This window comes from uncultured Tateyamaria sp. (genome assembly GCF_947503045.1).
GTDB lineage: Bacteria > Pseudomonadota > Alphaproteobacteria > Rhodobacterales > Rhodobacteraceae > Tateyamaria.
The window spans coordinates 751,610-808,355 of record NZ_CANNCF010000002.1 but is presented as its reverse complement, the minus strand read 5'-3'; the positions used below and the strand labels follow the sequence as shown (position 1 = coordinate 808,355).

At 60.7% G+C, this 56,746-nt stretch carries 55 protein-coding genes (2 of these 55 cut by a window edge); 16 read left to right on the top strand and 39 right to left on the bottom strand.

Annotated features, from left to right (window positions below; genetic code table 11):
• The 3 genes in view from nusA to infB are tightly spaced (at most 22 nt apart) and all read left to right on the top strand, a layout consistent with a single transcriptional unit that may run on beyond the window.
• Positions 1–525: the 3' portion of a transcription termination factor NusA gene (nusA, locus tag Q1A89_RS12355; protein WP_299728279.1), read on the top strand. Its footprint begins 1,092 nt before the window's first position; the window shows 525 of its 1,617 coding nt (coding positions 1,093–1,617); its start codon lies off the left edge, out of view; it ends in the stop codon at positions 523–525.
• A 22-nt stretch (positions 526–547) separates the two neighbouring features.
• Positions 548–1,168, top strand: coding sequence for an RNA-binding protein (locus Q1A89_RS12350; RefSeq protein WP_299728275.1), 621 nt, complete (start codon positions 548–550; stop codon positions 1,166–1,168).
• A 7-nt stretch (positions 1,169–1,175) separates the two neighbouring features.
• Positions 1,176–3,656: a translation initiation factor IF-2 gene (gene infB / locus Q1A89_RS12345; protein ID WP_299728272.1), complete on the top strand. Its 2,481-nt coding sequence runs from the start codon at positions 1,176–1,178 to the stop codon at positions 3,654–3,656.
• A 76-nt stretch (positions 3,657–3,732) separates the two neighbouring features.
• Here infB and Q1A89_RS12340 read toward each other — a convergent pair whose 3' ends face one another.
• From Q1A89_RS12340 to Q1A89_RS12325, 4 genes are all read right to left on the bottom strand, one after another.
• Positions 3,733–3,867, bottom strand: a complete 135-nt coding sequence (locus Q1A89_RS12340) for a hypothetical protein (RefSeq protein WP_299728269.1) — start codon at positions 3,865–3,867, stop codon at positions 3,733–3,735.
• 118 nt (positions 3,868–3,985) lie between these two features.
• Complete coding sequence (mutT, locus tag Q1A89_RS12335; RefSeq protein WP_299728266.1) at positions 3,986–4,384, bottom strand: 8-oxo-dGTP diphosphatase MutT; 399 nt, start codon at positions 4,382–4,384, stop codon at positions 3,986–3,988.
• Positions 4,381–5,607: a bifunctional glutamate N-acetyltransferase/amino-acid acetyltransferase ArgJ gene (gene argJ, locus Q1A89_RS12330; protein WP_299728263.1), complete on the bottom strand. Its 1,227-nt coding sequence runs from the start codon at positions 5,605–5,607 to the stop codon at positions 4,381–4,383. The genes mutT and argJ overlap by 4 nt, the downstream gene beginning before the upstream one ends.
• A gap of 2 nt (positions 5,608–5,609) precedes the next feature.
• Positions 5,610–6,449: a peptidylprolyl isomerase gene (locus tag Q1A89_RS12325; protein ID WP_299728260.1), complete on the bottom strand. Its 840-nt coding sequence runs from the start codon at positions 6,447–6,449 to the stop codon at positions 5,610–5,612.
• Positions 6,450–6,624: 175 nt separating this feature from the next.
• On the opposite strand from Q1A89_RS12325, the gene secA reads away from it, so the two are divergent.
• The 3 genes from secA to Q1A89_RS12310 all read left to right on the top strand — a co-directional run bounded on the left by secA (position 6,625) and on the right by Q1A89_RS12310 (position 12,062).
• Entirely contained in the window at positions 6,625–9,324 is a 2,700-nt protein-coding gene (gene secA / locus Q1A89_RS12320) for a preprotein translocase subunit SecA (protein WP_299728257.1), read from the top strand.
• A gap of 154 nt (positions 9,325–9,478) precedes the next feature.
• A complete protein-coding gene (locus Q1A89_RS12315; RefSeq protein ID WP_299728254.1) occupies positions 9,479–10,486 on the top strand; it encodes a hypothetical protein in 1,008 nt (335 codons plus the stop codon).
• 22 nt (positions 10,487–10,508) lie between these two features.
• Entirely contained in the window at positions 10,509–12,062 is a 1,554-nt protein-coding gene (locus tag Q1A89_RS12310) for a substrate-binding domain-containing protein (RefSeq protein WP_299728251.1), read from the top strand.
• A gap of 4 nt (positions 12,063–12,066) precedes the next feature.
• Here the strand turns inward: Q1A89_RS12310 and radC are convergent, their stop codons facing one another.
• From radC to dnaK, 4 genes are all read right to left on the bottom strand, one after another.
• Entirely contained in the window at positions 12,067–12,816 is a 750-nt protein-coding gene (radC, locus tag Q1A89_RS12305) for a DNA repair protein RadC (RefSeq protein ID WP_299728248.1), read from the bottom strand.
• Between the two features lie 103 nt (positions 12,817–12,919).
• Positions 12,920–13,432, bottom strand: a complete 513-nt coding sequence (locus Q1A89_RS12300) for a GNAT family N-acetyltransferase (RefSeq protein WP_299728245.1) — start codon at positions 13,430–13,432, stop codon at positions 12,920–12,922.
• A 133-nt stretch (positions 13,433–13,565) separates the two neighbouring features.
• Positions 13,566–14,720, bottom strand: coding sequence for a molecular chaperone DnaJ (gene dnaJ / locus Q1A89_RS12295; RefSeq protein ID WP_299728242.1), 1,155 nt, complete (start codon positions 14,718–14,720; stop codon positions 13,566–13,568).
• A gap of 78 nt (positions 14,721–14,798) precedes the next feature.
• On the bottom strand, positions 14,799–16,709 hold the full coding sequence (gene dnaK / locus Q1A89_RS12290; protein ID WP_299728239.1) for a molecular chaperone DnaK: 1,911 nt from the start codon (positions 16,707–16,709) through the stop codon (positions 14,799–14,801).
• A gap of 192 nt (positions 16,710–16,901) precedes the next feature.
• Here dnaK and Q1A89_RS12285 point away from each other — a divergent pair, with 192 nt between their 5' ends.
• Positions 16,902–17,501, top strand: coding sequence for an alpha-ketoglutarate-dependent dioxygenase AlkB (locus tag Q1A89_RS12285; RefSeq protein WP_299728236.1), 600 nt, complete (start codon positions 16,902–16,904; stop codon positions 17,499–17,501).
• Positions 17,502–17,550: 49 nt separating this feature from the next.
• Here Q1A89_RS12285 and Q1A89_RS12280 read toward each other — a convergent pair whose 3' ends face one another.
• Both Q1A89_RS12280 and Q1A89_RS12275 read right to left on the bottom strand, forming a co-directional pair.
• Positions 17,551–17,943: a hypothetical protein gene (locus Q1A89_RS12280; protein WP_299728234.1), complete on the bottom strand. Its 393-nt coding sequence runs from the start codon at positions 17,941–17,943 to the stop codon at positions 17,551–17,553.
• A 230-nt stretch (positions 17,944–18,173) separates the two neighbouring features.
• Positions 18,174–18,998: an ABC transporter permease gene (locus tag Q1A89_RS12275; RefSeq protein ID WP_299728231.1), complete on the bottom strand. Its 825-nt coding sequence runs from the start codon at positions 18,996–18,998 to the stop codon at positions 18,174–18,176.
• A 118-nt stretch (positions 18,999–19,116) separates the two neighbouring features.
• On the opposite strand from Q1A89_RS12275, the gene cysQ reads away from it, so the two are divergent.
• The 8 genes from cysQ (at position 19,117) to Q1A89_RS12235 (ending at position 28,420) form a co-directional block, all read left to right on the top strand.
• The gene (gene cysQ / locus Q1A89_RS12270) at positions 19,117–19,914 is read left to right on the top strand and encodes a 3'(2'),5'-bisphosphate nucleotidase CysQ (protein ID WP_299728228.1); all 798 of its coding nucleotides are present in this window, start codon (positions 19,117–19,119) and stop codon (positions 19,912–19,914) included.
• Positions 19,914–20,714: a manno-octulosonate cytidylyltransferase gene (locus Q1A89_RS12265; RefSeq protein WP_299728225.1), complete on the top strand. Its 801-nt coding sequence runs from the start codon at positions 19,914–19,916 to the stop codon at positions 20,712–20,714. The genes cysQ and Q1A89_RS12265 overlap by 1 nt, the downstream gene beginning before the upstream one ends.
• Entirely contained in the window at positions 20,711–21,943 is a 1,233-nt protein-coding gene (locus Q1A89_RS12260; protein ID WP_299728222.1) for a glycosyltransferase, read from the top strand. Before Q1A89_RS12265 ends, Q1A89_RS12260 begins: the two co-directional genes overlap by 4 nt.
• 124 nt (positions 21,944–22,067) lie before the next feature.
• Positions 22,068–22,961 (top strand): UTP--glucose-1-phosphate uridylyltransferase GalU, encoded by an 894-nt coding sequence (gene galU, locus Q1A89_RS12255; protein ID WP_299728219.1) that lies wholly within the window; start codon positions 22,068–22,070, stop codon positions 22,959–22,961.
• Positions 22,962–23,094: 133 nt separating this feature from the next.
• Complete coding sequence (locus Q1A89_RS12250; protein WP_299728216.1) at positions 23,095–24,234, top strand: glycosyltransferase family 1 protein; 1,140 nt, start codon at positions 23,095–23,097, stop codon at positions 24,232–24,234.
• A 47-nt stretch (positions 24,235–24,281) separates the two neighbouring features.
• Positions 24,282–25,292, top strand: coding sequence for a glycosyltransferase family 2 protein (locus Q1A89_RS12245; RefSeq protein ID WP_299728213.1), 1,011 nt, complete (start codon positions 24,282–24,284; stop codon positions 25,290–25,292).
• Complete coding sequence (locus Q1A89_RS12240; RefSeq protein WP_299728210.1) at positions 25,289–26,986, top strand: beta-1,6-N-acetylglucosaminyltransferase; 1,698 nt, start codon at positions 25,289–25,291, stop codon at positions 26,984–26,986. The genes Q1A89_RS12245 and Q1A89_RS12240 overlap by 4 nt, the downstream gene beginning before the upstream one ends.
• A 6-nt stretch (positions 26,987–26,992) precedes the next feature.
• Positions 26,993–28,420 carry a sulfotransferase family 2 domain-containing protein gene (locus Q1A89_RS12235; protein ID WP_299728207.1) on the top strand — a complete coding sequence of 476 codons (1,428 nt, stop codon included), beginning with the start codon at positions 26,993–26,995 and terminating at the stop codon, positions 28,418–28,420.
• Between the two features lie 51 nt (positions 28,421–28,471).
• Here Q1A89_RS12235 and Q1A89_RS12230 read toward each other — a convergent pair whose 3' ends face one another.
• The 23 genes from Q1A89_RS12230 to Q1A89_RS12120 all read right to left on the bottom strand — a co-directional run bounded on the left by Q1A89_RS12230 (position 28,472) and on the right by Q1A89_RS12120 (position 49,349).
• Positions 28,472–28,936, bottom strand: coding sequence for a PTS sugar transporter subunit IIA (locus Q1A89_RS12230; protein WP_299728204.1), 465 nt, complete (start codon positions 28,934–28,936; stop codon positions 28,472–28,474).
• Between the two features lie 39 nt (positions 28,937–28,975).
• Positions 28,976–29,539, bottom strand: a complete 564-nt coding sequence (raiA, locus tag Q1A89_RS12225; RefSeq protein ID WP_299728201.1) for a ribosome-associated translation inhibitor RaiA — start codon at positions 29,537–29,539, stop codon at positions 28,976–28,978.
• A 232-nt stretch (positions 29,540–29,771) separates the two neighbouring features.
• Positions 29,772–30,530, bottom strand: a complete 759-nt coding sequence (lptB, locus tag Q1A89_RS12220) for an LPS export ABC transporter ATP-binding protein (RefSeq protein ID WP_299728198.1) — start codon at positions 30,528–30,530, stop codon at positions 29,772–29,774.
• Positions 30,530–31,018, bottom strand: a complete 489-nt coding sequence (gene lptA / locus Q1A89_RS12215; RefSeq protein WP_299728195.1) for a lipopolysaccharide transport periplasmic protein LptA — start codon at positions 31,016–31,018, stop codon at positions 30,530–30,532. Before lptA ends, lptB begins: the two co-directional genes overlap by 1 nt.
• Positions 31,015–31,623, bottom strand: a complete 609-nt coding sequence (locus Q1A89_RS12210) for a hypothetical protein (protein WP_299728192.1) — start codon at positions 31,621–31,623, stop codon at positions 31,015–31,017. Before Q1A89_RS12210 ends, lptA begins: the two co-directional genes overlap by 4 nt.
• A gap of 9 nt (positions 31,624–31,632) precedes the next feature.
• Positions 31,633–32,616 carry a KpsF/GutQ family sugar-phosphate isomerase gene (locus Q1A89_RS12205; RefSeq protein WP_299728189.1) on the bottom strand — a complete coding sequence of 328 codons (984 nt, stop codon included), beginning with the start codon at positions 32,614–32,616 and terminating at the stop codon, positions 31,633–31,635.
• Entirely contained in the window at positions 32,613–33,227 is a 615-nt protein-coding gene (locus Q1A89_RS12200; RefSeq protein ID WP_299728186.1) for a ribonuclease H-like domain-containing protein, read from the bottom strand. The genes Q1A89_RS12205 and Q1A89_RS12200 overlap by 4 nt, the downstream gene beginning before the upstream one ends.
• A 42-nt stretch (positions 33,228–33,269) precedes the next feature.
• Entirely contained in the window at positions 33,270–34,010 is a 741-nt protein-coding gene (locus Q1A89_RS12195) for a PaaX family transcriptional regulator C-terminal domain-containing protein (protein ID WP_299728183.1), read from the bottom strand.
• Positions 34,011–34,023: 13 nt separating this feature from the next.
• Positions 34,024–36,036 (bottom strand): phenylacetic acid degradation bifunctional protein PaaZ, encoded by a 2,013-nt coding sequence (paaZ, locus tag Q1A89_RS12190; protein ID WP_299728180.1) that lies wholly within the window; start codon positions 36,034–36,036, stop codon positions 34,024–34,026.
• A gap of 9 nt (positions 36,037–36,045) precedes the next feature.
• Entirely contained in the window at positions 36,046–37,110 is a 1,065-nt protein-coding gene (locus Q1A89_RS12185; RefSeq protein WP_299728178.1) for a 2Fe-2S iron-sulfur cluster-binding protein, read from the bottom strand.
• Positions 37,107–37,574, bottom strand: coding sequence for a 1,2-phenylacetyl-CoA epoxidase subunit PaaD (gene paaD, locus Q1A89_RS12180; RefSeq protein ID WP_299728176.1), 468 nt, complete (start codon positions 37,572–37,574; stop codon positions 37,107–37,109). The genes Q1A89_RS12185 and paaD overlap by 4 nt, the downstream gene beginning before the upstream one ends.
• Entirely contained in the window at positions 37,568–38,290 is a 723-nt protein-coding gene (paaC, locus tag Q1A89_RS12175; RefSeq protein ID WP_299728173.1) for a 1,2-phenylacetyl-CoA epoxidase subunit PaaC, read from the bottom strand. Before paaC ends, paaD begins: the two co-directional genes overlap by 7 nt.
• Complete coding sequence (gene paaB / locus Q1A89_RS12170) at positions 38,287–38,571, bottom strand: 1,2-phenylacetyl-CoA epoxidase subunit PaaB (protein WP_299728170.1); 285 nt, start codon at positions 38,569–38,571, stop codon at positions 38,287–38,289. The genes paaC and paaB overlap by 4 nt, the downstream gene beginning before the upstream one ends.
• Positions 38,572–38,576: 5 nt before the next feature.
• On the bottom strand, positions 38,577–39,041 hold the full coding sequence (locus tag Q1A89_RS12165) for a DUF3291 domain-containing protein (RefSeq protein ID WP_299728167.1): 465 nt from the start codon (positions 39,039–39,041) through the stop codon (positions 38,577–38,579).
• Positions 39,038–40,015 (bottom strand): 1,2-phenylacetyl-CoA epoxidase subunit PaaA, encoded by a 978-nt coding sequence (gene paaA / locus Q1A89_RS12160; protein ID WP_299728164.1) that lies wholly within the window; start codon positions 40,013–40,015, stop codon positions 39,038–39,040. Before paaA ends, Q1A89_RS12165 begins: the two co-directional genes overlap by 4 nt.
• Positions 40,016–40,018: 3 nt before the next feature.
• Entirely contained in the window at positions 40,019–41,221 is a 1,203-nt protein-coding gene (gene pcaF, locus Q1A89_RS12155; RefSeq protein ID WP_299728162.1) for a 3-oxoadipyl-CoA thiolase, read from the bottom strand.
• A 97-nt stretch (positions 41,222–41,318) separates the two neighbouring features.
• On the bottom strand, positions 41,319–42,332 hold the full coding sequence (locus tag Q1A89_RS12150) for an SDR family NAD(P)-dependent oxidoreductase (protein WP_299728159.1): 1,014 nt from the start codon (positions 42,330–42,332) through the stop codon (positions 41,319–41,321).
• On the bottom strand, positions 42,332–43,663 hold the full coding sequence (locus Q1A89_RS12145; RefSeq protein WP_299728156.1) for a UDP-glucose/GDP-mannose dehydrogenase family protein: 1,332 nt from the start codon (positions 43,661–43,663) through the stop codon (positions 42,332–42,334). The genes Q1A89_RS12150 and Q1A89_RS12145 overlap by 1 nt, the downstream gene beginning before the upstream one ends.
• Positions 43,664–43,771: 108 nt before the next feature.
• On the bottom strand, positions 43,772–44,734 hold the full coding sequence (locus Q1A89_RS12140) for a glycosyltransferase (protein WP_299728153.1): 963 nt from the start codon (positions 44,732–44,734) through the stop codon (positions 43,772–43,774).
• A complete protein-coding gene (locus Q1A89_RS12135; RefSeq protein ID WP_299728150.1) occupies positions 44,712–45,932 on the bottom strand; it encodes a glycosyltransferase family 4 protein in 1,221 nt (406 codons plus the stop codon). The genes Q1A89_RS12140 and Q1A89_RS12135 overlap by 23 nt, the downstream gene beginning before the upstream one ends.
• Positions 45,929–47,299 (bottom strand): glycosyltransferase, encoded by a 1,371-nt coding sequence (locus Q1A89_RS12130; protein ID WP_299728147.1) that lies wholly within the window; start codon positions 47,297–47,299, stop codon positions 45,929–45,931. Before Q1A89_RS12130 ends, Q1A89_RS12135 begins: the two co-directional genes overlap by 4 nt.
• A complete protein-coding gene (locus tag Q1A89_RS12125) occupies positions 47,296–47,982 on the bottom strand; it encodes an ABC transporter ATP-binding protein (RefSeq protein ID WP_299728144.1) in 687 nt (228 codons plus the stop codon). The genes Q1A89_RS12130 and Q1A89_RS12125 overlap by 4 nt, the downstream gene beginning before the upstream one ends.
• 11 nt (positions 47,983–47,993) lie before the next feature.
• Positions 47,994–49,349 (bottom strand): capsule biosynthesis protein, encoded by a 1,356-nt coding sequence (locus Q1A89_RS12120; protein ID WP_299728141.1) that lies wholly within the window; start codon positions 49,347–49,349, stop codon positions 47,994–47,996.
• Positions 49,350–49,489: 140 nt separating this feature from the next.
• On the opposite strand from Q1A89_RS12120, the gene Q1A89_RS12115 reads away from it, so the two are divergent.
• On the top strand, positions 49,490–50,293 hold the full coding sequence (locus Q1A89_RS12115; RefSeq protein WP_299728138.1) for an ABC transporter permease: 804 nt from the start codon (positions 49,490–49,492) through the stop codon (positions 50,291–50,293).
• Between the two features lie 69 nt (positions 50,294–50,362).
• Here the strand turns inward: Q1A89_RS12115 and Q1A89_RS12110 are convergent, their stop codons facing one another.
• From Q1A89_RS12110 to rfbC, 6 genes are all read right to left on the bottom strand, one after another.
• Positions 50,363–51,229, bottom strand: coding sequence for a sulfotransferase (locus tag Q1A89_RS12110; RefSeq protein WP_299728135.1), 867 nt, complete (start codon positions 51,227–51,229; stop codon positions 50,363–50,365).
• Between the two features lie 65 nt (positions 51,230–51,294).
• Entirely contained in the window at positions 51,295–53,610 is a 2,316-nt protein-coding gene (locus Q1A89_RS12105; RefSeq protein ID WP_299728132.1) for a M10 family metallopeptidase, read from the bottom strand.
• Between the two features lie 276 nt (positions 53,611–53,886).
• Positions 53,887–54,759 carry a glucose-1-phosphate thymidylyltransferase RfbA gene (rfbA, locus tag Q1A89_RS12100; RefSeq protein ID WP_299728129.1) on the bottom strand — a complete coding sequence of 291 codons (873 nt, stop codon included), beginning with the start codon at positions 54,757–54,759 and terminating at the stop codon, positions 53,887–53,889.
• Positions 54,756–55,607: a dTDP-4-dehydrorhamnose reductase gene (gene rfbD, locus Q1A89_RS12095; protein ID WP_299728126.1), complete on the bottom strand. Its 852-nt coding sequence runs from the start codon at positions 55,605–55,607 to the stop codon at positions 54,756–54,758. Before rfbD ends, rfbA begins: the two co-directional genes overlap by 4 nt.
• Complete coding sequence (gene rfbB / locus Q1A89_RS12090; RefSeq protein ID WP_299728123.1) at positions 55,604–56,647, bottom strand: dTDP-glucose 4,6-dehydratase; 1,044 nt, start codon at positions 56,645–56,647, stop codon at positions 55,604–55,606. The genes rfbD and rfbB overlap by 4 nt, the downstream gene beginning before the upstream one ends.
• On the bottom strand, positions 56,644–56,746 hold the 3' portion of the coding sequence (rfbC, locus tag Q1A89_RS12085) for a dTDP-4-dehydrorhamnose 3,5-epimerase (RefSeq protein ID WP_299728120.1). It continues 458 nt past the right edge of the window; only the last 103 of its 561 coding nucleotides appear in the window; its start codon lies off the right edge, out of view; its stop codon occupies positions 56,644–56,646. The genes rfbB and rfbC overlap by 4 nt, the downstream gene beginning before the upstream one ends.

Genomic DNA, 56,746 nt, shown 5'->3' with positions numbered 1-56,746 from the left:
CTGTTCATGGACAATCTGGATCTCGACGAATTCTTTGCCCAACTGCTGGTCTCCGAAGGGTTCACAAACCTCGAAGAGGTGGCTTACGTCGAGGTCGACGAGCTGTTGGTTATCGATGGTGTGGACGAAGACACCGCCGCCGAATTGCAGGCCCGCGCCCGCGATGTGCTCGAAGCGGCGGCAAAAGCCGCCCTTGAAAACGCCCGTGCGCTGGGTGCCGAAGACAGCCTTATTGATTTTGAGGGCCTGACACCCCAGATGATTGAGGCGCTGGCCAAGGACGACGTGAAAACGCTCGAAGATTTTGCAACCTGCGCTGACTGGGAACTGGCCGGTGGCTGGACGACGGTCGATGGCGAACGTCACAAGGATGAAGGTGTTCTTGAACCTTTTGAGGTGTCTCTGGAAGAGGCCCAGCATCTGGTGATGACGGCCCGCATCCTGCTGGGTTGGGTTGATCCCGCCGATCTGGAAGCGGACGCCGAAGAAGAAGACGGCGAACTTGCCGAGGAGTCCGAGGCCTGATCTCAGGCCTCGGGGCAACTTCATGGGACGCGGTGGCGCCTCAAAAGATCGCTCGGACGGAGCGGAACGCAAGTGCATTGCCACAGGCGAGGTGCAGCCCAAGCATGGGCTGATCCGTTTTGTCGTGGGTCCGGAGACGCAAATCGTCCCGGACATTGCGGGAAAACTGCCCGGGCGTGGTATATATGTCGCGGCGGATCGTGCGGCGCTGGACAAGGCAGTGAGCAAAAAGCTGTTTGCCCGCAGCGCCAAGATGCCCGTGCAGGTGCCGGACACGCTGGTGGACGAGGTCGAGCGGCAACTGGTGCGCCGCGTGGTTGACCTGATCGCACTGTCCCGCAAATCGGGGCGGGCGGTCGCGGGATATGAAAAGGTGAAGGCCTGGCTTCAGAACGAGGAAGCGCAGGTGCTGATACAGGCGGTGGATGGGTCTGGACGTGGCAAGTCCAAGCTGAGCACGCCGCATTTTGGAACGTATATTGGCTGGTTGACGGCTGACGAATTGGGTTTGGCCTTTGGACGCCAAACTGTGATACATGGCGCGCTCGCCTCTGGTGGACTCACGCAACGTGTTGTAGAGGAAGCCAACCGTTTACGCGGTGTGCGCGAAAATGACGGCGGCAACGGTCGCCGGGAAGGATAGACGAGCTTTGAGCGATACTACTGACGGGAAAAAGACACTGGGTCTGCGCGGCGGCGCGCGTCCGGGCAATGTGAAACAGAGTTTCAGCCACGGACGGACCAAGAATGTCGTCGTCGAGACCAAGCGCAAGCGGGTCGTCGTGCCCAAGCCGGGTGCGGCCAAGCCTGCTGGCGGACCTGCGGCTGCGGGCGGTGACCCCAGCCGTCGCCCCGCAGGCATAACCGACGCCGAGATGGAACGCCGCATGAAGGCCCTGCAGGCGGCCAAGTCGCGTGAGGTCGAGGAGGCCGCGCAGCGCGAAGCCGACGAAAAGGCCCGCGAAGAAGAACGCGAACGCCGCCGGGCCGAGATTGAGGCCAAAGAGCGTGAAGAGAAAGAGCGCGAGGAAAGCCTGAAGGCCAAGGCCGAAGAAGACGCACGCAAGGCCGCCGAAGCTGCCGCTGCCGCACAGGCCGCTTCTGCACCTGCGCCCTCCGAACCAACCGCGGCCCGCACACCCAGCAATCGGCCCGCGCCTGCGCAGACACCGCGCAAGACGGATCGTGACCGCGAAGAAACGAACAAGCGCAACAAAGGCACTGACAACCGTCGCTCGGGCAAGCTGACTCTGAACCAGGCGCTGTCCGGTGGCGAAGGTGGCCGCCAGCGGTCTATGGCCGCGATGAAACGCAAACAGGAACGCGCCCGGCAAAAGGCCATGGGTGGCACGGTCGAGCGTGAAAAGGTCACGCGCACTGTCGCCCTGCCCGAAGCCATCGTGGTGTCCGAACTGGCCAACCGTATGGCCGAGCGTGTCGGTGACGTTGTCAAATCGTTGATGCAAATGGGCCTGATGGTCACGCAGAACGAAACCATTGATGCTGACACCGCCGAACTGATCATCGAGGAATTTGGCCACAACATCCAACGTGTGTCCGATGCCGACGTTGAGGACGTGATCAAGGAAATCGAAGACGACGCAGCCGACCTGCTGCCCCGTCCTCCGGTCATCACGATCATGGGCCACGTCGACCACGGCAAGACATCGCTGCTGGACGCCATTCGCGACGCCAAGGTTGTTGCGGGTGAAGCGGGTGGGATCACGCAGCACATTGGTGCCTATCAGGTGAAAACCGACGGTGGCGCGCTGCTCAGCTTCCTCGACACGCCCGGTCACGCGGCGTTTACGTCGATGCGATCGCGCGGTGCACAGGTCACGGATATCGTTGTGCTTGTGGTGGCCGCCGATGACGCGGTGATGCCCCAGACCATCGAGGCGATTGCCCACGCAAAGGCGGCCAAGGTGCCGATGATCGTGGCGATCAACAAGATCGACAAACCTGCGGCGAACCCGGACAAGGTCCGTACCGATCTGCTGCAGCACGAAGTGATCGTGGAAAAGATGTCTGGCGAGGTGCAGGACGTCGAGGTTTCGGCCATCTCGGGACAGGGTCTGGACGATCTGCTCGAAGCGATTGCGCTGCAATCCGAACTGCTGGAGCTCAAGGCCAACCCGAACCGCGCCGCCCAAGGTGCCGTGATCGAGGCGCAGCTTGATGTGGGCCGTGGCCCTGTCGCGACGGTTCTGATTCAGAACGGCACGCTGCGTCAGGGCGATATCTTTGTTGTGGGCGAGCAGTACGGCAAGGTCCGGGCACTGATCAACGACAAGGGCGAGCGTGTGAAAGAGGCCGGGCCATCGGTGCCGGTCGAGGTGCTTGGCCTCAATGGCACACCCGAAGCGGGCGACGTTCTGAACGTGACCGAGACCGAGGCGCAGGCCCGCGAAATCGCGGAATACCGCGCCAACGCGGCCAAGGACAAGCGCGCGGCGGCCGGTGCGGCGACAACCCTCGAACAGCTGATGGCGAACGCCAAGGCCGACGAGGATGTCAGCGAACTGCCCATTCTGGTCAAGGCTGACGTGCAAGGCTCTGCCGAGGCAATCGTTCAGGCGATGGAGAAAATCGGCAATGACGAGGTGCGCGTGCGCGTGCTCCACTCGGGTGTTGGTGCCATCACCGAAACCGATGTGGGTCTGGCCGAAGCGTCCGGCGCGCCGATCATGGGCTTTAACGTGCGTGCCAACGCATCTGCCCGGAACACGGCGAACCAGAAAGGTGTCGAGATCCGGTACTATTCGGTGATCTACGACCTCGTGGACGACGTCAAAGCGGCGGCCTCCGGCCTGCTCAGCAACGAAATCCGCGAGACCTTTATCGGATATGCCGAGATCAAAGAGGTATTCAAGGTGTCCAACGTCGGCAAGGTCGCGGGTTGTCTGGTTACCGAAGGCGTGGCCCGTCGCAGTGCAGGTGTTCGCCTGCTGCGCGACAACGTGGTCATCCACGAAGGCACGCTGAAAACGCTCAAGCGCTTCAAGGACGAAGTGGCCGAGGTACAGTCGGGTCAGGAATGCGGGATGGCGTTCGAGAACTACGACGATATCCGACCCAAGGATGTCATCGAGATCTTTGAACGCGAAGAAATCTCACGCTCGCTCGACTAAGGCAGTGCCATCAGAACACGAAAAAGGGGACAGTGAGTGCTGTCCCCTTTTTCTTTTTGTCGGTCTGGTATCCGTATCAGGCGGCCTGTGAAACCGGCGTGCCGGAAAAATGCGCTCCGTCCACGCGGACGGTCATGCGCCCATCTGGCAGGGTTCTGACATAGATCCCCTGCACCAAAATCGCAGTGCCCATTGCGATCGTTTTCAACATTGCTCTTCCTCCCCAAGAAAAACGTGTTTTCATTTTGCACAAAAAATATGTGCGAAGTCATCAACAATGTCATAGAAATGACACTTTTTATGCAAATTTAGAACACTTTCCGGGAAATTTACAGCCAATCCCGTAAAATCGGGATTAATGGGACGTCTGCAGCGGGCATCGGATAGGATTTCAGATCGTTTGGCCGAACCCATTTGAGGGTCTGTCCTTCACGCGATTGCGGGGTGCCTTCCCACTTTCGACAGGCAAAAAGAGGCATCAACAGGTGAAACGACTCGTAACTGTGGCTGGCGAATGTGAGCGGCGCGAGGCAGGACTGCCAGGTGTTGATGCCCAACTCTTCTTCGAGTTCGCGGATCAGCGCGGCCTCGGGTGTTTCGCCCTCTTCGATCTTGCCGCCCGGGAATTCCCAAAGGCCCGCCATCGATTTACCTTCGGGACGCTGGGCCAGCAATACCCGCCCATCTTTGTCGATCAGCGCGACGGCTGAAACCAGGACAACCTTCACGACCGGTAATCGGCGTTGATTTCGATATATCCGTGCGTCAGATCGCAGGTCCAGACGGTAGAGGCGCCGTGGCCCATGCCGCAATCCACACGGATGCGGATGTGTTCGGATTTCATATGCTCTGCCGCGTCCGCCTCGGCATAGTCCGGACTGACCCAGCCGTTTTCGGCCACAAGGATGTCGCCAAACCAGATCGACAGCGTATCCCGGTCCGCCGGAGCGCCGGATTTGCCCACGGCCATCACCACGCGGCCCCAGTTCGGGTCCTCGCCTGCGATGGCCGTTTTGACCAGTGGCGAGTTCGCTATGGACAACCCGTGCGTCTTGGCGCTGGCGTCGTCCACGGCCCCGGTCACTTCGATTTCGACAAACTTGGTTGCCCCTTCGCCGTCGCGCACAACTTGATGGGCGAGGTCCAGCATTACGCTGTGCAGCGCCGCCTCGAACGCGGCATTGCCCGTTGCATCCACACCGCTCGTCCCGGTGGCGGCCACCATCAGGCTGTCCGAGGTCGAAGTGTCGCTGTCCACGGTGATGCAGTTGAAGGTCGCATCGCACACCTTGGTCGTGACCGCTTGCAAGGCCGCCTGATCCACCTGCGCGTCGGTAAAGATGTAAACCAGCATCGTCGCCATATCCGGGGCGATCATGCCGCTGCCCTTGGCAAAGCCCGCGATTTTGATGGTCTTGCCATCAATTTCGCAGATGGTCGCCGCTCCCTTGGGGTAGGTGTCCGTCGTCATGATCGCGCGGGCCGCGTCGGCGATGGCTCCCGGTGACAGATTTTCATTCAGATCGGACAGCTTGGCGGTGATCCGATCATGGGGCAGCGGTTCGCCGATGACCCCGGTCGATGCGGTGAAGACACGGGCGGCAGGAATGCCGGTGGCTGCGGCAGTTGCGGCCACGATGGCGTCCGTCGCCTCCTGCCCGTTGCGCCCGGTAAAGGCATTGGAATTGCCCGAATTCACCAGAATGGCTGCACCGTCATCTGACGCGCCACCCAGTTTGGCCTGACAATCCAGAACCGGGGCAGACCGTGTGGCCGACTTGGTAAAGGTGCCTGCAATGGCCGTGCCGGGTGCGCAGAGGGCCAGCATGACGTCGGTGCGCCCCTGGTAGCGGACCCCGGCGGCGATGGCGGAAAACGACACCCCCTCGATCACCGGCAGGTCGGGGAACGCCGCCGGAGCCAGGGGTGATACCTTTGTGATGGCCGCCATGCCTATTCGACCAGTGTGAGGTCTTTGAGCACTGCGGGATCGACACCTTCGGCACCGGACTGGTCAATCTCGGCCCCGCTGGTCAGTTCGGCAATCCGCGCTTCCAGTGCCTCTGCGCGCAGGGTTTCCTCGATTTCGCTGCGAACCTGTTCGAGCGGTGGGCGTTCCTGCACACGGGTTTCATTCAGGATAATCACATGCCAGCCGAACTGGGTCTGGACGGGATCGGAGATTTCTCCAACTTCCAGCGCGATAACCGCCGCCTCAAAGCTGGGGACCATTGCGCCGGTGGTGAACCAGCCCAGCTGGCCGCCATTTGGGCCGGAGGGGCCGGTCGACTTTTCACGTGCAACGGCGGCGAATTCGGCACCGCCTTCGATCTCTTCCTTCACGGCCAGCGCGGCCTCTTCGGTTTCCAGCAGGATGTGAGAGGCGTTGTATTCCTGTGCCGCCTCGGCCCCTTCGAACCGGGCCTCATAGGCGGACTGGACAGCAACCGGGTTCAGGGCCGATGCAAACACCTTTTCCAGCGTCTCGCCCGCGGTCAGGGAACGGGTTTCGTTTTCCAGCGACAATTGTGCACGTTTGGGCAGCTCGCCATCAAAGGATTGGGCCAGCAGGGTCTGCTGCACCAGTTGTTCGAGGATGCCGTTGAACAGCACTGCGTCGGGCAGTTCCTGAAACTGTGGCGGCAGCGTCGCGCGCGCCACGATCATGTGCCCAATCGTGATATCGGTGCCGTTCACGGTCGCTACGACCTTGTCCGCATCCTGCGCTGCTGCTGGCAATGCCATTGCGGCAACGAGGCCCAGAGCGGGCAAAGAGAGTAGGTGTTTCATCATGGAACAGTCCTTGGGCTGGGCACGCGACAGGGGCGTGCATTGACACGGTTTGGCGCGACCCTTACATCGCCCTATGGACGCGGCCCGGGCCGTTTTTGCCTGACCGTTTCTATGGGCTTGGCACGCGCCCGGCAAGCAGTTGCTGTACAACATGAATTGATCGGCTGGAGAACGCATGCTCGGTTTCAAAACCCTCACCAAGAAGGTGTTTGGCACGCCTAATGATCGCAAGGTCAAGGCGACGCGGCCATTGGTCGAGCAGATCAACGCGCTGGAGGCCGAGGCCCAGGCGCGCAGCGACGAGGGTCTCAAGGACAAGACCGAGGAGCTGGCCAAACGTGCGATGGGTGGCGAGGCCCTTGATGATCTGTTGCCCGAAGCGTTCGCCAACTGCCGCGAGGCGGCCCGTCGCACGCTGGGCCTGCGCGCCTATGACACCCAGTTGCTGGGCGCGATTTTCCTGCATCAGGGCAACATCGCCGAGCAGAAGACAGGTGAAGGCAAGACGCTGACCGCGACGTTCGCCTGCTATCTCAATGCGCTGACCGGCAAAGGCGTGCATGTGGTCACGGTCAACGACTACCTCGTTCAGCGGGATGCCGAATGGATGGGCAAGGTGTTTGCCGCTCTTGGTATGACCACTGGCGTTGCGATCTCGGGCATCGGTGAGGACGCCAAACGGGCCGCCTATGCCTGTGATGTGACCTATGCCACCAACAACGAATTGGGCTTTGATTACCTGCGCGACAATATGAAACCGTCCATCGACCAGATGGTCCAGCGCGGGCACAACTATGCCATCGTGGACGAGGTCGACAGCATCCTGATTGACGAGGCCCGCACGCCGCTGATCATCTCCGGTCCGCTGCAGGACCGGTCCGAGATGTACGTGACCATCGACGCGATCATCCCGCTGATCCAGGAAAACCATTTCGAGCTGGATGAAAAGCAACGCAGTGTGACCTTTACAGATGACGGCAACGAATTCCTCGAAGAGCAGCTGCGCGAGCGCGGCCTGATCGAAGAAGGGGCCTCGCTTTACGATCCTGAAAGTACCTCCATCGTGCACCACGTCAACCAGGGCCTGCGCGCGCACAAGCTGTTCCGCAAGGACAAGGACTATATCGTGCGCAACGACGAAGTTGTCCTGATTGACGAATTCACCGGTCGCATGATGACCGGGCGCCGCTTGTCGGATGGTCTGCATCAGGCCATCGAGGCCAAGGAAAACGTGAAGATCCAGCCCGAGAACCAGACACTCGCATCGGTCACGTTCCAGAACTATTTCCGCCTCTATGACAAGTTGGCGGGCATGACCGGCACGGCTGCGACCGAGGCCGAGGAATTCCGCGAAATCTACGGCCTAGGCGTGGTCGAAGTGCCCACCAACCGGCCCATCACTCGCGTCGATGAAGACGATCAGGTGTTCCGCACCGCCGCCGAGAAATACAAGGCAATGATCGAAGAGATCAAGGAAGCCCACCAAAAGGGTCAGCCTGTGCTGGTCGGCACCACCTCTATCGACAAGTCCGAGATGTTTTCCAAGCTGCTCGAAGCTGAAAGCATCCCGCACAATGTCCTGAACGCCCGCCAGCACGAGAAAGAGGCGCAGATCATCGCCGATGCGGGCAAGTTTGGTGCGGTTACGATCGCCACCAACATGGCCGGGCGCGGCACCGACATTCAGCTGGGCGGCAACGTCGAGATGAAGGTGCTGGAGGCGATCACAGCCGACCCCGAGGCCGATCCGGGCGAGTTGCGCGCGCGTATCGAGGCCGAGCATGCGGAAGAGAACAAGAAGGTTCTGGCCGCTGGTGGCCTGTTTGTCCTTGCCTCTGAACGGCACGAAAGCCGCCGCATTGACAATCAGTTGCGGGGCCGGTCCGGGCGTCAGGGGGATGCGGGGCGCACCTCGTTCTACCTGAGCCTCGAAGACGATCTGATGCGCATCTTTGGCTCTGGCCGCCTGGACAAGGTCCTCAAGACGCTCGGCCTCGAAGAAGGCGAGGCGATTGTGCACCCGTGGGTGAACAAGTCGCTGGAACGCGCGCAGGCCAAGGTCGAAGGCCGCAACTTTGACATCCGCAAGCAGCTTTTGAAATTCGACGACGTGATGAACGAGCAGCGCAAGGTGATCTTTACCCAGCGCCGCGATATCATGGAGGCCGAGGACCTGTCGGAGATCACGGCCGACATGCGTGATCAGGTGGTGGACGATCTGATCGACCAGTTCCTGCCGCCCAACACCTATGCTGATCAGTGGGACATGCAGGGCCTGCACGCGGCGGTGATGGAACAACTTGGGCTTGATGCGCCCGTTGTCGCCTGGGGTGACGAGGAAGGCGTGGACGACGAACAAATCCGCGACCGCCTGATCGAAGCGAGCGACAAGCTGATGGCGCAAAAGACCGAGGCCTTTGGTCCCGAGAATATGCGCAGCATTGAAAAGCAGCTGTTGCTGCAGGCGATCGACGGCAAATGGCGCGAACATCTGCTGACACTGGAACACCTGCGTTCGGTCGTGGGGTTCCGCAGCTATGCGCAGCGCGATCCGCTGAACGAATACAAAAACGAAGCGTTCCAGTTGTTTGAGAGCATGCTGGACAGCCTGCGCACGGAAGTGACGCAAAAGCTGGCCATGATCCGCCCGATGACGGACGAGGAACGCGAACAGATGCTCGCGGAAATCGCGGCCCAACAGCAGGCTGCAACCCAAGTGGCCGAGGACAATGCCCCACCTGCCCCGACGGCGGAAGCCATCGAAAGCGGCTTTGACGAAAACGATCAAAGCACGTGGGGCAATCCGGGCCGAAACGAACAGTGCCCCTGTGGCTCCGGCAAGAAGTTCAAACACTGTCACGGGCGGCTCACTTAGGCCCGATCACGCCCGAAATACGGCACCTGATTGATCGGCGGACTCAAGCCGCTGCCCCATTCCTGCCCCAAAGACTCCGCTTGCTGGTCATAACCCGGCCCCTTTGCCGTGCGAATCCGTTTCGTAGGGAAGTCCGTGGAAGGGACGTGGGAAAATGAAACATATGAAAGAAGTCATGACGGGCGCTGGAACTCTGGCGATTGCCGTGGGTATCGGTTTTGTCATGCAAAGCAGCGAGGCAGCGCAGGAACGATATGGGGCGCAGGCCCGACCGACCTTGGCCAAAACAGCGAATGACGCCAAAGTGGTTCTGAACACCGCCACCAGCGCTGATATCCTGCTTCAGGTGCAAGACATCGAATTGACCTCTGCCAGCGAAGTAACGGATGTGAGCGTTCCTGAGACGGACGCGGCCGTGCAACGCGCCTCGGCCACCGTTGACGATCTGCTGCCGGAACCGGAGAAATTTCCGCTGGTACCCGAATGCGAAATCTCTGCCGAGGCAGTTCCTGTTGATGGCGCCATGGTGGCCCTGACGCTCGATGCGCCTTGTGCACCCAATGAACGTTTGACCGTGCATCACAATGGCATGCTGTTCACCCATGCGACGGATGATGCGGGCACTGCCTCGATCACCGTGCCAGCATTGGCCGAGCAAGCGGTGTTTATCATGGCGTTTGCAAACGGCGATGGCGCCGTGGCACAGGCCACCGTGGCCGACATCACCAGCTATGACCGCATCGTTCTGCAATGGCGCGGCGATGCCGGGTTCGAACTGCATGCACGGGAATTCGGTGCCGAATACGGCCAACCGGGTCACCTGTGGTCCGGCAGTGATGCCAACATCGAAGGGTTCGCATCCGGCGCCAATGGGTTGATCACCCGACTGGGCGATACCATGTCGGCGCAGCCGCTGATGGCAGAAGTCTATACATTCCCCAGCGCGTTGTCCGCCCAACCCGGCGAGATCGACATGAGCGTCGAAGCCGAGGTGACCGCAAGCAACTGTGGCCTCGAAATCGAGGCGCAATCGCTGGAGATGAGCCAGGGCGGTACGCTGAAAACACACAATCTGACCCTCGCGGTCCCTGATTGCGATGCACTTGGCAGTTTTCTGGTGTTGAACAATCTTGTCTCAGACCTGAAAGTCGCCAGCAACTAACCGTTGCGACAAAGGGCACTTTATGGCTTGGGCACGTGCGGCGATTTTCGCCGCACTTTCATTTTGGGGGACTGTGCTTGCCGCGCAGGATGTGACGCTGACCTCGCCCGACGGGCAGGTTGAACTCAGTGGCACATTGCTTGGCTTTGATGGCGAGTTTTACCGGATCGAGTCGATCTATGGCGAGTTGACGGTCGATGGATCGGGTGTGCTGTGCGAGGGGCCTGCCTGTCCGAACCTGCAGGACTTTGTGGCCGAAGTGGCGATCTCGGGCTCCTCTACCATGGGCGCTGTGCTGATCCCCGCGCTGATCGAAGGGTTCGCGCTGCGCAACGATTACCTCACGCGCCGCGAACCTCTGGAGCCGTCGGGGTTCACCTATGTGCTGATCGACGCAAGCACCGAAAAGCCGGTGGCGCGGTTCTATATTCAGGCCTCCACCACCGACGAGGGCTTTGCCGATCTTCTGGCCAATGACGCCGACATTGTCATGGCCCTGCGCGAGATCCGTCCGGAGGAACGCCAGCGCGCCCGGGAGATCGGGATGGGTGACATGACCGGGGCCAATCGCAGCCGCGTTCTGGCGCTGGATGCAATGGTGCCGATTGTGGCGCCCTCCAATCCCGTCGATCAGATTTCACCACAGGCATTGGCGCAGGTCTTTGCCGGGCAGATCAACAATTGGGCAGCCCTTGGTGGTGCGGATGCGCCGATTTCGCTGCATCTGCCGGGCGCGCGCACTGGTCTTGGGCAGTCGGTTGAGGACAAGGTGATGGGCCCGATCAAGCTGCCCTTTGCCGACGGGATCGTGCGCCATGACCGTGCGGGAGATGTGGTCGATGCCGTGCTGGCTGACCCCTTCGCCATCGGAATCGCGAGCTATGCAGAGACGGGGGATGGCCGTGCGCTGACCCTGACCGGGACATGCGGGTTTTCGCTATCCGCACAGCGTGGCACGATCAAGACCGAGGATTATCCGCTGACCGCGCCCATGTTTCTTTACATTCCGGCCCGCCGCCTGCCCAAGGTCGCGCGCGAATTGCTGGCCTATATGCGCGGCTCTTCCGCCCAGATCGTGATCCGGCGCGCCGGTTTTGTCGATCAGGCGCCAGAGGAAGTGTCTATAAATGATCAGGGTTACCGGTTTGCTAACGCGGTGACCTCTGCCGGGCCGGAGGTGTCGCTGGAAGAGCTTCAGCGCATGACCCGGACACTCTACGGCATGGCCCGTCTGACCACTTCTTTCCGGTTCGAGGCAGGCTCGGTCCGGCTGGATGCGCAGTCGCGGTCAAATGTGCAGCAATTGGCGCGCGCGCTGGAACAAGGCACCTATGATGCGCGGCAGATGCTGTTGGTTGGGTTCAGTGACGGAGACGGGCCCGCAACAGCCAATCGCAACATCGCCCTGCGTCGGGCGGAGGCTGTGCGGCGCGCTGTCGTGGCCGCGGCCGAGACGGCAAATTTTGAGCGAATTCAATTGAGTGTGGATGCGTTTGGAGAGGCGCTGCCGATGGCTTGTGATGACAGCGCGTGGGGACGTCAAGCGAACCGGCGGGTCGAGGTCTGGGTGCGCTGAGCGCCTAGAGATACCCTTCGGATTTGAAGCTGAGTTCACGGGATTTGCCGACGATCAGGTGATCATGCAGGGTCAGGCCAAGTGCGCCGCAGGCGTTTTCCATCTGGTTGGTCATGTCGATGTCGGACTGGCTGGGCGTAGGATCGCCAGAGGGGTGATTGTGCACGAGGATCAGTGCGGAAGCGTTGAGTTCCAGCGCCCGCTTGGCCACTTCGCGCGGGTAGACGGGCACGTGATCGACAGTGCCTTTGCCCTGTTCTTCATCCGCGATCAGCACGTTCTTGCGGTCCAGAAACAGCACCCGGAACTGTTCGGTTTCGCGGTGGGCCATGGTGGTGTGGCAGTAATCGATCAGCGCGTCCCAACTGGAAATAACGTGCGCGTTCAATATCTTGGCCCGGGCGAGGCGTTGGGCGGCAGCCTCGACAATCTTGAGCTCGACAATCACCGCATCGCCCACACCCTTGATCCCGCGCAACCGTTCGACGGGGGCAGAAACGACACGGTTGAAGTCGCCAAATTCAGCCATCAGCAGATGCGCCAAGGGCTTGACGTCCTGGCGGGGGATGGCGCGGAAGAGGACCAGTTCGAGCAGCTCGTAATCGGGCATCGCACCCGCGCCACCGTCCATGAACCGGGCGCGCAGGCGCTTACGGTGATCGGCCATATAGGAGGGCGTGCGGCCCTTGGGCATCAGGGCAGGCGTGGCCTCATCCAAGTCGAAAGGCAGGGGTTGTTCGGCGAAATGTGTCATGCCGCAACAGTGCCGAACGGTTGGTTAGCACGGGGTTAACGAAAGGCGAAAAGCGGTGTGCACAACCTGTGCACCGGGCGTGCACAGCCTGTGCACCGAATTGTCACACATCCGCGCGGGCGCGGACAAAGGCGGCCTCGGTCACTCCGTCGGTGACCTCGATCCCTATCTCGGTGAATCCGGCGCGGACCATCAGATTTTGCGAGGCCATGTTTCGGATGTCGGCCCAGGCCCTGATCCGGTCGATGGGGGTTTCGTCAAACAACAGACCTACGGCCAGTGCGACGGCGCGGGTGGCATGGCCCTGTCCTTGCGCGGCGCGGGCGAGGGTGATGCCGAGCTCCGCCTCGGTCTGATCCTGGGACAGGTGCAGACCCATGTCGCCGAGCAATGCGTCGGTCTCTGCGTCCGCCACTGCGATCTGGGTCCAATGTCCGGGAGTGAACAGCGGTTCTGACGTGGCCGCATGGGTCAGAAAACCGGCGGCGCGGTCGTCGTCCATCGCCTCCCAACTCTGGAACTGTGCAACGACGGGATCGTTGCGATAGGCCTGAAAGGCGCGCAGATCGTCGGGAGACAAACGGCGAAGGGTGGTGGATTGAGTTGTGAGCCGCATGGGGTGAAGGTGGGCAAATTGCCCACCCTACGCAAGCCGGTTATGTTGCGGTCCGGGAGCGGGCGGGGGTTGCGCCCGTGACATCCTCAAACACGCCACTGGAGTGTTTGCCACGCTTGGCGCAGATCGGATGTCACCCCTTCATCGAATCCCAGAAGGATTTGACGGAGGAAAAGAAGCTGGTGGATTCCGGGTTGTTCTCGGAGCTCAGCTCTTCGAATTCGCGCAGCAGTTCTTTTTGGCGGCTGGTCAGGTTCACCGGGGTCTCCACCGCCAGTTCGATGAACATGTCGCCGGGGCCACCGCCACGCAGGGCGGGCATGCCTTTGGACCGCAAGCGCATTTGCCGGCCCGATTGTGACCCGGCCGGGATTTGCACGCGGCCGCGGCCGCCGTCGATGGTGGGCACTTCGATCGACCCGCCAAGGGCCGCCGCGCTCATCGAGACGGGGACGCGGCAGAACAGGTTGTTGCCGTCGCGTTCGAACAGGTCGTGGGTGGCCACGTCGATGAAGATGTAGAGGTCGCCCGATGGTCCGCCGCGCATCCCGGCCTCGCCCTCGCCTGCCAGGCGTATGCGGGTACCGGTTTCGACGCCTGCGGGGATGTTCACGGACAGCGAGCGGTCTTTTTCGACGCGACCCGCGCCGCTGCAGGATTTGCAGGGGTTCTGGATGATCTGGCCCATGCCGGAACAGGTGGGGCAGGTCCGTTCAACGGTGAAAAAGCCCTGTTGCGCGCGCACTTTGCCCATGCCGGAACAGGTCGGGCAGGTGGAGGGTTCGGAGCCGCCTTCGGCGCCGGAGCCGTCGCATTGTTCGCAGCCGACGGATGTGGGGACGTTGATGGTTTTTTGCAGGCCCGCATAGGCGTCTTCCAAAGTGACGCGAAGGTTGTAGCGCAGATCGGAGCCGCGTGCGGCACGCCTGCCGCCACCGCCGCCGCGCTTGCCACCCATGAAGTCGCCGAACAGGTCATCAAACACGTCCGAGAAGGCCGAGCCAAAGTCGCCCTGCTGGCCGCCAAAGCCGCCGCCGGGTCGCCCGCCGCCGCCCATGCCGCCCTCAAAAGCGGCGTGGCCAAAGCGGTCATAGGCCGCCTTTTTGTCGGGGTCTTTCAGAACATCATAGGCTTCGTTGGCTTCTTTGAACTGCGCCTCGGCGTCGGGTTTGTCCGCATTGCGGTCGGGGTGCAGTTCCTTGGCCTTGGTGCGGTAGCCTTTTTTGATTTCGTCGGCGCTGGCGCCTTTTTTGACGCCAAGTACGTCGTAATAGTCACGTTTTGCCATGGATCATGTCCTTTGCTGGAACGTCTGAGGCCGGCCTTGACGGGCCGGCCTCGTGATTGGTTCCCTCAACCACGCCGATCAGGCGCGCTTGTCGTTGTCCAGGTCTTCGAACTCGGCGTCGACGATGTCATCGTCGGCGTCGCGGGGTTCGTCTGCGCCCGCAGGCTCATCTTCGCCGTCTTCCTGCGCGGCTTTGTAGATCGCCTCGCCCAGTTTCATGGCCGCTTCGGTCACGTTCTGGATGCCGGACTTGATCTTGTCCGCGTTGTCGGTTTCCAGCTCGTCCTTGAGCGCGGCGATGGCCAGTTCGATGGCCTCCACCGTGGTTGGATCGACCTTGTCCGAATGCTCTTCCACCGACTTTTCGGTCGAGTGGATGAGGCTTTCGGCCTGGTTTTTCGCTTCGATCAGCTCGCGACGTTCCTTGTCGGCTTCGGCGTTCTCTTCGGCGTCCTTGACCATCTGTTCGATGTCCGCGTCCGACAGACCGCCCGAGGCCTGGATCGTGATCTGCTGTTCCTTGCCGGTACCCTTATCCTTGGCGCCGACCGACACGATGCCGTTGGCGTCGATGTCAAAGGTCACTTCGATCTGGGGCATACCGCGTGGTGCGGGCGGGATGTTTTCGAGGTTGAAGGCCCCGAGGATCTTGTTGTCCGACGCCATTTCCCGCTCACCCTGGAACACGCGGATGGTCACCGCGTTCTGGTTGTCCTCGGCGGTCGAGAAGATTTGGCTCTTCTTCGTCGGGATCGTGGTGTTGCGGTCGATCAGACGGGTGAAGACGCCACCCAGTGTTTCGATGCCGAGCGACAGCGGTGTCACGTCGAGAAGAACCACATCCTTGACGTCGCCTTGCAGAACACCGGCCTGAATGGCAGCGCCCATGGCAACCACTTCGTCAGGGTTCACACCTTTGTGGGGTTCCTTGCCGAAGAATTTGGTCACTTCCTCGACCACTTTGGGCATGCGGGTCATACCGCCGACCAGAACAACCTCGTCGATGTCCGATGCGGACAGACCAGCGTCTTTCAAAGCGGCCTGGCAGGGTTTCATCGACGCCTTGATCAGGTCGCCCACGAGGCTTTCCAGCTTTGCGCGGGTCAGCTTCATCACCATGTGCAGCGGCTGGCCGTTGCTGCCCATCGAGATGAAGGGCTGGTTGATTTCTGTCTGGCTGGAGCTGGACAGTTCGATCTTGGCCTTTTCCGCTGCCTCTTTCAGACGCTGCAGGGCCATCTTGTCAGCTGTCAGGTCGACCGCATGCTCTTTTTTGAACTCCTCGGCGAGGTAATTCACGATGCGCATGTCAAAGTCTTCACCACCAAGGAACGTGTCGCCGTTGGTCGATTTCACTTCGAACAGGCCGTCGTCGATTTCGAGGATGGTCACGTCGAACGTCCCGCCGCCAAGGTCATAGACCGCGATGGTTTGCGAGTTTTCCTTGTCGAGGCCATAGGCCAGTGCGGCGGCTGTCGGTTCGTTGATGATCCGCAGCACTTCGAGACCGGCGATCTTGCCTGCGTCTTTGGTCGCCTGACGCTGGGCGTCGTTGAAGTAGGCGGGGACAGTGATGACCGCTTGCGTTACGTCTTCGCCAAGATAGCTCTCGGCGGTTTCTTTCATTTTGCCGAGGATGAAGGCGGAGATTTGGCTAGGCGAGTATTTTTCGCCGCGGGCTTCGACCCATGCGTCGCCGTTGCCGCCATCAATCACGTTGAAGGGCAGGTTTTTCTTGTCCTTGGCCAGATCCGCGTCGTCATTGCGGCGGCCGATCAGGCGCTTGACGCCAAAGATCGTGTTGTCGGGGTTGGTGACCGCCTGCCGTTTGGCGGGCTGCCCGACGAGGCGTTCGCTTTCGGTAAAGGCGACGATGGACGGGGTCGTCCGCGCGCCCTCCGCGTTTTCGATCACGCGGGGCTGGCTGCCATCCATGATGGCGATGCAGCTGTTTGTGGTTCCCAGGTCAATACCAATGACTTTGGCCATGTTTTTCGATCCCTTTTCTAAGCTCAAGGCGATGACACGAAGCGGCGACCCGAAGTCGGCATCGACGCCACGAATTATTGCGCACGTTTCCGAGCGCGCTGCGGCGTATATAAGGAGGGTCATTTGGCGCTGCAACCGTTGTGGCGGGGCTGAATCTGGCAAAATTTGCGCATTCTTGCGGTAAGAGGGGCGATGCGGGCAAACATTCGGGGATTTGACATCTTTAAGGGCCATCTGGACGCTGCCGCGCAGGCCGCTCTGGTGGGTGATGTGCGCCGCGTGGCCGAGGCCGCACCGATGTTTTCGCCCGACACGCCCTATGGCAAGAAGATGTCCGTGCGCATGACCTCGGCCGGGTCGGTCGGGTGGTATGCGGATCGTTCGGGCTATTCCTACGCGCCGCGCCATCCCGGGGGTGGTCCGTGGCCGCCGATTCCGGGCGCCGTGTTGGCGTTGTGGCGCGAATTGACCGGGCTCGCGCGTGATCCGGATTGCTGTCTGATCAACTATTACGGTGAGGGCGCGCGGATGGGCATGCATCAGGACAAGGATGAAGCGAGTTTTGACTGGCCCGTTTTGTCGGTGTCGTTGGGGGATGCTGGGTTGTTCCGCATTGGCAATGCGACACGCGGCGGCAAGACCGAGTCGATCTGGCTGGAAAGTGGTGACGTTGTAGTGATGGGGGGCGCGGCGCGGTTGACCTATCACGGGGTGGACAGAATAAGGTTTGGTTCGTCCACGTTGCTACCCAAAGGGGGGCGCATCAATCTGACGTGCCGCGTGGTTTTTTGATGGATAGGAATGTGAGCGAGGCGGGACATTGCAGACATTTGTTGCGGAACTAGCTACCAATCCATTCACCTCCGTGGCGGTGCCAAATTATGGGCGGGATTTCATAGAAATAGGTGTTCAGCTCAAGGTCATCTTTGTGGGTTGCGCGCTGCGGCCAATGTGATTTGAGAAAGCTCAAGATGTAATTGGTATCTGCTCTCCAATGTGTTGATGTGTCTTGAATGGTTTTGATCGGCGGGGGGCGACTTGCAACAAACATGATGTTTTCCACTTCATCTGGATGCACAAACCGGACTATCCCGTCATCAAGCAGTCTTTCAATCAGATAGAAATATGCCTCTTTGAGGTCACTGAATTTGTCAAGGGACACAGGAAGGCCCCAAAGGCTATTGGACCAGAGGCCGAAGCAATCTTCTACGATCTTGGCGTACTCTTTATCCACGGCGTCGCGGACTATCGTGTTCGGCTGCAAAGTCGAGACCATACTACGTAGCGTTCATTGTGCTGCCACTTCTGCTATAGCTGAGCAAATAAGACAACGGGACTCTTCGGTCAGCAAACCTAGCTTCTCGGAATATGCTTCGGCCAACATGGGCTCCAAGCGGCCATTCGCTGAATTGCCGCAACCAATGTTGGCTCAGCATCACTCCTCGCACGGAATGCCAAAAGCCTCTACCGCCGCGCGCCCCAGCTGACCGACGCATGCCGGCGGGTGTAGAATTCGCCCATCAGCCCGATCATCACCAGCACCACGCCGACCCAAAAGCCGTACTCCCACGACGTATAGCGCGGGTTGTAGTTGAGGAACGTGTAGCCCCGCGACTGGTCGATGGCGTGGAACAACGGGTTCCAGTCGAACATCGCCAGCATGAAACCGGGCAGCGAATTGGCCACGAACATCTTGCCCGAGGCGATCATGTTGGCCCGCTGGTAGATCTGGGAAAAGATCGTCACGAAGGTCGGAAACCAGGGCTTGATCGCCAGCAGGACAAGCCCCAGCGCCGCCCCGGTGAACCACGCCAGCAGCAGCATGCCAAAGGCCGGGAAGGGCTGGTCGATGGTGATGGGGGTAAAGGCCACGTGGTAGATGAAAAGGATCATCACCAGCGACAGCACCTGAATGTAGAGCGCCCCGAGCGCCGCCGAACAGATCGACACGATCGTGTTCATCGGTGCGTGCAGCATCATCGGGCTTGCCGGACCTTCGGAGCCGACAACGGCTGCCAGTGTCTTGGCGTGCGTCATGTAAAGAAAGATGCCCGTCATGATATAAAGCAGGAAATCCCCCCGGATTGCCGCGCCACGCAGCCCCAGCACCGAGAACATCACGTAAAAGGCCATCACGAAGATGACCATTTGCAGCATGTTCATCGCAATCGCCATGAACGCATTGTTGTGGGTCTTGCGCACGGACCGCACGATCGAATGATAAATCACCTCGGACATCGCAATGGCTGTTCCGAAGCCGGATTGCGGTTTTCTGGTTGATTCAAACATGTGCGCGTATGCCTCGATTGCGGGTATGTTCGCAGGGAATTCTTGCCGTTCCGTTAGCGTCGCAGCATAAGGGCCTCGCAGTGGTTTATCAACAAATGCCCGTCCAAGGAGCGCTTTTATGAATTATGACGAGCTGATCCCGGTGATCCGCAGGCTGGCCCTCGAGGCTGGCGACAAGATCATGGAGATCTATGGGCAGGATGATTTCGACGTCAAATCAAAGTCCGATGACAGCCCCGTAACCGCAGCGGACGAGGCGGCGGATGCGCTGATTTCGGCTGGGCTGCGTGCGGCCTTTCCGGACGTGATGCTGGTCACCGAAGAGCAGGCGGCGACCCATACGACCACTGGCGATACGTTTCTGATTGTCGACCCGCTGGATGGCACCAAGGAGTTCGTGCACCGTCGTGGTGATTTCACCGTCAACATCGCGTTGGTCGAGGGTGGCGTGCCCACGCGCGGGGTGGTCTATGCCCCGGCCAAGGGCCGCATGTTCTTTACCCAGGCCGACGGGCAGTCGGTGGAAGAAACCGGGGCGTTCGACAAGGATCAAGTGGGCGATGTGACCCCCATGCGCGTGGCCGACAGCGATAATGCAGCCCTTCTGGTGGTCGCCTCGAAATCGCACCGTGATCAGGCGACGGATGATTACATCAACAAATACAATGTGAAGGACATGAAAAGTGCAGGCTCGTCCCTGAAATTCTGCCTTGTGGCCACGGGTGAGGCCGATCTGTACCCTCGTGTCGGGCGCACTATGGAGTGGGACACTGCCGCGGGCCATGCCGTCCTGTCCGGAGCGGGGGGCCATGTCGTCCGGTTCGATGATCACACGCCGCTGGTCTATGGCAAGGAGGGGTACGCCAACCCGTTCTTCATCGCCTACGCCCCGGCCGTAGACTTGAAGCCCGCCTGATGTCGGTTCTGCTCGTCATCCCCGCCCGCTATGCTTCGTCCCGTTATCCGGGCAAGCCCTTGGTCCCGTTGACGGGCGCGACAGGTGTGGCCCAAAGCCTGATCGAGCGCAGTTGGCGCGCCGCCCTTGAAGTGTCGTGCATCGACCGCGTCGTGGTGGCGACAGATGATGACCGGATCAAGGACGCCTCGGAAGGGTTTGGCGCCGAAGTGGTCATGACCTCCGAGCTGTGCGGCAACGGCACCGAACGCTGTGCCGAGGCCCATGCGGCGCTGGGCGGCGGTTACGACATCGTGGTGAACCTGCAGGGCGATGCCCCGCTGACTCCGGCCTGGTTTATCGAAGGGCTGGTGGACGGCCTGCGCGCCGCGCCGGAGGCCGAGATTGCGACGCCTGTGCTGCGCTGTGACGGGGCGACGCTCACCGGTTTCCTCGAGGATCGCAAAGAGGGCCGTGTTGGCGGCACCACGGCGGTGTTCGGGGCGCAAAAACAGGCTCTGTACTTCTCAAAAGAGGTCATTCCCTACACCAATCAGACCTATGCCGCCGATGGCGACACACCCGTTTTTCACCATGTCGGCGTCTATGCCTATCGCCCCGACGCGCTGGCGGCCTATCCGGGCTGGCCGGTGGGTCCGCTCGAACAGCTGGAAGGGCTTGAGCAGTTACGATTCCTTGAGAACGGGCGGCAGGTGCTGTGCGTCGAGGTCGAGGCGCGCGGGCGGCAGTTCTGGGAGCTGAACAACCCCGCCGATGTCCCGCGGATCGAGGCGATGATGGCGCAGATGGGTCTGGAATGACCTTGCCTCCGGTCAGTGTTGTGGTGGTGAGCCGCGGCCGGCCGGATGCGTTGATGCGCTGTCTGACGGGTCTTGCACAGGTGCAGTTCGCGCCGTTCGAGATTGTCGTGGTGGCGGACGCGGCCGGGCGCGATGCCGTCGCTGAATTGCCCTTTGTCGATGACCTCAAGGTTGTGTCTTTTGACATCCCCAATATCTCTGAGGCCCGCAATCTGGGGATCAGCCATGCGGCAGGTGATGTCGTTGCCTTTATCGATGATGATGCGGTGCCGGAACCGCTGTGGCTTGCCCATCTGATTTCCCCGTTTGCACGTGGGGATGTGGCCGCAACTGGCGGTTTTGTACGGGGGCGCAACGGGATTTCCTTTCAATGGCGCGCGCGCAGCGTTGATGAAACCGGTGCCATGCAGCCGCTGGACGTCGATCCGGAACTGGCGACCGTGCTGACGCCCAAAGGCCAGCGCGCCACCAAGACAGAAGGCACCAATATGGCGGTACGGCGCGAGGTGCTGGTGGCGCTGGAAGGGTTCGACCCCGGCTTTGCCTTTTATCTCGACGAGACGGATTTGAACCTGCGACTGGCGCGCGCGGGTCATGCCACGGCAATTGTGCCGATGGCCGAGGTGCATCACGGCTTTGCCCCCAGCGTGCGCCGTCGTGCCGACCGGGTGCCGCGTGATCTGTTTGATATCGGGGCCAGTTGGGCGGTGTTTCAGCGCAAATACGTTCCCGAGGCGGACCGTGCGCTGCATTGGCGCGACATCGTTGCCGCCCAGCGCAAGCGGTGCCTTGGGCATATGGTGGCCGGGCGGCTGCTGCCGGGGGACGTGGCGCGGCTGCTTAAACGGCTGGCGGATGGCTATGCCGACGGGCTGGAGCGCCAACGTGGCGGGGCGCAGGTGTCACGCAGTGCGGCGGCTCCGTTCAAGGCGGCCTTTGGACGGTCGCGCCAGTCTTCTGTGTTGTCCGGGCGCATCTGGCAAGGTCGGCGCTTGCGGCAAGAGGCGGTGCAGCGTGTTGAGCGAGGCGAGATCGTGACACTGATTCTGTTGTCTCCATCGGCCCTATTTCACCACATTCGCTTTCACAGAGACGGATATTGGGAGCAGCGTGGCGGCCTGTTTGGCCGGTCAGAGCGTACGGACCCGCTGTTTCGATTGTGGCGATTTTCGCGCCGTGTCGCGCGCGAGCGGCGGCGGATCGCCGGGCGGCGCTTTGAAGATGGCTGAAAATGGCACAACTGCCGGAAAATTCCCCGCCGTCCAGCGAAATTCAGGAATTGGACATTTTCCGGTCGTAATCTATGAATAAGTAGGGTCCAAACATGGGCAGTTAATAAAAATTGAGGTTCGTATGCGTAAGAAGGTGACTAAGGCGATTTTCCCTGTGGCCGGGCTGGGGACGCGGTTTCTTCCTGCGACAAAGTCGGTGCCAAAGGAAATCATGACTTTGGTTGATCGTCCGCTGATCCAATACGCCATTGACGAGGCGCGGGCCGCTGGCATCAAGGAATTCATTTTTGTGACCTCGCGCGGCAAAGGCGCGCTTGAGGACTATTTCGATCACGCCCCCACGCTGGAACAGGAACTGCGCAAAAAGGGCAAGGATCAGCTTCTTGAGATCCTCAAGGACACCAATATGGACAGTGGTGCGATTGCCTATATCCGCCAGCATAAGGCGCTGGGCCTTGGCCACGCGGTGTGGTGCGCGCGCCGTCTGATCGGCAATGAACCCTTTGCGGTGATTCTGCCCGATGACGTGATTGCGGCCGAAAAACCCTGTCTGCAGCAGATGGTCGAAGCCTATGCCGAGACCGGTGGCAATATGGTGGCCGCCATGGAAGTGCCGCCGGAACAGGCGTCGTCTTATGGTGTGCTGGATGTGAAGGCCGACAGCGGCCAGATCGTTCAGGTCAAAGGCATGATTGAAAAGCCCCCTGCGGGCGAGGCCCCCTCGAACCTTGCGGTGATCGGGCGCTATATCCTGTCGCCCGAGGTTCTGAAATCGCTCAACAAGATGAAGAGCGGCGCTGGCGGTGAGATCCAACTGACCGACGCCATCGCGCAGGCCATCGGTGGCAAAGAAGGCGTGTTTGGCTATCGCTTCCGCGGTCAGCGGTTTGATTGCGGCTCCAAAAGCGGGTTCTTGCAGGCGACTGTGTCCTTTGGCTTGGCACGTGAAGAGCTGCGCCATGACCTGCTGGACTATATCCGCGACGTTGTCCGGATGGATCAGGCGGCGGAATAGCCGCTTTTCCAGACTTTGATGACATGACGGGGCGGTTGCTGCGCTCTGCTGCTTTGTGTGATGATGATCGCGCAGGCAGCAAAAAGGCATCGAACTGAGCAATTCCAGGCATAATCCGCCCGTCGCACGTCTGTTGGACATCACGCGCCTGATGCGCCGCGCGGGCCGTGTGCTGACCGGTGTGGACCGGGTCGAGCTGGCCTATCTGCGGGCCCTGCTGGAGGATGCGCCGCCAGTGTTCGGGCTGATCCGGTCGCGTCTGGGCTATATCCTGTTGGATCAGGCGGGGCTGGCGGAACTGGTGGTGCCGTTGTCCGGTCGGTCTGCGAGCACATCACCCGAGGCGACCCAATCCGCGATCTGGCCTCAGGCCCGGGCGCTGGCAATCGGGCGTGTGCCCCCTTTTCTACTGGTCGCGATGTTGCGACGTAAATTGCCTGCCGGTGTCGCCTATCTGAACGTGGGTCATTCGAACCTGACGGCGCGTGTGCTGGGCGCGATGCGCCGCATTGATGCGTGGATTTCGGTGATGATCCACGACGTGATCCCGCTGGATTTTCCCGAGTTCCAGCGCGCAGGCACTGTCGCCCCCTTCGCCGCGATGATCGATAGGGTCGGTGCCCATGCGGACCTCGTGATCTATAATTCCGAGTACACAAAAGAGCGGGCGGAAGCCTATTTCGCCGATCCTCCCAGTTCGATTGTTTCCCATTTGGGAACAGACGTGGTGCCCGCCGCGCCCGCAGAATTGCCGCCGGGACTGCCTGAAACGGGGCCATATTTCGTCTGTGTCGGCACCATCGAGCCGCGCAAGAACCACGGTTTTCTGCTCGATATTTGGGCCGAAATGGGGGCTGATGCGCCCGGTCTGATCATCGCCGGCGGGCGCGGATGGAACAACGATGCGGTGTTTGCGCGGTTAGACGCCTTGCCCTCGGATGGGCGCATCCGCGAAGTGTCTGGCCTGTCTGATGGTGCACTCGCCGCTCTGGTCGAGCGTAGTGCGGGCGTTCTGTTCGCCACCCATGCGGAGGGGTTCGGCCTGCCCGCAACCGAGGCCGTTGCACGCGGAGTGCCCGTAATTGTTAACGATCTTCCAGTTATGCGAGAAATACTGGGCGACATTCCCATTTACGCAAGCGTTTCAGATCGTTATCTATGGATCAATAAAATAAAAGAGTTGGCCGCCTTAGGGCCAGACGTGCAAAAGAAGCAGCCATTTTTCCCACCAAGTTGGGATGCACATTTCAAGACTGTGTTAAGGTTGACCTGATAGGTGCGTCAGGGTCGCAAAAAGCGGCGGGTAGAGGACGGTTCTGATTGGGCGCTTGGCAGTCATATCGGCTGAGGCTTCAGCGCAAGCGGTGGCGCATTCGTGCGTTCCGCAAGCGACGGGAACTGAAACGCGTTGTCAGCCGCACGGATCAGATCAGACCTGACGATTTGCTGGCCTTTACGACCTTGCGCAACGAGGCGGTGCGCCTTCCGTTTTTCCTCGAATATTACCGCGAAATGGGGATCAATCAGTTCCTGATCGTGGACAATGGCAGCACGGATGGATCTCTGGATTATCTGGCCTCGCAGCCCGATGTGTCCGTTTGGTCGACAACGGCCAGCTACAAACGGGCCCGGTACGGTGTGGACTGGCTGAACTGGCTGCAGACGAAATACGGGCACGGGCACTGGAACCTCGTTGTCGATCCCGATGAATTTCTGGTCTATCCGTTCTGTGACACCCGGCCTCTGCGGGCGCTGACGGACTGGCTGGATGCCTCGTCGATCAAGTCCTTCTCCGCGATGTTGCTGGACATGTACCCAAAGGGGCGGCTGGACGAGCAACCCTATACGCCCGGGCAAAACCCGCTGGAAATCGCGAGCTGGTTTGACAGCGGCAACTATACAATTTCGCGCAACAAGAAGTTCGGAAACCTGTGGATACAAGGAGGACCGCGTGCGCGCGTCTTCTTTCCCGAGCGACCGGCCAAGGCCCCTGCTCTCAACAAGGTGCCGCTGGTCAAATGGGATCGCAGATATGCCTATGTCAGTTCGACCCACATGCTTTTGCCGCGCGGGCTGAACCAGGTCTATGACGAATGGGGAGGCGAAAAGGCGTCTGGCGTGTTGCTGCACGCCAAGTTCCTCGACACGTTCAACGGCAAGGCAAGTGAAGAGCTGGACCGCAAGCAGCACTATTCCGCGTCCGTGGAATACAAGGCCTATGCCGGGCTGGTGGATGAAAATCCGGATCTGTGGTGCAAGTGGTCTGAAAAGTACATCAACTGGCGTCAGCTCGAGATTCTGGGCCTCATGTCCAAGGGGAACTGGGCATGAGCGTCGGGATCGTCATGCTGGTGCACACCGCGCTTGATCGGGCCGAACAGGCGGCGCGTCACTGGGCGATGGGTGGCTGTCCGGTGGTGATCCACGTGGATGCCTTTGTGCCGCGCAAGACCTACAACGCCTTTGTGCAGGCCCTGTCGGATGTGCCGTCGGTGCTGTTTTCCAAACGCTTTCGCTGCGAGTGGGGCAGCTGGGGTATCGTGGCGGCCAGTCAGGCCGCGTCCGAGCTGATGCTGGCCGAGTTTGCCGATGTGCGCCATGTCTACCTGGCCTCCGGGTCCTGCCTGCCGCTGCGCCCGGTCGAAGAATTGAATGAATACCTTGCCGATCGCCCGCGCACCGATTTTATCGAAAGTGCGACTACGGCGGACGTGCCCTGGACGGTCGGCGGACTGGATCAGGAACGGTTCACGCTGCGCTTTCCGTTTTCGTGGAAGCGGCAGCGGGTTCTCTTCGACAAATATGTCGAGTTGCAGCGTCGTCTCAAGCTCAAGCGGAAGGTACCCAAGGGCCTTGTGCCGCATATGGGCAGCCAGTGGTGGTGCCTGACCCGGCAAACCCTGTCCGCGATCCTGCAAGGGGCGGACCGGCGCGAATATGACGCTTATTTCCGCCATGTCTGGATCCCGGATGAGAGCTATTTCCAGACCCTCGCGCGGCAGTTTTCGACAAATATCGAAAGCCGGTCGCTGACCCTGTCCAAGTTCGACTTTCAGGGTAAACCGCACATTTTTTATGATGACCATTTGCAGCTTTTGCGCCGCTCGGACTGCTTTGTCGCACGCAAGATCTGGCCTCATGCCAACCGCCTGTATGATGCGTTCCTGACTGACCCTGCCGGCGCGATGAAGCGTACCGAACCCAACCCAGGCAAGATCGACCGCATCTTTGCCAAGGCGGTTGAGCGTCGGACACGCGGGCGTCCGGGTCTTTATATGCAAAGCCGGTTCCCCAACGAGGATTGGGAAAACGGGGTGACGGCCGCGCCCTATTCGGTCTTTCAGGGCTTTACCGAGATTTTCGAGAATTTCGAACCGTGGCTCGCCAAGGCGACGGGCGCGCGGGTGCATGGGCATCTGTTTCACCCGGATCGGGTCGAATATGCTGAAGGGCAGACCACGCTCAACGGTGCGCTGGGCGACAGCGCGGCGGCGCGCGATTACAACGCCAATGCGTTTCTGACCAATCTCATCTGGAACACGCGCGGCGAGCGGCAGTGTTTTCAGTTTGGCCCAAAGGACAATCAGGATGTGACCTGGCGGATGGCCAAGGACCCGAACGCGCAAGTTTCGGTGATTTCGGGGGCCTGGGCGGTGCCTTTGTTCCGCTCGAACATGAATTTTATCGACATCCGAAAAGAGGCCGCGCGCCTGCAAAAAGTGGAAAGCGATCACCTCAACGTACTGCGCGCGCCTTATGCCAAGGCGCGCATTCGCATCTGGACCATGGCCGAATTCATCGAAGCGCCGATGGAACCGCTGCAGGGCATATTGGATGAAATCGGCCAGACACAGGCCCGCCGCCTTGCCGAAGTGCCGCAGATGGTCGATCTGACAGGCTTTGGCCAGTTCCTGCAAAACCTCAAGAACCAGGGCATGCACCCTTACCTGATGGGTGACTTTCCGGTGGCGCTGGGCCCGAAACCTGCGCAAGATCGTCCGAGAAAACCCTATTTGGTGCGGTAATCCGGCATGGCTCAATTCGACTATTTCGTGGTGTTTGCCGAGATGCGCACCGGATCGAATTTCCTTGAGGCGAATTTGAACGCGTTTGATGATCTGGCCTGCCATGGCGAGGCGTTCAATCCCCATTTCATCGGCTATCCGAACCGCGATGCGCTGCTGGATGTGACCCAGGCTGCCCGTGACGAACAGCCCAAGCGGCTGCTGCGCGCCATCAAACAGACGCCGGAGTTGAGCGGGTTTCGCTATTTCCACGACCACGATCCGCGGGTGTTCGACAAGGTCATGGACGATCCCAAATGCGCCAAGATCGTGCTGACCCGCAATCCTGTCGAAAGCTATGTGTCCTGGAAGATCGCGCAAAGCACGGGCCAGTGGAAACTGACCGATGCCAAGGCGCGCAAGGGCGCCAAGGCGCAATTTGATGCGGATGAATTCGCGGCGCATTTGTCCGCGTTGCAGGCCTTTCAGGTCACGTTGCTGAACCGGTTGCAGGTGTCCGGGCAGACCGCGTTTTACGTGGCCTATGAGGATTTGCAGTCGCTGGATGTGATGAACGGGCTTGCCGCGTGGCTTGGTGCGGAGTCCCGGCTTGAGGCGCTGGACAAGAACCTCAAGGTGCAGAATCCGAGTGCACTGTCGGACAAGGTCGCCAATTTCGGACAGATGAGTAAGGCACTGGCCGGGGTCGATCATTTCAACCTGACGCGGACACCGAATTTCGAGCCGCGCCGGGGGGCGGCGGTGCCGACCTATATCGCAAGCACCAGTGTGCCGCTGGTTTATTTGCCGATCCGCGGCGGTGCCAATGACCCGGTGACCGGGTGGTTCAAGGCGGTGGATCGCGCCGAAGGGGTCAAGCCGGAGTCAAAACTGTCGCAAAACGATCTGCGTGCCTGGATGCGCGCCCATCCCGGACACCGCAGTTTCAGCGTTTTGCGCCATCCATTGGCCCGGGCGCATGAGGTGTTTTGCCACCGCATCCTGAACACCGGGCAGGGGTCTTATGGTGGTATTCGGACGACGCTGAGGAAACGCTACAAGCTGGTCCTGCCGGATGATCCGGCGGATGCGGGCTTTGGCAAGGCCGAGCATCGCGCGGTCTTTGCCCAGTTTCTCGAATTTCTGAAGCCGAACCTTGCAGGCCAGACGGCGATCCGGGTGGATCCGGATTGGGCAAGCCAGTCCAAAATCATCGAAGGATTTGCCGAATTCGCCTTGCCCGACCGGTTGATCCGGTCCGAGGACCTTGGCAGTGAGTTGGCGCAACTCGCCCAAGCGGTTGGATTGGAAGACATACCAGAGGTGCCGGCCCCTATCGCATCAAGCCCGATTGCGTTGGCTGATATCTACGACGCGGAAATCGAACGCATGGCACGGGCGGCCTATGGGCGCGACTATCTGATGTTCGGATTTCAGGACTGGTCGCCCACCTGACCGGCAACCGCGTCGGTTTCCTGCCGTTTTCCGTATCGGAAAACGTGCGGCTCAGGCGGCCTTGGCGGGTTTGGATTCGTTGAGGATGGCAAACAGGGTCGAGGCATCCGGATTGGCGCGCAATTTGGAGCAGACACTTGCATCGCGCAGCGTGCGGGACACAAGCGCCAGCGCCTTGAGGTGCTCGACTCCGGCTTCTTCGGGTGCGAACAGCGCAAATGCGATGTCGACGGGCTGACGATCCACTGCGTCAAAGTCGATGGGTTTGTCCAGCAACACGAACACACCCATCACCGTTTTGATTCCGTCAAGACGGGCGTGGGGCAATGCGACGCCATGGCCGACACCGGTGGGCCCGAGGGCCTCGCGCGCCATCAGTGCCTCGGTCACGATGCCCGAATGGATGTCATGCGCAACCTGCACCAGATCGCCGATTTCCTGCAGAAGACGTTTCTTGGAGGTGACAGAGGTCACCACCTTCACCGCCTCGGGTTTCAGCAGGTTTCCAAATGCCATTTTGCTCGCACTGTCAGCGCCCATTGCAAAACCGATCCTTTAAGGGTCAATCCAGCCGATATTTCCGTCATCCCGACGGTACACGACGTTCAGCCCTTTTTTACCTTCGTTTCGGAACACCAACACGGGTGCGCCTGCCAATTCCATCTGCATCACCGCCTCGCCCACGGACAGGGATGGGATGTTGGTCTCCATCTCGGCCACGATGATCGGCTGCAGACTTTCGGGTTCAGCATCGTCCGACCCCGAGTCAGAGGCGAGGATATACGAGGACGCGCCAGAGAGTTCAACAGGCTGTGCGCGCTCCTTGTGGTGATCCTTGAGACGGCGTTTATAGCGCCGCAACTGCTTTTCCATCTTTTCGGAGCACGCATCGAAAGCAGCATAGATTTCAGTGGCATGGGCCTTGGCCTGCGCCGTCAGCCCGGTCGATAAATGCACAGTCGCTTCACAGACAAACTCGTGCGCGGACTTGGAAAAGATCACTTGCGCATTGGTGGGCCGCTCTGCGTATTTCTCGACAACCGTGCCGAGATCGTCGCGGACATGAGTTTGCAGGGCTTCGCCGATGTCGATCTGTTTGCCACTGATTTGATACTGCATATTCTCTCCTTCATTTGGGCTCCGCACAGACAGGACGGGCGGGTCGCGGGTGCGACCGGACTGGTCAGGTCAGTTAAGCGGAATAGGCTGCGTGCTGATGTGACACCCTATGCACCGCAACAGTGCAGAAAGAGGTTCAGGGGTCATGAACAGCGTCAAAGCCATGTCTCCATTGCACGCCACAAACACCCGTCCTGTCAATCAAAACTGGAAATTCGCCGCAGGTCGCCGCCTATTGAATGCGAAAGTTTTCGCCGAGGTAGACCCGCCGTACATTTTCGTTTTGCACTACATCTTGCGGCGTGCCCGACATCAGCACCTGCCCATCGTGCAGAATATAGGCACGGTCCACAATTTCGAGCGTTTCGCGGACGTTGTGGTCCGTAATCAGAACACCGATGCCACGTTTCTTGAGGTCTGCGACCAGATTCCGGATATCGCCGACCGAAATCGGGTCAACTCCGGCAAAAGGTTCGTCCAGCAGCAGATATTTGGGGTTTGCCGCCAGCGATCGCGCAATTTCCACCCGCCGCCGTTCCCCGCCCGACAGGGCCAGCGCGGGGGCGCGGCGCATGTGTTCGATGGAAAACTCGCTCAGCAGTTGTTCCAGCCGCTCGCGCCGTTTGTGGCGGTCCGGTTCGACGATTTCGAGGATAGCGAGGATGTTGTCCTGCACGCTCAACCCGCGAAAGATGCTCATTTCCTGAGGGAGATAGCCGATCCCCATCTGGGCGCGGCGATACATCGGCAGGGCCGTCACATCCGTGCCATCCAGCATCACGGTACCACCCTCGGGCGTCACAAGGCCCGCGACGGAATAAAACGTGGTGGTTTTGCCAGATCCGTTGGGCCCCAGCAGCGCGACAACCTCGCCCCGCTGCAGCTCCATCGAAAAGTCGCGAATGACCAGTTTCTTGCGGTAGGATTTGCGCAGATGCGAAATCTTGAGGCCCGATGTGCCGTTGGCCAGTTTCAGATTCGGTTTCGCCATCAGTTGTTGCCGGATTGGAGGATCGTTTTCACCCGGCCCTGCATGCGGGCCGTGCCCCCATCCAGATCGACGGTCATGCGGTCCGCGCTGAGCGCGCTGCGCCCTTGGGCCATCAGCACGTCGCCCGACATCACGATGACGCCGCTGTCGATGTCATAATCCGCGCGCTGTGATTCTGCCGCATCCGGACCGGATACAAGCGTCACGCCCCCGGTCGCCTCGAGCCGTTCGATGCCTTCGGCTTCCTCGCGATAGATCACCACCACCCGCGGGGCGGACAGGCGCATGTCGCCCTGACCGATGACGACATTTCCGGTGAAAATCGCCTCGCCGGTCGCTTGATCGACGTTGAGTTCATCAGCCGTCACTTCGACCGGAGCAGATGTGTCCTGCTTGATGGCGCCAAATGCAACTTGCGTGCCTTGCGCGATGGCAGGTGATGAAAGGCCCAACACTGCAATACAGGCGAGGGTGCGGAGGAATGTCACGGGTTAATCACTCTTCTCTTATTTTCGGGGGTATATATCAGCTTCACCCGGTTTGTGAAAATCAAATGGGCGTTTGACTCGGTCTCGCGCCGTTCCAGACGCATGCGTCCGGCATCGAGCGTCCCAAACGGCCCCGTGCCCTGCACCGCGCCCGGAGAATCAAGCACCAGCGTGTCGAATTCTGCCAGCAATTCTTCGCTGGCCAGTGAAAACCCGGAGGACGTCGTGATCACCACATTTCCCTGAAGGATCGACGTGTTGCCTGACAGATCAAACTGCCCCTGATCGGACACCAGATTGATCCGTGTTCCCGAGGGCAGGTCGATCTGCGCGGAAAACTCGGTTGCTTCGTTGTTGAGGCCGCTGCGCGTTGCCATTGTCTGGGCCGAGACCGACACCCGGTCGCCCGCATCAGTGGTGCCTGAAAAGAACGGTGCGGTGATCTGTTGGCCGCGCAGCCGTTCGTCGATTTCAGTGTCTGCAAAGGGCAAAGTGGCCATCGGATCGACATTGCGGGACAGCAGAAACAGCGTCGACAGCAGCAGCAAGGCGGTCAGCGGCAGCAGCACCTTGAGCCAGGCGACCAGTTTTGAATAGCCATCCATGCCATCTTCCTAGCCCAGTCCGACCCGCAGACAGTCGTGAATGTGGATCAACCCAAGGGGCGGTTTCGTCTTGTCCGCATCTGTCACGAACAGGCACGTGACCGAGCGCCCGCCATCCTGTCCGTTCATGATTCCAACCGCTTCCTGCGCCAGGACATCCGGATCAATCGTTCTGGGTGATGTGGTCATCACGTCACGGGCCGTCAAGTGCAGGAACCGGTCACTCATGTGGCGGCGCAGGTCGCCGTCGGTGATGATGCCTGCCAAAGTGCCGTCCGGATGGGTCACCCCCACAACGCCAAAGCCCTTTTGGCTGATTTCGATCAGCGCGTCCTGCATCGAGGTATCGATGCCCACGATTGGCATCGCGTCGCCTGAGTGCATCAGGTCCGACACCCGCGTCAGCAGCGCGCCCAGTTTTCCGCCCGGATGGAAGTCGCGGAAATGTTCCGGCGTAAAGGCGCGGTGCCGCATCAGGGCCACCGCCAGCGCATCGCCCATGGCAAGGGTCATCGTGGTCGAAGATGTGGGCACAATTCCGGTGCCACATGCCTCGCCCAGATCGGGCAGGCGCAGCACCACGTCGCATTCGCGGCCCAATGTGCTGCCGGGCGCCTTGGTAATCCCGACCATCGGAATGTCAAAACGGCGGGAATAGGCGATCATGTTCGCCAGTTCCGGCGCTTCTCCAGAATTGGAGATGGCCAGCACAACGTCGTTGCGCGTGACCATGCCCAGATCGCCGTGGCTCGCCTCGGCCGGGTGCACGAATTGCGCGGGCGTGCCGGTGCTGGCGAGGGTCGCGGCGATCTTGCGGGCGATATGGCCGGATTTACCGATACCAGTGACGATCACGCGCCCCTTGGAGGCGAGCAACAGATCGACGCCTGCGCGAAAACTTTCATCAAGGCTGTCGGCGAGGCTATTCAGCGCCTCTGCCTCGATGCGGATCACTTCGCGCGCAGTGTCTATAAAGGGGGTTTTGCTGCTCATGCGTGGGCAAAGATGTCGGTTTCGGGCCACCCGGCAAGGTCGAGATTGGCGCGCATCGGCAAGAAATCAAAGCAGGCCTGCGCCATCTCCATCCGTCCCTCGCGCACCAGCCGTTCGTTCAGAACCTCGCGGAGCCGGTGCAGGTACAACACATCCGAGGCTGCATATTCGATCTGCGCCTTGGTCAGTGTGTCGGCCCCCCAATCGCTCGATTGCTGCTGTTTGGAGATGTCGACATCCAGCAGTTCCTGCAGCAGGTTCTTGAGCCCGTGCCGGTCGGTATAGGTGCGCACAAGGCGACTTGCGATCTTGGTGCAATAGACCGGTGCCGTGACCGCGCCAAAGGCGTTTTGCATCGCTGCGATGTCAAAGCGTCCGAAGTGAAACAGCTTGAGCACGTCCGGATCGGTCAACAGCGCGCACAGGTTCGGGGCGTCGGTCTGGCCCTGTTTGATCTGCACCACATGGGCGTCGCCGTCGCCACCCGACAGTTGCACAACGCACAGCCGGTCACGGTGCGGATGTAGCCCCATGGTTTCACAGTCAATCGCCACGATTGGACCCAAATCAAGGTCATCGGGCAGGTCGGAGATATGCAGATGGTTTGTCATGGCGTCGCTATACCCGTTCGCCGGGCGTTGGGAAAGCGTGGTTTACGTCGCCCCGAGCTGTTCGGGATCAGGGCGCGGATATCGGTCAAGCAGCGTCGTGACGAGGCTCCGGCAATCATGCCCGCACCACAGGGATGTGTGGGCGCTGCGGGGCAGCACAGGGTGCTTGAGCGCGAGCCGCCGCCAGGCATGGACAATCATGACCCGCAGCACAGCCGTTTCCTGCGGGTTGAGGGTGCCAATCGCGTCTCTGTTCCTGTCGATGGTCTGCAGCACGTCATGCAGCGCGGCGTACCCGGCACGCAGGTTCTTTGATTCGATCTGAGCGCCGATCCAGTTGGGCAGGCTTTGTGGAATGAGGCTGAGCGCATGTTCGGGAAGTGGCGTGTCGCTCGCACAGATGTAAATGCGCGGCGCGATCGTAGTGAACTTGGTCGGATTCAATTCCGAGGCTGTGTCCGGCATCAGGGCGAACCTCGCGGTCGCGTTTTCATCGCCGGGTCGTCCGTAGATCCGGGGTCTCGCGCCGATACTGTCTTGCCGACCCTTCGGCGTCAGGCTGTGCTGACTGATGCGCCCCTGTTTTTGCGAGGTGATCCAGCCATCAGCGCGCAGGCGGTGCAGGGCGACGCGCGTAGCCTCGGGTTTGATCCCGATGCCAGACATCAAGGCAGACAGTGTCGGACCGTCAAGCGGCCGATCGGGTGCAAGATCACCAAAAACAGTCACTAACAAAGACCAAACGCGCAATGGTCCCAGTGCGCTGAGGGCCGTGATGGCCATTGCGTGCGCGTGCTCAGGCATTCATGGTAAGCAATTCATATTCGGCGACCGCCTCGTCGTTCTGATTGGTCAGGGTCACGTGCCAGCGTACCTCGCCATAGTCCTCGTTGCGTGGCGTCTTGGCCTTGACCGTCAGGCGCACCTTGATGCTGTCACCGGCCTGCACAGGCTTCATAAAGCGTAAGGAATCGAGACCCGTGTTCGCCAGGACCGGGCCGGGATCAGGTTGCACGAACAGCCCGGCCGCAAAGCTGAGCAAGAGGTATCCATGCGCCACGCGGCCCGGAAAGAACGGGTTCGCGGCAGCCGCGTGCTGGTCCATGTGGGCGTAGAACGTGTCGCCGGTGAAATGGGCGAAGGTGTCGATGTCATCAAGCGTGATGGTGCGCGCAGGCGAGTGCAGCGTGTCGCCAATGGCGAGGTCGGCAAAGGGGCGGGTGAACGGGTGCGCGGGTTTGGTCACCTCTTGCGCGCCGGGCACCCATGTCCTGGTGATGGCCGACAGCATGTCCGGGCTTCCCTGAATGGCGGTGCGCTGCATGTAGTGCAGCACGCCACGCACGCCGCCCTGTTCCTCGCCCCCGCCTGCGCGGCCCGGCCCGCCATGGACCATATGTGGCAGCGGCGCGCCGTGGCCCGTCGCCTCGGCCATGGAGTCGCGGTTGTTGAAATAGAGCCGCCCGTGGAATGGGGCCGAAGCCAGGGTCAGTGCGCGCGCGACGTCCCCGTCCCGTGTGATCACGGAGGCGACCAGCGACCCCTTGCCCCGATTGAGCAGTGCCGCAGCATGATCAAGATCGCGATAGGGCATGATCGTGGACACCGGCCCAAAGGCCTCGATATCGTGCACGGCCTTGGCAGTGTCGGGGTCCGCACAGTGAAACAGCATGGGCGGCACAAAGGCCCCGGGGCTATCCGCCATGGCGAAGTCGTCTGGATTGCCAAAGACCTGTTCAGCCTCTGCCCCGATGTGCGCGGACTTGGCTAAAACGTCGTTTTTCTGCGTATTAGAGACAAGTGCACCCATCTGCGTGGCGGCGTCGCGAGGATCACCGACCGTAATTTGCGACAGCTTTTGCGTCAGTGCGCCGATCACCGCATCGACCCGAGAATGGGGCGCGAGGATGCGGCGGATGGCGGTGCATTTCTGGCCTGCCTTTGCCGTCATCTCGCGCAGGGTTTCGGCGATGAACACGTCGAATTCAGGGCTGCCCGGCGTCGCATCAGGGCCCAGAACGCTCGCGTTCAGACTGTCTTGCTCGGTTGTGAATCGCACCGCGTTGTCGCGCAAGTTAGCGGTGTTGCGCAGATACGCGCCGGTCTCTGCCGAGCCGGTAAAGGTCACCACGTCCTGACAATCGAGATGGTCCAATAGATCGCCGGTGCCGCCTGCGATCATCTGTAGCGTGCCTTCGGGCAACAGGCCGCTGTCGATCATCAGCCGCACGCAGGCCTCGGTCACATAGGAGGTCGCGGTGGCGGGTTTGATGATCGCGGGCATGCCAGCGAGCAGGGTCGGCGCCAGCTTTTCCAGCATACCCCAGACCGGGAAGTTGAAGGCGTTGATGTGCACCGCGACGCCCTGCAATGGGGTGCAGACGTGCTGTCCCATGAACTGCCCGGTGCGCCCCAACTGCTCGGGTGGGCCGTCGAGATAGACCTGCCCATCCGGCATCTCGCGCCGCCCTTTCGAGGCAAAGACCAACATCGTGCCGATGCCGCCATCCACGTCGATCAGGTGGTCGGATTGCGTGGCCCCAGTGTTAAAGCTGAGGTCATAAAGGATCTGGCGGTGCTCGCGCAGATGTAGGGCGAGCGCCTTGAGCATGCGGGCACGGTCATGGAAGGTCATCGCCTGAAGCGCGGGCGCGCCGACCTCACGCGCAAAGCCGCGCATGTCCTGCACGTTCAGCGCGTCGTTTCCTGCTTGCGCGATGACCTCGCCCGTTATCGCGCTTTCGATGGCCCGTGCGCCGGGTCCGGGGGCGATCCACTGACCGGCGGCGAAACTGTGAACCTGGCGCATGGCAGCCCCTTAATGTTGATCATAGTCGATGATGAGCGTGTCGCTGAGCGGATAGCACTGGCAGGTCAGGACGTACCCCGCCTCGACCTCGTAATCCTCGAGCGCGTGGTTGGTCAGCATCTGGTATTCGCCCTCGGTCACCCTGGCCTTGCAGGTGCTGCACACCCCGGCGCGGCAGGCAAAGGGCGGGTCAAGCTGGTTGTCTATGGCGGTCTGGAGCACAGATGTGTCCTTGGCCATTTCAATCTGATGGGTGGTGCCGTCGAGCGTGATTTTTGCGCGGGTTGCGGGCGTGCCTTGCGCCGCGTCCTTGACCGCTTGGCGCGCGAGACGGCCCTGTTGTCCGGCGCCGAACAGTTCAAAGCGGATCTGGTCTTTGCTTAGCCCATGTGTCTCTAACGCTGCAGAAATGGCCAGCATCATAGGCTCCGGTCCGCAGATGAGGGCTGTGTCGACCGAGGCGATGTCGATCCAGGATTTGAACAGCACGGCACATTTCTCCGCGTCCACCCGCCCCGAAAACAGGTCGATGTCCTGCCCGGTTTCCAGCACGTGGATCAGGGTGAAGCGCTGCATATAACGGTTTTTCAGATCCTCGAGTTCGTCGCGGAACATGATCGTGTGCACGGCCCGGTTGGCGTAGATCAGGGTGAAGGTGCTGTTCGGCTCGCGCGCGAGGGTCGTTTTCAGGATCGACAGGATCGGTGTGATCCCGGACCCGCCTGCAAATGCGAGGTAGGATTTAGCCTTGTTGGGCTCTGTTTTGACACCAAAGCTGCCCATCGGTGGCATTGCAAACAGGGTATCGCCGACCGCGAGATCGCTATTGGCAAAGGTGGAAAAGGCACCCCCGTCGACCCGTTTGATGCCCACTTGCAGCGTGCCGTCGTCAAGCCCGGCGCAGATCGAGTAATTGCGCCGCAACTCGGTCCGGTCAAAGTCCTGCTTGAAGGTGAGGTATTGGCCGGGCACGAACTGGAACGCAAAATCATCGTCGGGCTTGAGCGTCAGCACAACCGCGTCGCGGATCGTGCGGTGGATGTCGGTGACGGTGAGGGGGTGAAACTTGCTCATATGCACTTGAAATAGTCGAAGGGCTCAAGGCAGTCGGTGCAGCGCCACTGCGCCTTGCAGGGGGTTGAGCCGAACTGGCTGATCCGTTCGACGGCTGTTGATTTGCAGGCGGGGCAGTGTTGCGGTCCGCCTGCGGGCTGTGGTGGTGCGATGCCATAGGCCTCGAGCTTGGCCCGGCCCGCCTCGGACAGCCAGTCGGTGGTCCAGGGCGGTGCAATTTGCCTTTTTAGTGACAGGTTTTCGATGCCGTGGTCGCGCAGTGCCGCCTCGATCTCGAAATTGATGACGGAGGTGGCGGGGCAGCCGGAATAGGTTGGCGTTACGGTCACTTCGAGTGTGTCGCCGTGCCACGTGATGTCGCGGATGATGCCCAGATCGACGAGAGAGATGGCAGGGATTTCCGGGTCGGGCACCTCGCCCAGCCAGTCCCAGACGTCCTCGATCGAAGCTTGCGTACTTACCATGTCGCGTCCGGATAGCTGCGTGGCAGCGACTGCATCGTCGCCAACATGTGCCCCAAGTGTTCCGAATGGCGCGCGCCGGTCTTGCCGCCTTGATGGGCAAAGTCCGAGGCGGGTTGGGTCAGCGTCGCGGCTTCAAGTGTTGCAGCCGCATGGGCGTCAAAGCCGGGCCGCAGTGCCACCATATCCGTCAGATCGTCATCGTCGCGTGTGAACATTTCGCCCACATAGGGCCAGAGCCGATCCAGTGCGCCCTGCATGCGGATGTGGCTTTCCTCGGTTCCATCACCGAGCGCGATCACCATGTCGGTCGAACGTTCGCGGTGATAGGTGACCTCCTTCAACGACTTCTGCGCGATGGCGCTGATGTCGGCATCATCATGGGTGGTTAACGCGGTCAGTGCCTCGAAATGCCAGGTATCGAACAGGAATTGCCGCATCATCGTCACCGCAAAATCGCGGTTGGGTTGTTCGACCAGCAGCAGGTTGCGGAAATCCCATGCGTCGCGGTGAAAGGCGAGTGTGTCCGCGCTGCGTCCCTGCCCTTCGCGGTCCCCGGCAAGGCCCAGCCACAGTTGCGTCTGTCCGATGAGATCGAGGGCGATGTTGGCCAGCGCAATGTCTTCTTCGAGCGCCGGGGCATGCCCGCACCATTCCGACAGGCGCTGCCCCAGCACCAACGCGTTGTCGCCCAGTCTGATCAAGCCGGTGACACTCACATCGCGCCTGCGTCGTCTGGGATGTCGAAAAAGCTGGGGTGGCGATAGATCTTGTCGTCCGCCGGGTCGTAAAGCGACCCCTTGTCATCGGGCGAGGAGGCGGTGATTTCGGCCGCGGGGACCACCCAGATGCTGACGCCTTCCTTGCGGCGGGTGTAGACATCGCGGGCGTTCTGGATGGCGTGTGCCGCGTCGGTGGCGTGCAAGCTGCCCACATGCCGGTGGCTGAGCCCGTGCTGGCCGCGAATGAAGACTTCCCAAAGGGGCCATCCGTTTGACATGAGCGTTACTCCGCTGCCGTGGCGCAGCGGCGCCACGCGTTTGCGTCGACCGCATCCCAGCCAAAGGCATGGTTGGTCGATCCATGGGTGCGCAGGTGATGCAGCCGATCCATCGCCTCGTGCAGGTCAGGGATATGGCCGTCGGCGACGTGCCACATGACCACATGCGGCACCTTCATCGGGTCAAACCAATGGTCGCCCTTTTCGTAAAACCGGGCATGGACCGTGTTGAACACGTAGTGACCAAGGCTGGCCACGTCCGTCCAGACCGAAAGGTTGGCGATCAGATCCGGATCACCCGGAACTGCGATATCGGTCGCGTTGCCATTGCCCGCCTGCATCCGCCAGACGAATCCGGGGCTGCGTTCGGCCAGCGCGTTGATCCGGTCGAGGTTGTCCATAAACTCGGCCATGCGCGGATCATCCGTAGGATAGCGTGCATAGCCGACATTGAGTTGCGCCAGTTTCATTCTGCGGCCACCTGTGCTGCGCGTTTCTTGGCCGCGTGGGCCAGACGCGCCTCGCGCACCCAAGCGCCGTCGTCCCATGCCTTTTGGCGGGCTTCGATCCGTTCGGTGCTGCAGGGGCCGTTGCCTTTGAGAACGTCAAAGAACTCGGACCAGTCGGGGCCGGTGAAATCATATGCGCCCTTGTCCTCGTTCCATTTCAGGTCTTCGTCGGGGATCGTCAGGCCCAGATATTTGGCCTGCGGCACGGTCTGATCGACGAATTTCTGGCGCAACTCGTCATTGCCGTTCATCTTGATTTTCCACTGCATGGACTGTTCGGAATGCACGCTTTCCGCGTCCGACGGGCCAAACATCATCAGCGCGGGATACCAGAAGCGGTTGAGCGCATCTTGCGCCATGCGTTTTTGCGCCTCGGTCCCGTTCACCATCTTCATCATGATGTCAAAGCCTTGGCGCTGGTGGAATGACTCCTCTTTGCAGATGCGGACCATCGCGCGGGCATAGGGGCCAAAGCTGGTGCGTTGCAGCGGCACCTGGTTCATGATTGCAGCGCCATCGACCAGCCAGCCGACCGCGCCCATATCTGCCCATGTCAGGGTCGGGTACGCAAAGATGGACGAGTATTTCATCCGCCCGTCCAGCAGCATTTCCGTCAGCTCATCCCGGCTGACGCCCAGCGTTTCGGCGGCACAATAAAGATAGAGCCCATGCCCCGCCTCGTCCTGTACCTTGGCCAGCAGGATCGCCTTGCGTTCCAGCGTGGGCGCGCGGGTGATCCAGTTGCCTTCGGGCAGCTGGCCGACGATCTCGCTATGCGCATGCTGGCCGATTTGTCTTATTAGGGTCTTGCGATAGCCCTCGGGCATCCAGTCTTTGGGCTCGATCTTGTCACCCGCATCGATGCGGGCCTGAAAGGCGGCGAGCTGTTCGGGATCGTCCTTGGTCGCTTCGGATTTGATCATCTGCGCGTACATGGTTCAGACCCTTTCGAGGATAAGCGCCACCCCTTGCCCGACGCCCACGCACATGGTGCAGAGCGCGTAGCGGGATTGGGTGCGTTGAAGTTGATAGGCGGCGGTCATGACAAGGCGCGCGCCGGACATGCCCAGCGGGTGGCCGATGGCAATTGCGCCACCTTGGGCATTCACGCGCGGGTCGTCATCGGCGACGCCGAGGTCGCGTAAGGTGGCAAGGCCCTGGGCCGCAAAGGCTTCGTTCAGTTCGATCACGTCCATCTGGTCGATGCTTAGCCCCGCGCGGTTCAGCACCTTGCGGCACGCGGGGACCGGGCCGATGCCCATCACGCGCGGCGCAACCCCTGCGGCGTTCATCGCGACAATGCGGGCCATGGGGGTCAGCCCGTGTTTTTCTGCGGCGTCGGTCGAGGCGATCAGCAGGGCCGCCGCGCCGTCGTTCACGCCCGAAGCATTGCCTGCGGTGACCGTCTTGTCTGGCCCGTTTATGCCGCGCAATTTGGCCAGCGCATCAGCGTCTGTGTTGGGGCGCGGGTGTTCGTCTGTATCCACGATCACCGGATCGCCCTTGCGCTGCGGGATCGTGACGGGTGCAATTTCGTCTGCAAAGGCATTTGCGGCGTGAGCAGCGGCCCACCGTGCCTGAGACCGCGCGGCGAATGCGTCCTGATCGGCGCGGCTGACACCCCAGCCTTCGGCGACGTTGTCCGCCGTTTCAGGCATGGAATCGATGCCATGGGCCGCTTGCATCGCTGGATTCACAAAGCGCCAGCCGATGGTGGTGTCAAAAACCTGCGCGCTGCGGCTGTACGCGGTGTCCGCCTTGGCCATGACGAACGGGGCGCGGGTCATGGATTCGACGCCACCTGCGAGGACCATGTCCAGATCGCCGGATTTGATGCCGCGCGCGGCGATGCCGACAGCGTCCATGCCGGACGCGCAAAGCCGATTGACCGTGATCCCCGGCACCTCGACCGGCAGGCCCGCCAGCAAGGCGGCCATTCGAGCGACATTGCGATTGTCCTCACCCGCCTGATTGGCGCAACCCATGACCACATCGTCGATGGCGGACCAGTCAAGTTGCGGGTGGCGGGCCATCAGGGCGGCAATGGGTGCGGCGGCCAGATCATCGGCCCGCACGCGCGACAACGATCCGCCATAGCGGCCAATCGGTGTGCGCTGCGCGTCACAGATCCATGCGTCCATCGTCGTCCTCCCGTGCCTCAACATAAGAGTGCAGGCGAGTCGCGGCAAATGAAATGTTACAAGATTTTAGGTATTCGGCGAAAAACGGTAACGCTTTTCACGCCTGATAGTAATCCCGGTACCACGCAACGAACTTGGCAACGCCGTCCTGTACGGAGGTTTGCGGCGCATAGCCCGTCAGGCGCGAGAGCAGCATGCCGTCTGCCCAGGTGGCGGGCACATCGCCGGGCTGCATGTCCATAAAATTCTTTTTCGCCTCCTGACCCACGGCGGCCTCGATCGCGCCGATGAACTCCATCAACGGCACAGGGGCGGAGTTGCCGATATTGACCACGCGGTAGGGGGCCACCGGGGACAGGCTGTCGCCCTCTTCGATCTCATCGGGGCTGGACACGCGCTGCGGCACGGCGTCGATCAGCCCGCGGATACCTGCGACCAGATCGTCGACATAGGTGAAATCGCGGGACATGTCGCCGTGATTGTAGATGTCGATGGGCTCGCCTTCGAGGATGGCGCGGGTGAACTTGAAATGCGCCATGTCCGGGCGTCCCCACGGCCCGTAAACCGTGAAAAAGCGGAACATCGTGATCGGCAGATCGTAGAGATGGGCATAGGAATGCGCCATCGCCTCGGTCGCCTTTTTGGTGGCGGCGTAGAAGGACATGGGCAGATCGGTCTTGTCCGTTTCGGCATAAGGCATCTTGGCGTTCGCGCCATAGACCGAGGATGTGGAGGCGATCAGCAAGTGGTCGCAGGGCGTGTTACGCACCGCCTCGAGCAGGTTAAACGTGCCGATCAGGTTGGAATCCACGTAAGAACGCGGGTTGTCGATGGAGTAGCGCACGCCAGCCTGTGCGGCGAGGTGCACGATGACGTTGGGCTGCGTCTCGGCCACAAGATTGGTCAGCACACCTTCGGCCTCGACACGTTCATTCACGGCGCGAAAGCCGGGATGTTGCAGCAGCATCTGCTGGCGGCGCTGTTTCAGGGTGACGTCGTAATAGTCGGTCAGTGCATCGAATCCGATCACCTCAAACCCGTCCTCCAGTAGCCGTTTGGCCAGAAAAAATCCGATAAAGCCCGAACCACCGGTGATCAGTACCTTTGCCATCACTCGGCCTTTTCTGCGGCCCATGCCGCGCGGCCAATGCTGTCATAGGCGGTGAAACCTGCGCGTTTGGCATCCTGAACCGAGTAGATATTGCGCAAATCGGCCATGTGTGGCGTCGCCATACGACGCGCCAGACGCTTGAGGTCGAGGGCGCGGAATTCGTTCCACTCGGTCAGAATGACCAGAAGGTCCGCATTTTGCGCGGCCTTGTAGGCATCATCGGACCACTGCACGCCGGGCAACAGGGCGGCCCCCTCGTGCTGGCCTTGCGGGTCGGTCACGCGCACCTTGGCCCCGGCCCCGATCAGCGCAGGCACAATGGTCAGCGATGGGGCGTCGCGCATATCGTCCGTGTTGGGTTTGAACGTAACGCCCAGGATCGCAACCGTCTTGCCCGCCAATTGCCCGTCACACAGATCAAAGATCTTGTCGATCATGCGCCGCTTGGTTTCCTCGTTCACCTTGATCACCGTTTCTGTGATCTGCATCGGCACGGCATGTTCTTGCCCAATGCGAGCCAGCGCTTTGGTGTCCTTAGGAAAACACGACCCGCCATAGCCGGGGCCCGCATGCAGGAACTTGTTCCCGATGCGCCCGTCCAGACCCATACCCTTGGACACTTGCTTGATATCGGCACCTGTGCGCTCACAAAGGGCGGCGATTTCGTTGATGAAGGTGATCTTGGTCGCCAGAAAGGCGTTGGCGGCGTATTTGATCATTTCCGCACTTTCCAGATCGGTGGTCACGATGGGAAAGTCGCGCAGGAAAAGTGGGCGATAGATCTCGGCCATCACGTCGGCGGCGCGGTCATTCTGAACACCAACAACCACGCGGTCGGGTTTCATGAAATCGTCGATCGCCGCCCCTTCGCGCAGAAATTCGGGATTGCTGGCCACGTCGAAATCGAGGTCCGGGTTGGATTTGCGCACCACTTGTTTGACCTGCCGGTTGGTGCCGACGGGCACGGTCGATTTGGTCACGATGACGACATAGTCGCTGGCGAGCTTGGCGACCTCTTCGGCGGCGGCCATCACATAGGTCAGATCGGCGTGGCCATCGCCGCGTCGGGTGGGCGTTCCGACCGCGATGAAAATAGCCTCTGCACCGTCGATGGCGCTGGCCAGATCGACGGTAAATGACAGGCGGCCCGCCTCGACATTCTTGACCATCAGCGCATCAAGACCGGGTTCGTAGATCGGCACTTCGCCCTGTTTCAGCGTCTCTATTTTGGTCGTATCCTTGTCGACGCAGACAACATCATGGCCAAAGTCGGAGAAACAGACACCCGAAACAAGCCCGACATAGCCTGTGCCAATCACCGCGATTTTCATGTGTTTGCTCCATGAATTGACTGCTCTGCCCCTGTCTTGAGCAGAACCGGGCACAGCGCAAGCCCAGAATACCCCGCATTTGTGTGCAGTGCGCGACTGTGCCCGGGATCACACCAACCGGAACACTACGGCAAACCACAGCGTCAACGTGCCGCCGACGGTTTGGCGGTACAATCGCAACTGGCGCAGCAGGGACAACCGGCGCAGCAGGGGTTGCGAGGACAGATGTGCGAATGTTTCGAGTGCTGCGCGGTGATCCGGATGCAACACATGAGCGGTGGCGCGCAGGGCCGCGATGTTGACGTGGTTCCAAGCGCGGAACTCTCCGCGCAGAAGCTGGACGAGGCGGTGACCCCGCGCGCGCCACGTATCATTGACGCCGATCTGGTTTGCGCCGTGCTGCCGGTAAAGCAGCCCGGGCGTGTCGTCATGAATGACCGTCCCTCCTGCCCCGGTGATCAGCTGGTAAAGCCACCAGTCATGCACGACCACCCGCCCGACCCGCTGCGCGGCGTCCAACACCAGTTTGACGGCGGCTGGGTTCAGAACAATCGTATTGCCTGCCGCGATGTTCTGGACCAGCGCGTTGCGGAAATCTGGCGCACGGTGTCTTGGCGCGGACAGGCGCCGGGTTTCAAGCGTGTCGCAGGTCACCCAAGTGCGGCTGCAATAGAGGGCGGGCGCGGCTTGGTCCTGCCCTTTCAACGCCGTCAACGCGCGAGTGATCTTGTCAGATAACCAGACATCGTCCTGGTCCGAAAACGCGATCCACTGTGGGGCACGGCTCTGATCGGCGACGTGCCGCAACATACCGAGGAAGTTTTCCGCCGCCCCTTGCCGGGGACCATCGATGATATCGATCCGAGATGACCCATGCCGTTTGCGAAAGGAGGCGAGGATATTCCTGCTGTCATCGCTTGAACCGTCATCGCTTGCTAATACACGCCAGTTTTCGTGCGTCTGCGCTTCAAAACTGTCGAGCTGCGCGGGCAGGGTTTCGGCCCCGTTGAACACGGCCATCAGGATGTGTACGCAATCAGCTTGGGCATCACGTTCGGGCGGCAAGGACATCCTCCGCGATGCAATGAAATGCCTCTGCCTGGTCAGTGTAATCCGTCACGGGCATCGGCTTCTGATGGCTTGGATGGTGGTCCAACGTGGCGGCGATCTGATCGCGCAAGGCAGAGGCAGGCGCGCCAATCGGGATCAGGTCAGTCGTCGTTGCGGCGGCATGTTCGACGGTGCCGCCACTGTCGGTTTGGATGACCGTGATGCCCCGCGCCAGAGCCTCGCGGATGGCCAAGCCAAACGTTTCCTTCCATTGCGACATGAACAGAAGCACATCGATCTGCGCATAAAAGCTGTCCATATCTGCCTGATCGAAGCGGGGGTAAATCTGCCAATCGCCGTTCAGCCCACGCATGTCGGACGGGTCCCACCAGGTGCCATCCGGGCTGCCATCGACCAGCAGCATGCGAAAATCATCTCTGTCCAGTTTCTGGAACGCAGACTTGATCAGCGGCCAACCCTTGATGTGGGATGGGCCGCCGACAAAGCCAAAGGTCAGGGTCGGATCATTGGCCCGGCGCGCCGCCTGCTTTGCTGCAAAACCGGCATCCGGCAGCCGTGCCCCGTTTTCCAAAACCACCCCGCGGGAGGGCGCAAATCCTGACGCCGTGATCAGGTCATGCGCAAACTGGCTGGGATAGGTCACGCGATCGGCCAGCGTGCCCATCATCTGCAAATGGCCAAATCGGGTGCGTGCAGCGCCCATGTCGCTGGCGCAGCCGCGACAGGCGTCGATGCGGACGGGGGATTGCCCGCAATATGTGCCGTCGGGCCGGATCATGAACTGGCGTTCGCAAATCCACCAGAAATCATGAATGCTGAGGATCGATGGTATGTCACGGGCGCGAGCCGCTTCCAGCACGCCGGTGCCCATGTCCTGAATGCAATGGGCATGGACCAGATCGGGTTTCAACCCGTCCATCAACTCGCCCAGAACCGCGGTCACCTGCGGGTTGTTGTACATCTCGTGATAGCCGCGATGTTCGGGCACATTGATCACATAATTCACGATGCCATCCCGCTCGGATTTCATGACGGTATAGGTCTTGAGCTCGGACCGGGTGCACAGAGAGACAGCCGTGACACGGTAGTCACCGCGCGCGATGAGCGCCTTGGCGAGTTCCTCGGCGACAATCGTGGCCCCGCCATAGGTGAACGGGGCAAAAAACACATTCGCCAGCAGAATGTGGCGTTTGCTCATTCCAGGACCCAGTCCAGAATCTCCTGATCGACGATGCGATTGGTCTCTGACCCGGACCACCGTGTTTCCAGCGCGTGACGCGCAGACCGGCCCATGCGGGTGGTTTGTTCGGGATCATCGGCAAAAGCGGTCAGATGAGTCGGCCAATCCTCTTTTGATAGGGCGACAAAGCCTGTCACTTCCGGTTCGATCATCTCTGGGAGATCGCCAACCGGACTGACGATTGAGGGCACCGAAGCGGTAGCGGCGTCAATCACGCGCACCGCACTTTTGCATTGATTAAATGTGTCATCGAGCAACGGCATGACCGCACAATCGGCGCGCGCGAGGGCTGTGAGGTATTCCTCATAGGTCGAGAACGGCACCGTTTCGGTGCGCGCGGCCAACGCCTTGGGCAAGGTGGCTTGATCGATATGCCCAAGCAACAGCAGACGACGATTTGGTGCTGCGGTGACAAAAGCCTCTACGGCTTCAGCGATCTCGGCAAAGTCCGCCTCATGCCCCTGCGACCCGCTGGCAAAAGCAACACGAAACAAACCATCCTTCGGAGCGCGCTCAGCGCGTGCGCGTTGTCCGGCCAGCAATGTGGTCTGATCCGCGAAATTGCGGCGCACATGCACGGGGCGCGCGGAATAGAGAGACGCATGATGCGCCAGTCCCGGCGTCGACACTGAAATCATGTCCGCCCCGTTCATCATCGACAGGTATTTGGGAGCTTCGGCCAGAAAGTGCTGCTTCATCCGCGGATCAAGGGCGGTCATGTTTCCGTATGTTTCGTAAGCGGACACCGAAAACAGCGGATCGTCGATGTCATAGAGGATCGGCAGACGCAGCCGGCGTGCCTCATAGCGCAGCATTTCCGTGAGTGGTGTCGAAGGCAGCCGGTATTCCGTCACGTGGGTGGCCTGGCTGAGCAACCGGGTGACGCGTGGCAGGTCCTCGTAATGCGCGTACTCGCATGCGACACCTTGCGCATGCCAGAAACCGGCGAGCTGTTCGACCCGGTACTTGCGGCATTGCGGCAGGTTCAGATCGCCGATGATGGCGACAAAGCGGTGCCCCGGTGTGTTGCTTGGGGTGCTGACATGAAAGGCCTGGCCCTGCGCCAGTTGCTGCCAGACGCCGTGCAGGTATCGCGTTTCCTGCTGCAGGCCGGGCGCGGTCTCACGCAGGCTCGTGTGCGCCGAGCCGCGCCATTGCATGCCAAGATACCCGCGCGTTTTCGCTGTGGCGCGACCCAATCCGTCCTGCCGGGCGATGGTGACAAAGCGGCGCAACAAGGACAGGCGGAATATCTGCCGGACAATCCGCAGCATCGGTCCCGCGCCCTGTGTGGCGGCGCCGCGCATCGCATCCATGGCACTCATGCGGCGCTCCGTTCATGATGGGAAGGCGGGTGGCGAAGGTTTTCGGCGTGATGTTCCAAGGCGGCATCCACGTCCTCGTAGAACGTGGCTTTGCCATTTTCGAGCACCATCGCCATGTCGCAAATACGCCGGACCATGAATTCGGAGTGGGATACCACGATGGCCCCTGCATTGCGGCGGCGCTCGTCGAACACGGCCACGCTCTTGTCTCGAAAAGCGCCATCTCCCACCGAGGTCACCTCGTCGACCAGATAGGTGTCAAAGGGTATCCCCATCGATACGCCAAACGACAGGCGCGCGCGCATGCCGGACGAATAGGTGCGCAGGGGCATGCGGAAATGGGCGCCGAGTTCGGCAAAATCTTCGACGAAGGCGACCAACTCGTCGGTGTCTACACCGTATAGGCGGGCCACAAACCGCGTGTTTTGCACGCCCGTCATGTCCGGGTGGAATGACCCGGCAAAGCCCACGGGATAAGAGATCGATCCGCTTGACAGCACCCTGCCGGAAGTCGGGCGTACGGTGCCCGCGATCAGCTTGAGCAGAGTGCTTTTGCCAGCGCCGTTGCGGCCCAAAAGGGCGACGCTGGCCCCGGTCGGAAAGGTGGCGCTGAGAGTGTCGACAACACGCTTGCGCCCGCCTTTGACCCAGAACGTCTTGGTCAGTCGATCCAGTTCGATCATTGCATTCCCCCTCAGCTTCGGTCGCGCAGGCTGTAGTAAACAAGGCTCAGAATGGTCCACGCCAGAAAGCTGAACAGCGCGACGATCAAGAGGGTCTTGATCCGCTCCGGATATTCGGCCTGTTGCGCCAATGTCGGGCGGATGTGGGCGGCGAGATACCGGCTTTGGCGACGTGCCTCGGCCAGTGCGGCGTCATGGGTGGCCAGCGCGCTGGTATAGGCTGCTTCGGCAAATTCGCGATCCACAATCAGCCCCTCATATTCCCCGACCAGATCCGCAAAAACGACCCCTTCTTGCGCCCCGGTGCCAAGGCCAAGCTTGCGCCGTTCGGCGTCAATACGTTTCTGGATCACGTCAACCCGCCGCGTGGCTTGCGAAATGCGCGGATCGCCAGCGCGGGTGGTGTCCTGCAGCAAGTCGAACTCGATCAGCGCGTCGGCCAATTGCCGCTGCAGAGTGACCAGCACACCCATCTGGTTTTGCGTATCGATGCTGGGGTCAACAATCTGGGTGCGGTTGCGAAAGCGGGTCAGATTCTGGCGGGCCTCTTTCAGCCGGATCGAAGCGACGGCCAGTTCGTCGCGTGCATATTTGATGGCGTCATCGCGGGCGATGTCCGACAATGCGTTGATCATTGCGGTGCTTTCTTCCATCACCGCCTGGGCCACGGCCTGCGCGTCACCGGGATCAAAGGCAAGCACACGCACATCGATCAGACGCGTGCCCGAATCGTAAATGATCGAGATTTTGCGCTGCCAATGGGCCAGCAAATCTTCGATCGTGCCTGCGGGATCATAGGCGAACACCGGGTCGGCACTGACGGGAACGCGGCTCCAGATCGCTGAGAGGTCAAGGCGTGCATTCACCTTGGAGACCAGTTCCTGACTGGTCAGATAGGCGTAAAGGATGTCGGTGTCCGCGGAACTTGATCCGGACAATTCGGTCACGCCGCCCAGCAATTCGACTGCCGATCCCTGCTCTTCCGATCTGACGGAAAAGGCGAGGTTGGAGGCATATTGATCCGCCGCATGCGTCCAGAGATAGTAGGCAGCTGCGGCAATCGGGGCGGCGCAGATCAGAAGGAAAGACAATGCCAGAAACCAATGCCGACCACGGGTGCGGGCACGGCGGGCGGGGGTCGGGTAGACATGTGCGGTTGGCAGCGGTTTTGGTGCGGGGCTAACCAGCGCGGTGGCGTTTTGCACCTCGTTGGCAACGGGATTGGATGTCTGCGACTTTGAGTCTTCGGCGGGCTCCATCTTGGCGGATTGCGGGGCGGGATGCGGTGACGTGGCGGCGTCGGATTTGATGCTGTCGATGGCCGCATCTGCCCGCTGTTTGGCGCGCAAAACGCGCGGTTTTCGCATGGAATTGTTGACGTCCAAGACCGCCGATTTTGAGGTGCTCTGAGCCATGAAATGCAATTCCGCCGCGAGTTAAGTGTTTGTTCTTCTCACTTGGCTAGCCTGAACTCCTTAAGATTTTCTACAGATGAGAGGGGAATCGAATGTATCTGACTTCGACAGGTTCGCCGCAGCCGCAAACTCCGCGTCTGGCCACGTTGCGCGCAACCATCGCGCTGATGCTGCGCGAGGTTTCGACCACATATGGACGGTCCCCGGGCGGATATCTCTGGGCCGTGTTGGAACCTGCGGCGGGTATCGCCTTGCTCACATTGATTTTTTCGGCCGGATTTCGAAGCCCGCCGTTGGGTACGAACTTTGCCCTGTTTTATGCGGCAGGGGTCTTGCCGTTCTTGATGTATTCCGACGTGTCCGGAAAGCTGGGGCAGACCATTCAGTTCAGCCGGGCGCTGCTGACCTATCCGCGTGTCACGTTTCTGGACGCCCTGTTGGCGCGATTCTTGCTCAATACGCTGACCCAACTGGTCGTGCATGGGCTGGTGCTGGGCTTTCTCATCTTTATGCAGCGCCCAGAGACAGCGTTTGACATGTCACGAATCGCACTGGCTTACGCGATGCTTTTGGCGCTGGCGGCGGGCGTGGGCACGCTCAACAGTTTCCTGATGCTGTCCTACCCGGTCTGGCAGACGGCATGGGCGGTCCTCAATCGGCCTTTGTTTCTGATTTCGTGCATCTTTTTCAATTTTGAGGCGGTGCCGCAGCCCTATGCGGATTATCTGTGGTTCAATCCGCTTGTGCATGTGGTTGGCATGATGCGCGACGGGTTTTATCCGTTCTATCAGCCGACATATGTATCTGTGATCTACCCCATCGCTGTGGGTGGCGGCATGATGCTGGTCGGACTGTTTTTTTTGAACCGATACCATCGCGACATCCTCGATAAGTAAGGAATATGAGTGGCTCGAGGGGCCGAGTTGCGTGTGAGCAGGGTCTGATGCGCGGTTTCGGCGCGGGTGTCAGTGCCGCCAGCTGTCGGGGATGCGGTACCCTTCCGCTTCGACTTCGGCGGTGATGCGCGCCACATCCTTGGCGATCAGCCGAGGAAAGAAGTCTGGCATCGGGCGCTTGACGCTTTCGGTAAAGCGTCTTTCCAGCAGGGCTTGCGGATATGCGAACGGGGCCACGCCGAGGAAACCTTCGATCTCGGCCAGGGTGCCGCGCTGATCGGCATGCAGGTCCTCGTAAAAGATCGCCTTGAATTGAGAGGGCTGCAATCCCGCACGTACACGGCGCAGAACGGCACCGTATTCCGCGTTGTCCCAGATGTGGGGCTGGCGCAGAAACGCCTCGAAGTCGCGTGCACCCCACGTATCCAATTTATCCGCCGCACCTGTGACTTCGAGATGAAACTTGGTGTGGCTCCACAAGCGTTTGACCGGGTCGCGCAACGTATAGAGCACGCGCAATTGCTGACAGCTTTCAGAAATCCTTGGCCACGCTTCGGCGGGCAAATGTGCGTTCAGGTTTGAAAAATCGCACGCGTAGGTTTCGTGGTCGCGCAGTTGAAACAGGTTGCGATACCACAAATCGTCTACGGGCCGGTCCAGATAGGCGGCGATCCAACGCAGGTTTTGACGCACCACGTCCACATGGCTGGTTTCAGGGTCAAAGCGGGGCATGTAGCGCTCATGCGCTTCTTTCAGCCGCCGCTTTTCACTCAACTGATCGGATTTGACAAAGCGATGGTAGAAATAGTGAATCTCCTTTTCCATCGCGAAATGCAGTTCCGGATGACGCCCCAGAACCGCATAAAGCCACGTTGTCCCCGCCTTCATCGCGCCGATGCTGAGGAAAAGTTTGTCAAAGGGTTTGGGTGTCTGCATATCGCGGACACCTTTCGCCGAATTGGTTAATTTCCAGTAACCACGACCCGGCTTTTGTCACCCCGTCAGAAGATAAAGTCGAAGGAATCGAGGTCCGACAGAGTGACGTTGGACAACAGAATCGAATTGCCGTTGCCCGTATCAATCACAACGTCACTGCCCGACCGGGTCGCGGCCCCAGTCGTGTCGCTGCCCAGCACAAGATCGACCAATCCGGAAATCGCGCTGACCCCGCTGAGGTCAATGCGTTCAAAATTGTTCAACGCGTTGAAATCGCCGATGGTGTCATTGCCGTGCCCGTCGGCAAATACAAACGTGTCCGCGTTGAACCGGCCAAACATGAGGTCATCGCCACTGCCCGCTTCGATCGTGTCAAAGCCCGATCCGCCGTTGAGCGTGTCGTTCCCCTCACCGCCGTTCAGCAGGTCATTTCCGCTGCCCCCGAAAAAGCGGTCATTGCCCGCCTCGCCAAACAGGGAATCATTGCCGGCGTCTCCGAACAGGCCATCATCGCCCTCGCCGCCGTGGCCCAGATCGTCCCCTTCGCCGCCGAACAGGCGGTCCAGCCCAAGGCCACCGCGCATCACGTCGTTGCCCGCCCGGCCATAAAGGTTGTCGGCCTGATGGCCACCATCGAGCAGGTCGTTGCCATCGCCGCCGTCCAGCAGATCAAACCCGCCGTCGCCGACAAGCGTGTCATCACCGGCCTCGCCCCAGAGGCCATCCACGGTGATGCCAAGGTTGGACCCGCCGCTGATCCAGTCATTTCCGTCACCGCCATAGACGCGGTCGGCCGTCGCGCCTGCCAGTATCCGGTCATGGCCTGCGCCGCCATTGATCTGGTCGAAACCGTCGCCACCTTCCAACTGATCGTCGCCGTCGCCGCCCAGCAGTGAATCAGCGCCATTGCCGCCAAACAAGCTGTCGTTGCCATCGCCACCTTCGATCGTATCAAAGCCGATGCCGCCCATAATGCTGTCATTGCCGCCACCGGCCTCGATGCTGTCATTCCCGACACCGAGGTCGATCGCATTTGCGGCGTCATTGCCCGTGACCCGGTCGTCGCCACTGCCTAGGATCGCGTTTTCGATCACGGTGCCGCGCGCAATTCCCATCACGCCGATCAGGCTGCCGAAATCGGAGAACGTCTCGGCCCGCAAATCAAGTCGGGCGGCGTCGCTGGCAAAGCTCAGATCCAGCGTGTCACTGCCGCCCTGATCATAAAGCGTGAACACCATCTGGTTGCCGCTCATCTCCGTCGAGGTGCCGCCACCCGCGAGCCAGTCAAAGACCGAATCGAGGTAATTGCCCAGCTGGGTGCCCAGACCATAGGTCGTGTCGCCCGCCGTCACGCTGCTCGCATCCGGCGCGCCATACAGGTTCTGGATCGCCAGAATATCCGCCATCATCGGCGTTGCTGTGAATCCGTAACTGGCTGTTATGGATGTGTTTTCTGTCTGGTTGAAGTACGACATGATGGACATCTGCCAGCTGTCATTTACAAAGGTCGCGTCCGTCTCGTAGTCCGCATTCCCGTTGTAATCGCCCTGGTGGCCCAGACCGATGGCATGCCCGATTTCGTGCATGAATGTCTGAAAGGAATAGGTGTCGATGCTGGTCCCGTATGTCGAAATCCAGCTTTGCGACACGTTCAGTTCGACCCCGCCGGACGAGCCGGAGTTGGGCGCATAGGCGAACGCACCGCTCAACTCGTCATCCATGGTGATCATCTCGCCAGAGGTGACGATCTGGAACTCGAGATTGGCCACCATTTCCCAGGCGTCCATCGCCCATGTGGCAAGTTGTTGTGCAGCCGCCGTCAGGCCCGCAATGCTGACCGTGATGATGTTGGACTGGGTGGTGTCAAAGCTGATCTGGCGATCGCCCCAGAACCCTTCGGTCAGGTACAGCGCAAGGTCGTCGAGGCTGGCGGGTGTCCCCGGTTCCGGCAGGCTGGAACTGTCGGTGAAGGTGACCGTGTAGCTGCCCGATTGGGTCGAAAACGCATCGGCGACAATGAAATAGGTCCCGGTGGTGGTGGCAGTGTGCACCAAAAGCGAGTTGAGCCCCGGCCCACCGTCATCATTGGCCGCAACCTGATTGCCCTGGGCGTCAAACAGGCGGACAAGCGGGTCACTGAGCGTCCCGCCATCAAGGGCAAACTGGTACTGCTCGCCTGCCGTCAGGCTGACCGCGATCCAATCCTCGTCCCCGCTTTCAGACAGGCTGCCGGAAAACGTGTCGCCCACGGACATAGTGTTGGTGGTCAGGATCGAATCCGGTGCATTCGGGTCTTCGGTCAGGTTCGCAAAGGCCGGATCGCCCCCTTCGTCGTGGCGCAAAGGATCAAAGGTGCGGGTGGCAAAACAGATCGAACACATGACGTAGGGGCCCTCGTTACAGCAAAAAACCGAAAGATGTTGGGGGACAGGCTTTTAGCCAGAAATCGGGCGCAACTTTGACGCCGCGGGTCGTAAAATTTCGACATTTTTAGCCAAAACCAGAACGACCGTCTGAGTCCCAGCTTAGCCACGGGCCCGTTAATCAATCGTGTGCGGCTCCGCCAAAGCGGGCACAGTTAGGCGGTGGAAAGGGAGGTTTGAAGGCTGCCACGCGCGATGAGGCCGACCCGTAGGGTCAGCCCCGCCCGTCAGATATCAGTCCAGCAGGCCATTCAGATAGGTGCCATAATCGTTCTTGGAGAACATTGCCGCGCGCTGCTTCAGTTCGTCCTTGCTGATCCAGCCATGCTCAAATGCGATCTCTTCGAGGCTGCCGGTTTGCAGGCCTTGCCGATTGGTCAGAGTGCGCACAAAATTGCCCGCATCCAGCAGGCTGCCATGGGTGCCGGTGTCGAGCCATGCATAGCCGCGCCCCATGCGGTTCACCCGCAGGGAGCCGTCGGCCAGATACATTTCAAGCAGGGTGGTGATCTCCAACTCGCCCCGCTCGGATGGCTTGACCTCGCGTGCGCGGCGCGGCGCATCGCCGTCGAGAAAGTAGAGACCCGTGACCGCGTAGTTCGACGGCGGGTTGGCCGGCTTTTCGATGATCTCGCGCGCCATCCCGTCCGCATCGAACCCGACCACGCCATAGCGTTCCGGGTCGGACACGTGATAGCCGAAAACGGTGCCGCCGGTGTCGTGCCCGTCTGCCTCGGCCAGCAGCTCGGGCAGGCCATGTCCGAAAAAGATGTTGTCGCCCAACACCATGGCGGAGGGCGCACCATCAAGGAAATCTTCGGCCAGCAGATAGGCCTGCGCCAGACCGTCCGGCGATGGCTGCACGATATAGGTGAGCGTAATGCCCCATTGGCTGCCATCGCCAAGCGTGCGCTTGAACTGATCCTGATCCTGCGGCGTAGTGATCATCGCGATCTCGCGAATACCGGCCAGCATAAGCACCGAAATCGGGTAGTAGATCATCGGTTTGTCGTAGATCGGCAGCAGTTGTTTGGACACGCCCATGGTGATTGGGTAGAGCCGCGTACCAGAGCCACCGGCCAGAATGATACCTTTGCGTTTGGTCATGACGTCTCTTTCAACTCGTGGATGGTTTCGCGCAATGCCACGCGCCAGTCAGGCCGCGCGATGCCGAATGCGTCTGCCAGCGACCCACAGTTCATGCGTGAATTGGCGGGGCGGGCTGCGGGTGTGGGATAGTCGGATGTGGGGATGTCACTCACGTCACAGGCGATACCGGCCTCGTCAAATATCACGCGGGCAAAATCGGCCCAGGAACAATCGGGCGCGCCGGAAAAATGGTATGTGCCTGCGGCATCAGCGCTCTCGATCAGCTGCAGCGCCATTGCATGACAGGCGCTTGCGATGGTGCGCGCCGGGGTTGGCCCGCCGATCTGGTCGGCGACGATGCTCAGGTTGTCCCGTTCTGCCCCGAGACGCAGCATCGTTTTGACAAAGTTCGCGCCATGTGCCGAAAACACCCAAGAGGTGCGCAGGATGGCATGCACCGCACCCGAGGCCCGTACGCCGTCTTCTCCGATCAGTTTGGTACGCCCATAGGCCCCAAGCGGTTCGGTCGGATCATCGGGGTTCCAAGGGTCGGTGCCAGTGCCGTTGAACACATAGTCGGTCGAGATGTGGACCAGCGGAATGCCCAAAGCTGCACAGGCCGCAGCCATCGCTGTCGGGGCGTGGCCATTCACGACTGCTGCCAGTTCTTCTTCGGATTCGGCCTTGTCCACGGCGGTGTAGGCGGCCGCGTTGATGACGGCGCGGGGGGCATGTGCACGGATCGCATCGGCGCAGGCCTGCGGGTCACTCAGATCAGCGACCGCCCGCCCAAGGCAAACCGTGTCGGGCAGCGCGGCGAGCTCCTTGGCCACCTGCCCGGTTGATCCAAAGACAAGGATGCTCATCCGCCGGTGCCCAACCGCTGGCCGACGCCTGCGCGATCCTGCAGGGCGCGCCACCACGCTTCGTTTTCAAGATACCAATGCACGGTTCGGCGCAGCCCATCCTCGACGGTGACCGATGGCGACCAGCCCAGTTCTTCGCGAATGCGGGTCGGGTCGATGGCATAGCGCGCATCATGCCCGGGCCGGTCGGTCACAAAGGTGATCTGGTCTGCGTATGAGCCCGACGACTTGGGGCGCACCTCGTCCAGTATGGTGCACAGCGTCTTGACCAGCTCGAGGTTGGAACGTTCGTTTTCGCCCCCGATGTTGTAGGAGCGCCCCACTGCACCCTTTTGCACAACCAGCAGCAGGGCGTCAGCGTGGTCCTCAACATAGAGCCAGTCGCGCACGTTCGACCCGTCCCCATAGATCGGCAGCGGCTTGCCCGCCAGCGCGTTCAGGATGATCACCGGGATCAGCTTTTCCGGAAAGTGGAAGGGGCCGTAATTATTCGAACAGTTGGTCAGGACGACGGGCAGGCCATAGGTCTCGCCCCATGCGCGTACCAGATGGTCCGACGATGCTTTGGACGCAGAATAGGGGCTGCGCGGATCGTAAGGGGTCTCTTCGGTGAACATTCCGGTCGCACCGAGCGAGCCGAACACCTCGTCCGTCGAGATGTGGTGAAAGCGGAATGTGTCAGGGCGACCCTCGCTTTCCCAATAGCTGCGCGCCGCTTCGAGCAGGTGAAAGGTGCCCATAACATTGGTGTCGATAAAGGTGCCGGGTCCGTCGATGGAGCGATCCACATGCGACTCGGCAGCCAAATGCATGATGGCGTCGGGCTGATGAGTTTGCAGAGCGGTATCCAGCGCAGGGCGGTCACGAATGTCCGCCTCGACAAAGGTGTAGTTCGGTGCGTTCCCGACCGAGGCCACGTTTTCAAGACAGGCCGCATAGGTCAGCGCATCCAGATTGATCACCTCGTGACCGGCCGCCACAGCCTGCCGCACAACTGCCGATCCGATGAACCCGGCGCCGCCGGTGACGAGAAGTTTCATGGCGTTGCCTCGTAGGTAAAGGGGCTGTCGAAATCGGCCAGTGCCGGGGCGGCGGCGTCCTTTTCAGACAGGATCGGGTCGCCGGTCATACCCCAATCG

Excerpts from the sequence above, each read along its gene's own strand:
- Q1A89_RS12310 (WP_299728251.1), top strand. The coding sequence starts at position 10,509 with ATGGCTTGGGCACGTGCGGCGATTTTCGCCGCACTTTCATTTTGGGGG.
- Q1A89_RS12230 (WP_299728204.1), bottom strand. The coding sequence starts at position 28,936 with ATGGCATTTGGAAACCTGCTGAAACCCGAGGCGGTGAAGGTGGTGACC.
- Q1A89_RS12150 (WP_299728159.1), bottom strand. The coding sequence starts at position 42,332 with ATGGCAAAGGTACTGATCACCGGTGGTTCGGGCTTTATCGGATTTTTT.
- Q1A89_RS12110 (WP_299728135.1), bottom strand. The coding sequence starts at position 51,229 with ATGCAGACACCCAAACCCTTTGACAAACTTTTCCTCAGCATCGGCGCG.
- Q1A89_RS12285 (WP_299728236.1), top strand. The coding sequence starts at position 16,902 with ATGCGGGCAAACATTCGGGGATTTGACATCTTTAAGGGCCATCTGGAC.
- paaZ (WP_299728180.1), bottom strand. The coding sequence starts at position 36,036 with ATGCGCCAGGTTCACAGTTTCGCCGCCGGTCAGTGGATCGCCCCCGGA.
- paaA (WP_299728164.1), bottom strand. The coding sequence starts at position 40,015 with ATGTACGCGCAGATGATCAAATCCGAAGCGACCAAGGACGATCCCGAA.
- Q1A89_RS12210 (WP_299728192.1), bottom strand. The coding sequence starts at position 31,623 with ATGGATGGCTATTCAAAACTGGTCGCCTGGCTCAAGGTGCTGCTGCCG.
- cysQ (WP_299728228.1), top strand. The coding sequence starts at position 19,117 with ATGAATTATGACGAGCTGATCCCGGTGATCCGCAGGCTGGCCCTCGAG.
- Q1A89_RS12130 (WP_299728147.1), bottom strand. The coding sequence starts at position 47,299 with ATGAGTGCCATGGATGCGATGCGCGGCGCCGCCACACAGGGCGCGGGA.
- Q1A89_RS12260 (WP_299728222.1), top strand. The coding sequence starts at position 20,711 with ATGACCTTGCCTCCGGTCAGTGTTGTGGTGGTGAGCCGCGGCCGGCCG.
- Q1A89_RS12265 (WP_299728225.1), top strand. The coding sequence starts at position 19,914 with ATGTCGGTTCTGCTCGTCATCCCCGCCCGCTATGCTTCGTCCCGTTAT.
- paaB (WP_299728170.1), bottom strand. The coding sequence starts at position 38,571 with ATGTCAAACGGATGGCCCCTTTGGGAAGTCTTCATTCGCGGCCAGCAC.
- Q1A89_RS12115 (WP_299728138.1), top strand. The coding sequence starts at position 49,490 with ATGTATCTGACTTCGACAGGTTCGCCGCAGCCGCAAACTCCGCGTCTG.
- Q1A89_RS12340 (WP_299728269.1), bottom strand. The coding sequence starts at position 3,867 with ATGTTGAAAACGATCGCAATGGGCACTGCGATTTTGGTGCAGGGGATC.
- Q1A89_RS12325 (WP_299728260.1), bottom strand. The coding sequence starts at position 6,449 with ATGATGAAACACCTACTCTCTTTGCCCGCTCTGGGCCTCGTTGCCGCA.
- Q1A89_RS12145 (WP_299728156.1), bottom strand. The coding sequence starts at position 43,663 with ATGAAAATCGCGGTGATTGGCACAGGCTATGTCGGGCTTGTTTCGGGT.
- paaD (WP_299728176.1), bottom strand. The coding sequence starts at position 37,574 with ATGGTAAGTACGCAAGCTTCGATCGAGGACGTCTGGGACTGGCTGGGC.
- Q1A89_RS12135 (WP_299728150.1), bottom strand. The coding sequence starts at position 45,932 with ATGAGCAAACGCCACATTCTGCTGGCGAATGTGTTTTTTGCCCCGTTC.
- dnaJ (WP_299728242.1), bottom strand. The coding sequence starts at position 14,720 with ATGGCAAAACGTGACTATTACGACGTACTTGGCGTCAAAAAAGGCGCC.
- Q1A89_RS12205 (WP_299728189.1), bottom strand. The coding sequence starts at position 32,616 with ATGAGCAGCAAAACCCCCTTTATAGACACTGCGCGCGAAGTGATCCGC.
- dnaK (WP_299728239.1), bottom strand. The coding sequence starts at position 16,709 with ATGGCCAAAGTCATTGGTATTGACCTGGGAACCACAAACAGCTGCATC.
- Q1A89_RS12315 (WP_299728254.1), top strand. The coding sequence starts at position 9,479 with ATGAAACATATGAAAGAAGTCATGACGGGCGCTGGAACTCTGGCGATT.
- Q1A89_RS12240 (WP_299728210.1), top strand. The coding sequence starts at position 25,289 with ATGAGCGTCGGGATCGTCATGCTGGTGCACACCGCGCTTGATCGGGCC.
- Q1A89_RS12300 (WP_299728245.1), bottom strand. The coding sequence starts at position 13,432 with ATGCGGCTCACAACTCAATCCACCACCCTTCGCCGTTTGTCTCCCGAC.
- Q1A89_RS12200 (WP_299728186.1), bottom strand. The coding sequence starts at position 33,227 with ATGACAAACCATCTGCATATCTCCGACCTGCCCGATGACCTTGATTTG.
- pcaF (WP_299728162.1), bottom strand. The coding sequence starts at position 41,221 with ATGGACGCATGGATCTGTGACGCGCAGCGCACACCGATTGGCCGCTAT.
- Q1A89_RS12105 (WP_299728132.1), bottom strand. The coding sequence starts at position 53,610 with ATGTGTTCGATCTGTTTTGCCACCCGCACCTTTGATCCTTTGCGCCAC.
- Q1A89_RS12235 (WP_299728207.1), top strand. The coding sequence starts at position 26,993 with ATGGCTCAATTCGACTATTTCGTGGTGTTTGCCGAGATGCGCACCGGA.
- rfbD (WP_299728126.1), bottom strand. The coding sequence starts at position 55,607 with ATGAGCATCCTTGTCTTTGGATCAACCGGGCAGGTGGCCAAGGAGCTC.
- Q1A89_RS12165 (WP_299728167.1), bottom strand. The coding sequence starts at position 39,041 with ATGAAACTGGCGCAACTCAATGTCGGCTATGCACGCTATCCTACGGAT.
- Q1A89_RS12275 (WP_299728231.1), bottom strand. The coding sequence starts at position 18,998 with ATGTTTGAATCAACCAGAAAACCGCAATCCGGCTTCGGAACAGCCATT.
- secA (WP_299728257.1), top strand. The coding sequence starts at position 6,625 with ATGCTCGGTTTCAAAACCCTCACCAAGAAGGTGTTTGGCACGCCTAAT.
- Q1A89_RS12185 (WP_299728178.1), bottom strand. The coding sequence starts at position 37,110 with ATGAGCAAGTTTCACCCCCTCACCGTCACCGACATCCACCGCACGATC.
- galU (WP_299728219.1), top strand. The coding sequence starts at position 22,068 with ATGCGTAAGAAGGTGACTAAGGCGATTTTCCCTGTGGCCGGGCTGGGG.
- radC (WP_299728248.1), bottom strand. The coding sequence starts at position 12,816 with ATGACACATTTCGCCGAACAACCCCTGCCTTTCGACTTGGATGAGGCC.
- rfbB (WP_299728123.1), bottom strand. The coding sequence starts at position 56,647 with ATGAAACTTCTCGTCACCGGCGGCGCCGGGTTCATCGGATCGGCAGTT.
- Q1A89_RS12120 (WP_299728141.1), bottom strand. The coding sequence starts at position 49,349 with ATGCGAAAACCGCGCGTTTTGCGCGCCAAACAGCGGGCAGATGCGGCC.
- Q1A89_RS12125 (WP_299728144.1), bottom strand. The coding sequence starts at position 47,982 with ATGATCGAACTGGATCGACTGACCAAGACGTTCTGGGTCAAAGGCGGG.
- argJ (WP_299728263.1), bottom strand. The coding sequence starts at position 5,607 with ATGGCGGCCATCACAAAGGTATCACCCCTGGCTCCGGCGGCGTTCCCC.
- Q1A89_RS12350 (WP_299728275.1), top strand. The coding sequence starts at position 548 with ATGGGACGCGGTGGCGCCTCAAAAGATCGCTCGGACGGAGCGGAACGC.
- rfbA (WP_299728129.1), bottom strand. The coding sequence starts at position 54,759 with ATGACCAAACGCAAAGGTATCATTCTGGCCGGTGGCTCTGGTACGCGG.
- lptB (WP_299728198.1), bottom strand. The coding sequence starts at position 30,530 with ATGGCGAAACCGAATCTGAAACTGGCCAACGGCACATCGGGCCTCAAG.
- raiA (WP_299728201.1), bottom strand. The coding sequence starts at position 29,539 with ATGCAGTATCAAATCAGTGGCAAACAGATCGACATCGGCGAAGCCCTG.
- Q1A89_RS12140 (WP_299728153.1), bottom strand. The coding sequence starts at position 44,734 with ATGTCCTTGCCGCCCGAACGTGATGCCCAAGCTGATTGCGTACACATC.
- Q1A89_RS12195 (WP_299728183.1), bottom strand. The coding sequence starts at position 34,010 with ATGGCCATCACGGCCCTCAGCGCACTGGGACCATTGCGCGTTTGGTCT.